The organism is Pseudomonas sp. PS01299 (assembly GCF_029960145.1).
Lineage (GTDB): Bacteria > Pseudomonadota > Gammaproteobacteria > Pseudomonadales > Pseudomonadaceae > Aquipseudomonas > Aquipseudomonas putida_A.
Window position 1 is genome coordinate 1 of record NZ_JASCPO010000019.1, and the last position, 49,838, is coordinate 49,838.

Below are 49,838 nucleotides of genomic sequence, written 5' to 3' on the forward strand. Positions count from 1 at the left end.
TTGCATCGTTGACTGACACACCGCTTTCGCGAGCAAGCCCGCTCCCACATTTGATTTGTGTTTATGAAAAAAGCCGCTCAACCGCCCGCCTGACAGTTGTTCTCATTCGCTAATTTTTCCGGTCTGTATTCGTTTTATAGGGACGACGTGCCTTTGTGCTTCCTGCCTACTGATCCGGATGCTGAGAAATGAATGCTGAAGACTCCTTGAAACTTGCTCGCCGGTTTATCGGGTTGCCCCTGGAAAAGCGCCAGATGTTCCTCGCGGCCCTGCACAAGGAGGGCGTCGCGCGGTTCCCGATACCCGCCGGCATCGCAGCCGAGGATCGTCAGGCGCTGTCTTACGCGCAGCGACGCATGTGGTTCCTCTGGCAACTCGATCCGCAGAGCGGCGCCTACAACCTGCCCGGTGCGGTGCGACTCAATGGTCGACTGAATCAGTCGGCGCTGGAGCAAGCTTTCGCCAGTCTGGTGGAGCGCCACGAAACCCTGCGTACGGTGTTCCAGCGCCAGGCCGATGACAGCCTGCTGCAAGTGCCAGCCACCGCGCCGCTGCTGATTAACCGGGAAGACTTCAGCGCACTGCCGGCCGGTGAGCGCGAGCAGGCGGTGATCCGTGCCGCCGAACAGCAGTCGGTGTTGCCATTTGATCTGGCGGTCGGCCCCTTGCTGCGGGTGACCTTGCTCAAGCTTGCCGAGCAGGAACACGTGCTGCTGCTGACCCTGCACCACATCGTGTCCGATGGCTGGTCGATGAACGTGTTGATCGACGAATTCATCCGTTGCTACGACGCGTTCGACGCCGGTCAGACGCCGCAATTGCCGCCATTGCCGATCCAGTACAGCGACTATTCGCTGTGGCAACGCCGCTGGCTGGAGGCCGGTGAGCAGGCGCGCCAGCTCGACTATTGGCAGGCGCAACTGGGCGACGAACACCCGGTGCTGGAGCTGCCACTGGATCATTCGCGCCCGGCGATGCCGAGCTATCGCGGCACTCGTTACGAGTTTGCGGTCGACGGCCAACTCGCCGAGCAACTGCGCAGCACTGCGCAACAGCATCAGGTCACCGTGTTCATGTTCCTGCTCGGCGCTTTCAATGCGCTGCTGCACCGTTACACCGGGCAGACCGACCTGCGGGTCGGCGTGCCGATCGCCAACCGCAATCGCGGCGAGATCGAGGGGCTGATCGGCTTCTTCGTCAATACCCAGGTGCTGCGCACGCAACTGCACGGTCAGACCCGGGTCGACGAACTGTTGCGGGCGGTCAAGGAAACCGCGCTCGGTGCCCAGGCGCATCAGGATCTGCCGTTCGAGCAACTGGTCGAAGCGCTGAAGCTGGAACGCAGCCTCAGCCACACGCCACTGTTCCAGGTGATGTACAACCATCAGCCGCACGTCGCCGATATCGCCACCATCAGCACCGCATCCGGCCTGCAACTCGACAGCCTCGACTGGCAGAGCCGCACCACCCAGTTCGACCTGACGCTGGACACCTGGGAGAAGGGCGGCAAGCTCCACGCCGCACTGACCTACGCCAGCGACCTGTTCGATGCACCGACCATCGAACGCATGGCGCGGCACTGGCTGCGCCTGCTGACGGCGATGGTCGCTGATCCGTCGCAGCGCATCGGTGAGTTGCCGCTGCTGGAGGCTGACGAGCAGCGCACCCTGGTGCACGACTGGAACAACGTCCACGCGCAGTACCCGAGCGACACGCCGATTCATCAGTTGATCGAAGCACAGGTCGCGCGTACGCCGCAGGCACCGGCGCTGGTATTCGGCGAACAGACCCTGAGTTACGCCGAACTGGATGCCCGAGCTAATCGCCTGGCGCATCTGCTGCGCGAACAGGGCGTGCAGGCGGACAGTCTGGTCGGCGTTTGCGCCCTGCGTTCGGTGGAAATGGTCGTCGCGCTGCTGGCGATTCTCAAGGCCGGCGGCGCCTACGTGCCGCTGGATCCGGAGTACCCGCAGGAGCGTCTGGCCTACATGATCGAGGACAGCGGCATCACTTTGCTGCTGACGCAACAGGCGCTGCTGGCAGCGCTGCCGACTGACGGCGTAAACGTCATCACCCTGGATCAGCCGGGGCTGCTCGACCGTTACAGCGATAGCCGTCCGGAAGTCAGCGTCGATCCGCTGAACCTGGCGTATGTGATTTACACCTCGGGTTCCACCGGCAAACCGAAGGGCGCCGGCAACAGCCACGCGGCGCTGGTCAACCGTTTGTGCTGGATGCAGGAGGCCTATGCGCTGGACGCCAGTGATTCGGTGCTGCAGAAAACCCCGTTCAGTTTCGACGTGTCGGTGTGGGAGTTCTTCTGGCCGCTGCTGACCGGCGCGCGGCTGGTGGTAGCCGTGCCGGGCGCGCACCGTGATCCGCTGCAACTGATCGATAGCATCAACCGCCACGGCATCAGCACGCTGCACTTTGTGCCGTCGATGTTGCAGGCGTTCATTCACGAAGCCGGCGTGGAAAGCTGCAGCGGACTCAAGCGGATTGTCTGCAGCGGTGAAGCGTTGCCGCTGGATGCGCAACTGCAAGTCTTCGCCAAACTGCCGAACGCGAGCCTCTACAACTTGTACGGCCCGACCGAAGCGGCCATCGACGTCACTCACTGGACCTGTGTCGATGAAGGCGCGGACAGCGTGCCGATCGGCCGGCCGATCGCCAACCTGCGCACCCATGTGCTCGATGCCGAATTGCTGCCGGTGCCGAGCGGTGTCGCCGGTGAACTGTATCTGGGCGGCGCCGGGCTGGCGCGCAGTTATCACCAGCGTCCGGCGCTGACGGCCGAACGTTTTGTGCCGTGCCCGTTCCATGACGGCGCGCGCCTGTACCGCACCGGCGACCGTGTGCGGCAGCGTGCCGACGGCGTGATCGAATACCTCGGGCGTCTCGACCATCAGGTTAAGTTGCGCGGTTTGCGCATTGAGTTGGGTGAAATCGAGACCCGCCTGATGCAGCACTCGCTGGTGCGTGAGGCGGTGGTGCTGGTGCAGGGCGGCAAGCACCTGGTGGCTTATCTGGTGCTGGAAAATCCGCAGGCAGACGAGCAGTGGCAACAAGAGGTCAAGGCGTGGCTGCTCGGCAGTCTGCCGGAGTTCATGGTGCCGACCTACCTGATCACCCTCGACAAATTGCCGGTCACCGCCAACGGCAAGCTCGACCGCAAGGCCTTGCCACAACCGGATGCCGCGCCGCAACAGGCATTCGTGGCGCCACAGGACGCCATGCAAAAAGCCCTCGCGGCGATCTGGGAAGCTGTGCTCGGCCTCGACCGCGTCGGCCTCGAAGACAACTTCTTCGAGCTGGGCGGCGATTCGATCATCTCGATTCAAGTGGTCAGCCGCGCGCGGCAGGCCGGGATCCGTATCAGCCCGAGTGACCTGTTCCAGTACCAGACGGTGCGCAGTCTGGCGCTGGTCGCGAGCCACGATCATCTGTCTTCGGTGGATCAGGGGCCGGTGACCGGCGACGCTGTGCTCGGGCCGATCCAGCAGGATTTCTTCAGCCGGGTGATGCCGGTGCGCGAGCACTGGAATCAGTCGTTGCTGCTGACCCCGCGTGAGGCATTGAACGCACAATGGCTCGATGCGGCGCTGACCCACCTGATCAATCACCACGACGCCTTGCGCCTGCGTTTTGTCGAAGGCAGCGAAGGCTGGCAGCAAAGCCACGGCCCGCTGCTGACGGGCGCTGAGCTGTGGCAACGCGATGCCGAATCTGCCGAACAGTTGCAGGCACTGTGCAACGAAGCCCAGCGCAACCTCGACCTGCAAAACGGCCCGCTGCTGCGCGCGTTGCTGATGACGATGGCCGACGGCTCGCAACGACTGGCGCTGATCATTCATCACCTCGCGGTCGATGGCGTTTCCTGGCGGGTGCTGCTGGAAGATCTGCAGCAGGCTTACGAGCAACTGGCGGCGGGTGGCGGCATTCAGTTGCCGGCGAAGACCAGCGCGTTCCAGAGCTGGACTGCGCGTCTGGCGCAGGAAGCGTCGCGCTTCGATGAGCAATTGGGTTATTGGAAAGCCCAGCATCAGGGTGCCAGGGATCTGCCTTGCGAACGCCCGGATGGCAGCCTGCACAACCTGCATGGCGAGAAAATCGAATGGCGCCTCGACGCCGAGCGCACCCGTCAGTTGCTGCAACAGGCGCCCGCCGCCTATCGCACCCAGGTCAACGATCTCTTGCTCACCGCCCTGGCGCGCACCATCAGTCGCTGGAGCCAGCAGCCGGGCACGCTGATCGAACTGGAAGGCCACGGCCGCGAAGACCTGTTTGATGACGTCGACCTGACCCGCACCGTGGGTTGGTTCACCAGTCTGTTCGCGGTCAACCTGACCGCCAGCGCTGATCTCGACGGCTCGATCAAGGCGATCAAGGAGCAACTGCGCGCGGTGCCGGACAAAGGTCTGGGTTACGGCGTGCTACGGCATCTGGCCGCGCCGTCGGTGCGCGCCGAACTGGCCGCGCTGCCGCAACCGCGCATCACCTTCAACTACCTCGGTCAGTTCGACCGCCAGTTCGACGAGACGGCGCTGTTCGTGCCGGCTGTTGAAACCAGCGGCGTGGCGCAGGATCCTTCGGCGCCTCTGGGCAACTGGCTGACCGTGGAAGGTCAGGTGTATGGCGGCGAACTGTCGATGAGCTGGGGCTTCAGCCGCGAGATGTTCGACAGCGCCACGGTGCAGCACCTGGTCGATCAATACGCCAGCGAATTGCAGGCGCTGATCGAACACTGCTGCACGCTGCCCATTGCGCAAGCGACGCCGTCGGACTTCCCGCTGGCTCGGGTGACCCAGGCGCAACTGGATGCGCTGCCGGTGCCGGCCGGTCAGCTCGATGATGTCTATCCGCTGTCGCCGATGCAGCAGGGTTTGCTGTTCCACACCCTCTACGAGCAAGCGGCGGGGGAATACATCAATCAATTGCGCGTGGATGTGCAAGGCGTTGACCCTGAGCGTTTCCGCGCCGCGTGGCAGGCCACCGTCGATGCGCAGGACATTCTGCGCAGCGGTTTCGTCTGGCAGGGCGAACTGGCGCAACCGCTGCAGATCGTCCATAAGCAGGTGCAGTTGCCATTCAGCATTCTCGACTGGCGCGAGCGCGACGATCAGCCGGCAGCCCTTGCGGCGCTGGCCGATGCCGAGCGTCAGCAAGGATTCGATTTGAGCCATGCACCGTTGCTGCGTCTGGTGCTGGTGCAGACCGCTGCCGAGCAATGGCACCTGATCTACACCCATCACCACATCCTGATGGACGGCTGGAGCAACTCGCAGTTGCTCGGCGAAGTGTTGCAGCGCTACAGCGGTCGCACCCCGGCCCATGGCGGCGGACGGTATCGCGATTACATCGCCTGGCTGCAGCGTCAGGACGCGCAACTGAGTCAGGACTTCTGGAGCGCTCAGTTGGCCACGCTGCAAGAGCCGACCCGACTGGCCCGCGCCGCTACCGGCGGCGAGCGCGCCAGCGGCCATGGTGACCATTACCTGACGCTGGACGTGCCGCGCACTCAGGCGCTGGAAGCGTTTGCCCGCCAGCAGAAAGTCACCGTCAACACCCTGGTGCAAGCCGCGTGGCTGCTGTTGCTGCAGCGCTACACCGGTCATGAGGAGGTGGCGTTCGGTGCGACCGTGGCCGGGCGTCCGGCGGATTTGCCGGGCATCGAGCAACAGGTCGGCCTGTTCATCAACACCCTGCCGGTGATCGGCGCGCCGCGTCCAGACCAAAGCGTTGGCCAATGGCTGCAAGCGGTGCAGGCGCAAAACCTCAGCCTGCGCGACTTCGAACACACGCCGCTGGCGGACATCCAGCGCTGGGCCGGGCAGGGCGGGGAAGCGCTGTTCGACAACATTCTGGTGTTCGAAAACTACCCGGTCGCCCAGGCGCTGAGCCAGGCCGGGCAAGGCCTGACATTCGGTGATGTCGGCAACCTTGAGCAGACCCACTACGCCCTGAGCGTGGCGGTCACCCTCGGTCAGCAACTGGCGCTGCACTACAGCTTCGACCGCAGCCAGTTTGCCGGTGAGGTGATCGAAGGCATCAGTGCCCATCTGCTGCAATTGCTTGAGCAGTTTGCCGTGTCGGCCGAGCGCAACCTTGGCGAAATCGCTCTGGCCAGCGCGCAAGAGCATGCCCGCCAACAAGCCGAAAACCAGCCGCAGCCGTACCCGCTGGACATCGCTGTGCATCAGCGCATTGCCACGCTGGCGGTCGAGCGTCCGCAGCGCACCGCGGTGATCTTCAACGGTCAGCACTTCAGTTATGGCGAGATCGAGCAGCGTGCCAATCAACTGGCTCACGCGCTGATCGCCCGTGGTGTCGGCGCCGAGACCCGGGTCGGCGTGGCCCTGCCACGCAGCGAGGCGGTGATCGTCGCGCTGCTGGCGGTGCTCAAGGCCGGCGGTGCCTATGTGCCGCTGGACACCAGTTATCCGCGTGAACGCCTGGCCTATCTGATCGAAGATTCGGGGCTGGCGCTGCTTATCAGCGATTCGTCGGTGTCGGCGCAGTTGCCGGTCGACGAGTCGGTACCGTTGCTGGAACTGGATCGTCTCGACCTGCGCGAATTGCCGATCACGGCGCCACAGGTGGCAGTCGATCCGCACAACCTCGCGTACGTGATCTACACCTCCGGTTCCACCGGTAATCCGAAAGGCGTCAGCGTTGCCCATGGCCCACTGGCGATGCATTGCCAGGCCATCGGTCAGCGCTACGAAATGCGCGAAAGCGACTGCGAATTCCACTTCATGTCGTTCGCCTTCGACGGCGCCCACGAACGCTGGCTGACCAGCCTGACCCACGGGGCTTCGCTGCTGATTCGCGACGACACGTTGTGGACGCCGGAGCAGACCTATAACGCGATGATCGAACACCGCGTGAGCGTGGTCGCGTTCCCGCCGGTATACCTGCAACAACTGGCCGAACACGCCGAGCGTGTCGGCCACCCGCCGAAAGTCCGGATCTATTGCTTCGGCGGCGATGCGGTGCCGAGCGCCAGTTTCGAGCGGGTCAAGCGCGCGCTCGATCCGGACTACATCATCAACGGCTACGGCCCGACCGAAACCGTGGTCACCCCATTGATCTGGAAGGCTGGCCGTGAAGAGCCGTGCGGCGCCGCTTACGCGCCGATCGGCAGCCGGATCGGCGACCGCAGCGCCTACGTGCTCGACGCCGATCTGAACCTGCTGCCACAAGGCATGGCCGGTGAGCTGTACCTCGGTGGTACCGGGTTGGCGCGGGGTTATCTGAACCGTCCGGGGCTGACTGCTGAGCGTTTTGTCGCCGACCCGTTCAGCGCCCATGGCGGGTTGCTCTATCGCACCGGTGACCTGGTGCGCCAGCGCGTCGACGGCACGTTCGACTATCTGGATCGCATCGACAATCAGGTGAAGATTCGCGGGTTCCGTATCGAACTGGGCGAAGTCGAAGCGGCGCTGCAAGCCCTCGACGGCGTGCGTGAAGCGGTGGTCGTGGCGCAGGAAGGCAGCGCCGGCAGTGGCAAGCGGCTGGTGGCCTACGTAGTCAGTGATTCAGCGAGTGCCGAGTTCACCGATCACCTGCGCGCGCAGCTCAAGGCCAGCCTGCCGGCGCACATGGTGCCGGCGTATGTCCTGCGTCTTGAGCGCATGCCGCTGACGCCGAACGGCAAGCTCGATCGCAAGAACCTGCCAAAACCGGACGTCAGCCAACTGCAACAGACCTACCTCGCGCCACAGACGGCGCTGGAGCAGCAACTGGCGGCGATCTGGCAAGACGTGCTCAAGCTTGAGCAAGTCGGTGTCAGCGACAACTTCTTCGAACTGGGCGGCGATTCGATCATCTCGATTCAAGTGGTCAGCCGGGCGCGGCAGGCCGGGATTCGCTTCAGCCCCAAAGACCTGTTCCAGCACCAGACCATTCAGGCCCTGGCCGCCGTCGCGCAGACCGGCGAGGCGGTGCAGCCCATCGATCAGCATGCGCAAACCGGCGAAACCGCGCTGCTGCCGATTCATCAGGCATTTTTTGCCGAGGCGATTCCCGACCGTCACCACTGGAACCAGTCGGTGATGCTCAAGCCGACTCAGGCACTGGACGCTCAGGTACTGGAGCAAGCGCTGGATGCGTTGGTGGTGCAGCACGACAGTTTGCGTCTGGACTTTGTCGAGCAGGCCGCGGGTTGGTCGGCGCACTACCGCGACGTCGCCACGCAAGCGGGGGAAACCATTCTCTGGCAAGTCGAGGTCGCTGATCTCGCCGCCCTTGAGGCACTGGGCGACAAGGCCCAGCGCAGTCTGCAACTGAGCGGCGGTTCGCTGATCCGCGCGGTGCTGGCGAACCTGGCTGATGGCAGTCAGCGCCTGCTGCTGATCGTCCATCACCTGGTGGTCGATGGCGTGTCGTGGCGGATTCTGTTTGAAGATTTGCAACGTGCTTACCGGCAGATTCTCGCCGGTAACGCCGTGCAGTTGCCGGCCAAGACCAGTGCGCTCAAAGCCTGGGCGGCAGCGTTGCAGGACTACGCCACAACGCCTGCGTTGCAGGCCGAGCTGGGCTTCTGGCAGCAGCAGTTGCAGGGCGCTTCGGCGGCCTTGCCTTACGACCGGCCGCAGGGTGGTCAGCAACACGATCAGGCACTGACCCTGCGCAGCAAACTCGATCAGACCCTGACCCGTCAGCTGTTGCAGGAAGCTCCGGCGGCCTATCGCACCCAGGTCAACGACCTGTTGCTGACCGCGCTGGCGCGGGTGCTGGTGCGCTGGACCGGTGACGACAATGCGTTGGTATTGCTTGAGGGCCATGGTCGCGAAGACCTGTTCGAACACATCGATCTGACTCGCACCGTGGGCTGGTTCACCAGCGTATTCCCGGCACGCCTGGCACCGGCCACCGAACTCGGCGCGTCGCTCAAGCAGATCAAGGAACAGCTGCGGGCGATCCCCCACAAAGGCATCGGCTTCGGCGCACTCGCGCACCTTGGTGATGAGCCGGCGCGTGCCACCCTGCAAGCCTTGCCGGCGCCGCGCCTGACCTTCAACTACCTCGGCCAGTTCGACGGCAGCTTCGACGCTGCCAGCGATGCCCTGTTCGTGCCGACCAGCGAGTCCGGCGGCGCAGAGGTCAATCTGCAAGGGCCGCTGGGCAATCCGCTGGCGCTTAACAGCAAGGTGTTCGGCGGTGAGCTGGACCTGAGCTGGACCTACAGCGGCGCGATGTTCGACACCGCCACCATCCAGCGTCTGGCCGACGACTATGTGCATGAACTGACCGCGCTGATCGGCCACTGCTGCGACACTGGCAACCGTGGCGTGACGCCGTCGGACTTCCCGCTGGCGCAACTGTCGCAAGCGCAACTCGACGCACTGGTGCTGGAGCCGCAAGGCATCGACGACATCTACCCGTTATCGCCGATGCAGCAGGGCATGCTGTTCCACACCTTGCTCGAACACGGCAATGGCGACTACATCAACCAGATGCGTCTGGACGTCGACGGCGTCGATCCGCAACGCTTCCGCGCGGCGTGGCAGGCGGCGGTGGATGCCCACGACATCCTGCGCAGCGGCTTCTTCTGGCAAGGCGATCTGCCGCAACCGGTGCAAGTGGTGCAGCGTCAGGTCGAGGTGCCATTCAGCGTGCTCGACTGGCACGGCAGGACTGATCTGGAGGCAGCGCTGCAAACCCTCGCCGATGAGGAGCGCGCACTGGGCCTGGACCTGAGCTGTGCGCCGCTGATGCGCCTGGTGCTGGTGCGCACCGCAGTTGATCGTTATCACCTGATCTACACCAACCATCACATCCTGATGGACGGCTGGAGCAGCGCGCAGTTGCTCGGCGAAGTGTTGCAGCACTACAGCGGCGAAGCGGTCGCCCGTGGCGCGGGTCGTTATCGTGATTACATCGCCTGGCTGCAACGTCAGGATGGCGCGGCGGCGCAAGCCTACTGGCGGGCGACGCTGGGCAACCTGCAGGAACCGACGCGCCTGGCCAATGCCATCGCACGGCCGCAGGCCGGTTTGCCGAGCGTGGGTTACGGCGATCATTACCAGGTGCTGGACGCTGAGCTGAGCCAGCGCCTGGGTGAGTTTGCCCGGGCCGCGAAAGTCACCGTCAACACCGTGGTGCAAGCGGCGTGGCTGCTGCTGTTGCAGCGCTACACCGGCAAGGATTGCGTGGCGTTCGGCGCCACCGTCGCCGGGCGCCCGGCGGATCTGCCGGGTGCCGAAGCGCAGATCGGCCTGTTCATCAACACGCTGCCGGTGATCGCTGCGCCGTCCGCGCAGCAGAGCGTGATCGCCTGGCTGCAAGCGGTGCAGGCGCAGAACCTCGCCTCGCGCGAGTTCGAACACACGCCGCTGGCGGACATTCAGCGCTGGGCCGGGCAGGGCGGTGACGCGCTGTTCGACAGCCTGATGGTGTTCGAGAACTACCCGATCGGCGAAGCGCTGGAACGCGGTGCGCCGCAAGGTCTGCGCTTCGGCGCGGTGGCCAATCAGGAGCAGACCAACTATCCGCTGACCCTGCTGGTGAACATGGGCGCGCAACTATCGGTGCATTTCAGTTATCAGCGCGACAGCTTCGCGGCGGCCAGCGTGGCGCAGTTGGGCGCGCATCTGCAGCGTCTGCTGAGCCAGATGGCGGATGCTGGTGAGCGCACGCTCAGCGAGCTGAACCTGATCGAACACAGCCCTCAAGTGAATAGCGATTTCGCCACCGAGCAGTGCATCCATCAAGCCATTGCCCATCAAGTGGCGGCGACCCCGGATGCCTTGGCGGTGACCTTCGCCCATACGCAACTGACCTACGCTGAACTGGATGCGCAGGCCAATCGTCTGGCGCACAAACTGATCGAGCTGGGTGTTGGTCCGGAAGTGCGAGTGGGCGTGGCCATGCCACGTTCCGAGCAGTTGCTGATTGCCTTGCTCGCGGTGCTCAAGGCCGGTGGCGCTTACGTGCCGCTGGACCCGGACTACCCGGCGGATCGCGTTGCCTACATGCTCGAAGACAGCCGCGCGCGGGTGTTGCTCTCCGAACAGGCGGTTGCCGCGACTCTGAGCGTGCCGGGCGATACGCAAGTGCTGCTGTTGGATCAGCTGTCGCTGAGCGACTATTCGGTTGTTGCGCCACAGACTGCAGTACAGCCGGACAACCTCGCCTACGTGATCTACACCTCCGGTTCCACCGGCAAACCGAAAGGCGTGGCGATTGCCCATCGCAACGTCATGGCGCTGATCGACTGGTCGGCCAAGGTCTATAGCCGCGACGACATCCAAGGCGTGCTGGCCTCGACGTCGGTGTGCTTCGACCTGTCGGTGTGGGAGCTGTTTGTCACCTTGGCCAACGGTGGCTCGCTTATCATCGCGCGTAATGCCTTGGAGCTGCCGCAACTGCCGGCGCGCGATCAGGTGCGTCTGATCAACACTGTGCCGTCGGCGATTGCTGCACTGCAGCGAGCCGGGCAGATTCCGCCGAGCGTGCGCATCATCAATCTGGCGGGTGAACCGCTGAAACAAGCGCTGGTGGAGGCGTTGTATCAGCAGTCGACGGTCGAGCACGTCTACGACCTGTACGGCCCGTCGGAAGACACCACTTATTCGACCTGGACCCGCCGCAGTGCTGGCGGTCAGGCGCGGATCGGGCGCGCGCTTGAGCACAGCGCCAGCCATCTGCTGGATGCCGATCTGCACGCAGTGCCGCAGGGTGTTTCGGCCGAGCTGTACCTGTCCGGCGCCGGCATCACGCGCGGTTATCTGGGGCGTGCGGCGATGACCGCCGAACGCTTCGTGCCGAATCCTTTCGTCGACAACGGCGAGCGCATGTACCGCACCGGCGACCTGATTCGTCAGCGCGAGGAGGGCGAGCTGGAGTACATGGGCCGGATCGACCATCAGGTGAAAATTCGTGGATTCCGCATCGAACTGGGGGAGATCGAGGCGCGATTGCTCGCGCAACCGGCAGTCAACGAAGCGGCGGTGGTGGCCGTCGAAAGCGACACCGGCGCGCAACTGGTGGCGTATGTGGTCGCTCCGCAACTGGAGATGCACGACGGGGACGCGCAGCGGCAACTGCGCGAGGGACTAAAGACTGGCCTCAAGTCTTCGTTACCTGACTACATGATTCCCGCGCACCTGCTGTTCCTTGAGCAGTTGCCACTGACCCCCAACGGCAAACTTGACCGCAAGGCCCTGCCGGCGGTCGATGCCAGCCAGATGCAGGCCGCGTATGTCGCGCCGCACAGTGAGCTTGAGCAGCAGGTCGCGGCGATCTGGCAGCAAGTGCTCGAAGTGCAACGCATCGGTCTGAACGATCACTTCTTCGAACTCGGCGGGCACTCGCTGCTGGCGGTCAACGTGGTGTCGCGCATGGCTCTTGAACTGGGCCTGACGCTGACCCCGCAACTGTTATTCCAGCACCCCGTCCTGAGCGATTTTGTCGCTCGACTCGATACAGGAGGCGGGGCAATCAACGAACAGAAACTGAGCAAGCTGGAAGCCCTGCTTGACGATATGGAGGAAGTCTGATGGACAAGAGTGTTGCTTTGAGGGTAGCCAAGCGCTTTATCACTCTGCCGCTGGACAAACGTAAGCTGTACCTGGAAAAGATGCTCGAAGAGGGCGTCTCTCCGGCCAACCTGCCGATCCCGGAAACACGTTCCGGGTTTGCGGCGATTCCTCTGTCGTACGCTCAGGAACGTCAACTGTTCCTCTGGCAAATGGACCCGCACAGCACCGCGTATCACATCCCCAGCGCCTTGCGCCTCAAGGGGCGGCTGGATGTGGCGGCGCTGGAGCGCAGCTTCAACGCGGTGGCGGCGCGTCACGAAAGCTTGCGTACCACTTTCGCCGAACAGGGTGAAAGCTTTTGCCAGGTGATTCACCCGCAGCTGCCGCTGAGCATCAGCCTGACGGCATTGCCGGAGGGTCTCGATGCTGGCGGTGAAGACGCCGCGATCAAGGCCTTCGTCGAGAGCGAAACCGCACGCCCGTTCAATTTGCAGCAGGGCCCGCTGCTGCGGGTGGCGCTGCTCGAAGTGGCACCGGACGACCATGTGCTGGTGCTGATCCAGCACCACATCATCTCCGATGGCTGGTCGATCAAAGTCCTGGTCAACGAGCTGATCGAGCATTACGCCGCCGACACCGCCGGGCAGCCGCTGAGCCTGCCGGAACTGGAAGTGCAATACGCCGACTACGCGATCTGGCAGCGCCACTGGCTGGAAGCGGGCGAGCGCGAGCGCCAGTTGGCCTACTGGGTCAAGACCCTGGGCGGCGAGCAGCCGGTGCTGGAGCTGCCGATCGATTTCCCGCGTCCGGCCGTGCAAAGCCTGCGCGGTGCGCGGCTGGAACTGAACCTGCCGGCAGACCTCGGTGACGCCCTCAAACAGCTGGCGCAGCGCGAAGGTGCGAGCCTGTTCATGCTGTTGCTGGCGTCGTTCCAGGCGTTGCTGCATCGTTACAGCGGTCAGGCGCAGATTCGCGTCGGGGTGCCGACCGCTAACCGTAATCGGGTCGAGACCGAAGGCCTGATCGGCTTCTTCGTCAACACGCAGGTGCTGAATGCCGAGGTCAGCGGGCAACTGCCGTTCAACCAGTTGCTGGCTCAGGTCAAACAGGCGGCGATGGATGCGCAGGCGCATCAGGACCTGCCGTTCGAGCAACTGATCGAAGCCCTGCAACCGGAGCGCAGCCTGAGCCACAGCCCGGTGTTCCAGGTGATGTTCAACCACCAGACTAGCCGTGATCAGGGACGTAGCGCGGCGCAGTTGCCGCAGCTGAGTGTCGAGGATGTGCAGTGGGAAGGGCGCACCGCGCAGTTCGACCTGACGCTGAATACCTACGAATCCAGCGACGGCTTTGCCGCCGAGCTGACCTACGCCACCGATCTGTTCAAAGCTGAAACCGTCGAGCGTCTGGCGCGTCATTGGCAGAACCTGCTGCGCGGCATCGTCGCCGCACCGAGCCAGCGCGTCGGCGAATTGCCGTTGCTGGACAGCGCCGAACACGGCGTGCTGTTGCAGGACTGGTTGCGCAGCGCCGACCGCAGCGCGCAAGCCGAATGCGTGCAGCAGGATTTCTCCCGGCGTGCCCAGCAAACGCCGCAGGCCACTGCACTGATCATCGGCGAAGACGTGCTGAGCTACGGCGAGCTGGATGCCCGCTCCAGTCAACTGGCGCACAAGTTGATCGAGGCCGGCGTCGGCCCGGATCAACTGGTCGGTATCGCCGTCGAGCGCAGCGTGGAAATGATCGTCGGCCTGCTGGCGATCCTCAAGGCTGGCGGTGCTTATGTGCCGCTGGACCCGGCGTATCCGCAGGATCGTCTGGCCTACATGATCGAGGACAGCGGCCTGCAATTGCTGCTGACCCAAAGCCATTTGCAGACGCAGCTGCCGATCCCGCCGGGCGTGCAAGCGCTGTTGCTGGATCAACCACACGAGTGGCTGGCGGCTTATCCACAGACCGCGCCGGACGTGGCAGTCAATGGCGAGCATCTGGCCTACACGATCTACACCTCCGGTTCCACCGGCAAACCGAAAGGCGTGATGGTGCGCCACGCGGCGCTGAGCAATTTTGTCGCGAGCATGATCGAACAGCCGGGCATTTGTGCCGCCGATCGCATGCTGTCGCTGACCACCTTCTCGTTCGATATTTTCGGCCTGGAAATCTACGGCCCGTTGCTGGCCGGCGCCTGTGTGGTGCTGACCGGCAAGGACGTGCATCAAGACCCGCAAGCGGTGCTCGAACTGATCGAGCGTCACGCCGTGACGGCGCTGCAAGCCACGCCTTCGACCTGGCGCATGCTGCTGGACAATGAACAGGTGCCAATCCTGGCGGGCCGCACGTTCCTCTGTGGCGGTGAAGCGCTGCCGCAGGAACTGGCGCAACGCATGCTCGCACTGACGCCGAGCGTGTGGAACCTCTACGGCCCGACCGAAACCACTATCTGGTCGGCGCAGCACGCCTTGAGTGCGGACAGCAGCCGTCCATTCATAGGCAGGCCGATCGACAACACCGCGTTATACATCCTCGGCAGCGACCTGGAGCTCAATCCGCTCGGCGCCCCGGGGGAATTGCTGATCGGCGGCGACGGCCTGGCCCGTGGTTACTTCCAGCGCCCGAGCCTGACTGCCGAACGCTTTGTCCCGGATCCCTTTTCGAAAACCGGCGCGCGTCTGTACCGCACCGGCGACCTGACCCGTTACCGCGCCGAAGGCGTGATCGAGTACATCGGGCGGATCGACCATCAGGTGAAAATCCGTGGTTTCCGGATTGAACTCGGCGAGATCGAAGCGCGTTTGCTCGCCCTCGACAGCGTGCGCGAAACAGTGGTGGTTGCGCAGGACGGTCCGACCGGCCCGCAACTGGTCGGCTATGTGGTGCCGACCGCCGACGCTTTTGATGAAGGCGAACTGCGCGCCGCATTGAAAGCCAGCCTCAAGGCCGAGCTGCCGGAATACATGGTGCCGGCGCACCTGTTGTTCCTCGCGCAGCTGCCGCTGACGCCGAACGGCAAAGTCGACCGCAAAGCCTTGCCGGCACCTGACGCCAGCCAGCTGCAATCGACTTACATCGCCCCGCAGACCGCCACTCAGCACAGCGTCGCCGAGATCTGGCAGGCGGTGCTCAAGCTCGATCGCGTAGGCCTGAGTGACAATTTCTTTGAACTGGGCGGCCACTCGTTGCTGGTCACGCAAGTGGTCTCGCGCGTACGTCAGGCGCTGAACGTTCAAGTGCCGCTGCGCACGTTGTTCGAACACAGCACGCTGGAAGACTTCGTCGCCGCGCTGGGTGTCGATCAGGCGCATCGGGAGCCGCCGATTGTTGCCTTGCCACGCCAGCAACCGCTGGCGCTGTCCTATGCCCAGGAGCGTCAGTGGTTCCTCTGGCAACTGGAACCGACCAGCACCGCTTATCACGTGCCGGCGGCATTGCGTCTGAGCGGTGAGCTGGATCTGCCGGCGTTGCAGCGCAGCTTCGACGCGCTGATCGAGCGCCACGAATCGCTGCGCACCTGCTTCGTCGAGCAGCAGGGGCAGACCCTGCAAGTGATCCAGGCTCACGGCACGCTCGATCTGCAGGTGCAGGACGTGGCGGCGGAAATCGACGAGGCGGCGCTGCAAGCGCTGGTCGCCGCCGAAACCCTGCACCTGTTCAATCTGCAGCAAGGCCCGTTGCTGCGGGTCAAACTGCTGCGTCTGGCCGCCGATGACCACGCACTGGTCATCACTCTGCATCACATCGTCTCCGATGGCTGGTCGATGAATGTCATGGTCGATGAGCTGGTGGCGTTGTATGCCGCCTACAGCCAGGGCCAGAACGTGCAATTGCCGGCGCTGCCGGTGCAATACGCCGACTACGCCGTGTGGCAGAAACAGTGGATGGACGCCGGTGAACGCGAGCGTCAATTGAGCTACTGGACCGCACAACTCGGCGATGGCGATCAACCGCTGCTGGAGTTGCCGACCGACCGGCCGCGTCCAGCCGAGCAGAGCTATCGTGGCGCCCGTCGCGAGATCCCGCTGAGCCTCGAACTGGCCACCGCGCTCAAACACCTGGCGCAGCGCGAGAACGTCACGCTGTTTGCGCTGTTGCTGGCGTCGTTCCAGACCTTGCTGCATCGCTACAGCGGTCAGGCCGATATCCGCGTCGGGGTGCCGGTGGCCAACCGCAACCGGGTCGAGACCGAAGGCCTGATCGGTTTCTTCGTCAACACCCAGGTACTCAAGGCCGAGTTCGACAGTCAGCAGACGTTCCGCAGCCTGCTGCAGCAAGTGAAAAATACGGTGCTCGGCGCCCAGGCGCATCAGGATCTGCCGTTCGAGCAACTGGTCGACGCGCTGCAACCGGAGCGCAGCCTCAGCCACAGCCCATTGTTCCAGGTGATGCACAACCACCAGAGCCAGGTGCGTCAGGCGCAGGGCGCCACGCGGCTGCCAAACCTGGCGATTGAAGGCTTGCCGTGGGCGTCCAGTACCGCGCAGTTCGACCTGACCCTGAACACCTTTGAATCGAGCGACAACGTCTGGGCCGAGCTGACGTACGCCACCGATCTGTTCGACGTCGAAACCATCGAACGCCTGGCGCAACACTGGACCCGTCTGCTGCAAGGCATCGTTGCCGACAGCGCTCAGCGCATTGCCGAACTGCCGCTGCATGACGCCGCCGAACGCGCGGCGACCTTGCAGCAGTGGAACCCGGCCATCCGCGATTTCCCGAGCGAGCAGTGCCTGCATCAACGCATCGAACAACAAGCCGCCCGCGCCCCGCAAGCGATTGCCGTGAGCTGTGCCGGGCAGTCCCTGAGCTACGGCGAGCTCAACAGTCGCGCCAACCAGTTGGCCCACAAGCTGATTGCCAGCGGTGTCGGCCCGGACGTGCGCGTCGGTCTGGCGGTGGAGCGCAGCCTCGACATGCTGGTCGGTCTGCTGGCGATCCTCAAGGCCGGCGGCGCCTATGTGCCGTTGGACCCGACGTATCCGGAAGAACGCCTGAGCTACATGATCGGCGACAGCGGCATCGCCTTGCTGCTGACCCAGAGTCATCTGCTGGGGCATCTGCCAGTACCGGATTCGCTGAGCAGCCTGATGCTCGATCAGGAGCGTGACGGTCTGGAAGGCTACAGCGACAGCAATCCGCAGGTACGCATGAGTCCGGACAACCTGGCTTACGTGATCTACACCTCCGGCTCCACCGGGCAGCCGAAGGGTACGTTGCTGGCCCATCGCAACGTGCTGCGCCTTTTTGAGGCCACTGATGCGTGGTTCGATTTCGGCGCCACGGATGTCTGGAGCCTGTTCCATTCCTACGCGTTCGATTTCTCGGTGTGGGAGATTTTCGGGGCGCTGCTGTACGGCGGCAAACTGCTGGTGGTGCCTTACGAGGTCAGCCGCTCGCCGGAAGATTTCTTCGCCTTGCTTTGCCGCGAAGGCGTCACCGTGCTCAACCAGACGCCGTCGGCGTTCAAGCAATTGATGCAAGTGGCCTGTGCCCCCGAACACGCGACGCAAGCACTGGCGCTGCGTTACGTGGTGTTTGGCGGCGAGGCGCTGGAGGTCAAGAGCCTGCGTCCGTGGTTCGAGCGTTTCGGCGATCAGGCACCGCAACTGATCAACATGTACGGCATCACCGAAACCACCGTGCACGTGACCTACCGGCCGATTTCGCTGGCCGACTTGCAGCGTGAAGCCAGCAGCCCGATCGGCGAACCGATTCCCGACCTGTCCTGGTACTTGCTCGACGGAGATCTGAACCCGGTCGCCAAAGGCTGCATCGGTGAGTTGTACGTCGGTCGTGCCGGCCTGGCTCGCGGTTACCTGAACCGTGCAGATCTGACCAGTCTGCGCTTCATTCCCGACCCGTTCGCCGCCGATGGAGGGCGTCTGTACCGTACCGGTGACCTGGCGCGCTATCGCGCCGACGGCGTGATCGAATACATCGGCCGGATCGACCATCAGGTGAAGATTCGCGGGTTCCGTATCGAACTCGGCGAGATCGAAGCGCAACTGTTGGAACAGGCTGCCGTGCGTCAGGCCGTGGTGCTGGCGCAGCCGGGCCTCAGTGGTCAGCAACTGGTGGCGTATCTGGTGCCAGGCGACGCCGCGCTGCTCGACGCAAGCCCAGCGGATCAGGCGCAATGGCGCGACCGCGTGCGTACCCAACTCAAGGAAAATCTGCCGGATCACATGGTCCCGGCGCACCTGTTGCTGCTGGCGCAATTGCCGTTGACCGCCAACGGCAAACTCAACCGCAGCGCCTTGCCGTCACCCGACGCCAGCCAGGCGCAGCAGGCCTATCAGGCGCCGCAAAGCGCGATGGAGCAGGGACTGGCCGCGATCTGGCAGGACGTGCTGAAGCTGCCGCAAGTCGGCATCCACGACAATTTCTTCGAATTGGGCGGCGACTCGATCATCTCGATTCAGGTGGTCAGTCGTGCCCGTCAGGCCGGCATTCGCCTCAATCCCAAAGACCTGTTCCAGCACCAGACCGTGCAGCGTCTGGCGCTGGTCGCGCAGTGGGGTGGCGACGAATCGACGATTGATCAGCAAGCCGCGAGCGGTGCAGCGTTGCTGCTGCCGATCCAGCAGCAGTTTTTCGCCGACGAGATCCCACAGCGTCACCACTGGAACCAGTCGGTGCTGCTGCAACCGCGGCAGACGCTGGACGCGGAAAAAGTCGAGCAAGTTTTGCGTGCACTGGTGGCTCATCACGATGCCTTGCGCCTGAGCTTCACTCAGCACGATGGCGTGTGGCAGGCCGAGCATCGCGCGGTCGAAGCGCTGCCGCAGAACCTGCTCTGGCAGGAGGACGTGGCCGATGCCGCCGCCCTTGAAGCCTTGGGTAACCGCGCCCAGCGCAGTCTCGATCTGCAACACGGGCCGTTGCTGCGTGCGGTGCTGGCGAATCTGGCCGATGGCACGCAGCGTCTGCAGTTGGTGATTCATCACCTGGCGGTGGACGGCGTGTCGTGGCGGATTCTGCTGGAAGACCTGCAAAACGCTTATCAGCAATTGCTGAATGATCAGCCGTTGAGCCTGCCGTCCCGGACCAGCGCCTTCAAGGACTGGGGCGAGCATTTGCAGCGTTACGCCAACAGCCCGGCGTTGCAGGCCGAACTGGCTTGGTGGCAGGCCTGCCTGAGCGATGTGAGTACCGATCTGCCGTGCAAACGCGTTGACGCCAGTCAGGACAATCGTCTGGCCCAGACCGTACAAACCCGGCTCGGCACCGAGCTGACCCGCCAACTGCTGCAAGAGGCCCCGGCGGCGTACCGCACCCAGGTCAACGATCTGTTGCTGACGGCACTGGCGCGGGTCATTGGACGCTGGAGCGGGCAGGCGTCGACGCTGATCCAGCTCGAAGGCCATGGTCGCGAAGAACTGTTCGACGGTGTCGATCTGACCCGCACGGTGGGCTGGTTCACCAGCCTGTTCCCGGTGCGCCTGACACCGGCAGACACGCTTGGCGAGTCGATCAAGCAGATCAAGGAACAACTGCGCTCGATCCCTAACAAGGGCATCGGTTTCGGCGCCTTGCGCTACCTCGGTGATGCCCGCGCGCAGCAGAGCTTGCAGGCCTTGCCGAGCCCGCGCATCACCTTCAACTACCTTGGGCAGTTCGACGGCAGTTTCGCTGGCGATGACGCTGCGCTGTTCGTGCCGTCGCCGGACAACGCCGGCCTCGACCAGAGCCCGGAGGCGCCGCTGGGCAACTGGTTGACCCTCAACGGTCAGGTGTATGGCGGCGAGCTGCGGGTGGGCTGGACGTTCAGTAGTGAGCGCTTCGACAGCGCGGTGATCGAAGCCCTGGCCGCAGATTACGCCGCAGAACTCGCAGCGTTGATCGGCCATTGCCTGACCCCGGGCGTCGAAGGCCTGACCCCGTCGGACTTCCCGCTGGCCGGCCTGACGCAGGCGCAGCTCGATCAGTTCCCGCTGGCGCCACGGCAGGTCGCCGATGTGTATCCGCTGTCGGCGATGCAGCAGGGCATGTTGTTCCACAGCCTCTACGAGCAGGCCACCGGCGATTACATCAACCAGGTTCGGCTCGATGTCGAAGGCCTCGATCCGCAACGCTTCCAGCACGCCTGGCAAGCGGCGGTGGACAACCACGACATCCTGCGCAGCAGCTTTGTCTGGCAGGGTGAACTGGCGCGTCCGGTGCAGGTGGTGCACAAGCAACTGGACATGCCGTTCCGCGTCCTCGACTGGCGTGATCGTGACGATTGCCACAGCGATCTGAATGCACTGGCCGCAGCCGAACAGGCGCAAGGTTTCGACTTGAGCCAGGGGCCGCTGTTGCGCATGGTCGTGGTGCGTCTGGACGAGCAGCGCTGCCACTTGATCTACACCAACCACCACATCCTGATGGACGGCTGGAGCAACTCGCAGTTGCTCGGCGAAGTCCTGCAGCGTTACAGCGGGGTTGCCCAGCCGCCATTGGCCGGGCGTTACCGCGATTACATCGAATGGCTGCAGCGCCAGGACGTGCAGGCCAGCGAACGTTACTGGACCGCGCAACTGGCTGACCTGCAAGCGCCGACCTTGCTCGCGCAAGCGTTGCAGGCGCAACGCGGCGATGCACCGCGCGAAGGCCATGGTGAACATTTCTGCGTGCTCGACGCTGAGCAGACGCGGCGTCTGGGCGAGTTCGCGCGCCAGCAGAAAGTCACCCTCAACACGCTGATTCAGGCGGCATGGCTGCTGCTGTTGCAGCGCCTGACCGGCCAGCCGTGCGTGGCGTTCGGCGCGACGGTAGCGGGGCGTCCGGCCGAGCTCAAAGGCGTCGAGCAGCAGATAGGCCTGTTCATCAACACCTTGCCGGTCATCGCCAGCCCGCAGTCGCCATCGAGCGTTGGCGAATGGTTGCAGAGCGTGCAGGCGCAGAACCTGGCCTTGCGCGAGCATGAGCACACCCCGCTGTTCGATATTCAGCGCTGGGCGGCACGCAATGGTGAGGCGCTGTTCGACAACATTCTGGTGTTCGAGAACTACCCGGTGTCCGAGGCCCTGGCGCAGGGCGCACCGCAAGAGTTGCGCTTCGGTGAAATCCATAATCATGAGCAGACCAACTACCCGCTGACGCTGCTGGTGCACTTGAGCGACGAGTTGTCGATGCACTTCAGCTACCAGTGCGAAAGCTTTGCCGCGCACAGCGTGGTGCAACTGGCCGGGTATCTGCAGCGTTTGCTCGGGCAGATGAGCGAGTCGGGGGAACGTTCGCTCAGTGAACTGAACCTGATCGAGCACAGCCCGTCGGTGAACAGCGATTTCGCCACCGAGTTGTGCATCCATCAAGCCATCGCCCATCAAGTGGCGGCGACTCCGGATGCCTTGGCGGTGACCTTCGCCAATACGAAGTTGACCTACGCCGAACTGGACGCGCAGGCCAATCGTCTGGCGCACAAACTGCTTGAGCTAGGTGTCGGCCCGGAAGTGCGCGTGGGCGTGGCGATACCGCGTTCCGAGCAGTTGCTGATTGCCTTGCTTGCGGTGCTCAAGGCCGGTGGCGCCTATGTGCCGCTAGACCCGGACTACCCGGCCGATCGCGTGGCTTACATGCTTGAAGACAGCCGTGCGCGGGTGTTGCTCACCGAGCAGGCCGTTGCGAAGACCCTGAGCGTGCCGAGCGATACCCAAGTGCTGCTGTTGGATCAGCTGTCGCTGAGCGGTTATCCGAGCAGCGCGCCGCAAACATCGGTGGCTCCGGACAACCTCGCCTACGTGATCTACACCTCCGGTTCCACCGGCAAACCAAAAGGCGTGGCGATTGCCCATCGCAACGTCATGGCGCTGATCGACTGGTCCGCCAGGGTCTATAGCCGCGACGACATCCAAGGCGTGCTGGCCTCGACGTCGGTGTGCTTCGACCTGTCGGTCTGGGAGCTGTTTGTCACCCTCGGCAACGGCGGCTCGCTGATCATCGCCCGTAATGCCTTGGAGCTGCCGCAACTGCCGGCCCGCGATCAGGTGCGCCTGATCAATACCGTGCCGTCGGCGATTGCCGCACTGCACCGCGCGGGGCAGATTCCGCCGAGCGTGCGCATCATCAACCTCGCTGGCGAGCCGCTGAAACAAGCGCTGGTGGAGGCGTTGTATCAGCAGTCGACGGTCGAGCACGTTTACGACCTGTACGGCCCGTCGGAAGACACCACTTACTCGACCTGGACCCACCGCAGCGCCGGTGGTCAGGCACGGATCGGGCGCGCGCTCGAGCACAGCGCCAGCCATCTGCTGGATGCCGATCTGCACGCGGTGCCGCAAGGCGTTTCGGCCGAGCTGTACCTGTCCGGCGCCGGCATCACGCGCGGTTATCTGGGGCGTGCGGCGATGACCGCCGAGCGCTTCGTGCCGAATCCTTTCGTCGGCAACGGCGAGCGCATGTACCGCACCGGCGACCTGATTCGTCAGCGCGAGGAGGGCGAGCTGGAGTACATGGGCCGGATCGACCATCAGGTGAAAATTCGCGGCTTGCGTATCGAGCTGGGCGAAATCGAAGCGCGTCTGCTGGCGCATGCCGCCGTGCGTGAAGCGGTGGTCGTGGCCAGCGAAGTGTCGGGCAGTCAGCAACTGATTGCCTATCTGGTGCCGAGCGATCCGGCGATCATCGAGGCCAGCGCCGAGCAACAGGCCGCACTGCAGCAAACCCTCGGCAACTGGCTGGGCGCGACCCTGCCGGATTACATGGTGCCGAGCCACCGCCTGTGGCTGGCGCAGCTGCCGCTGACCCCCAACGGCAAGATCGATCGCAAGCGCCTGCCAGCACTGGAGCTGAGTGCCGCGCAGTTGCATGTCGAACCGGTGAATGCCACCGAGCAAATGTTGGTGGAGATTTGGAAAGAAGTGCTGGGCCTTGAGCAGGTCAGCACCCATGACAGTTTCTTTGCCTTGGGCGGCGATTCGATCATCTCGATTCAGGTGGTCAGTCGCGCCCGTCAGCAAGGGCTGGAGTTGAGCCCGAAAGACCTGTTCCAACAACCGACCATTCAACAATTGGCCCTGTGCGTGCAGGCTGCCGAAGGGCATGTGGCGCCGGAGCCGGCGCTGATCGACCTGCCGCTGCACGGCTTGAGCGAGGCGCAAGTGGCGCAACTGCCACTGCCGGCGGGGCAACTCGACGGGCTCTATCGCTTGTCGCCGATGCAGCAGGGCATGCTGTTCCTCGGATTGAATTCGCCGGAATCGGACCTGTACGTCAACCAGTTGAGCGTTCCGGTGCAGGGTCTTGAGCCGCTGCGTCTGCAAGCCGCGTGGGAAACCGTCAGCCGTCGCCACGACATTCTGCGCACCGGTTTCCTCTGGCAGGACATGGCCGAGCCGCTGCAATTCGTCCTCGCCGATCCGCAGTTGCCGTTCAGTCTGCTCGACTGGCGTGAGCAGGATCATTCGGCCGAAGCCTTGCAAGGCCTGGCGGATGCCGAGCGGGCCAAGGGTTTCGACCTTGACCAGCCACCGCTGCAACGGCTGACACTGGTGCAAGTCGGCGAGCACAGCTATCAGCTGATCTGGACTTACCATCACATTCTGATCGATGGCTGGAGCAGTTCGCAGTTGATCGGTGAAGTGCTGAGCCAGTATTCCGGACGACCACTGGCCGAAGCGGTGCCGTACCGTGGTTACATCAACTGGCTGCAGCAGCAGGACGCGAATGCCAGCGAAGGTTTTTGGCGTCAGCACCTGAGCCGGCTCGACGAGCCGACCTATCTGGCGGACGCGGTGACGCGCACCGGCAGCGGTCGCGGTCACCAGGCGCTGTACAGCCGTCTGGGCGAGGCCCGCACCGAGCAGTTGAAAGCCTTTGCCCAGTCGCAGCAGATCACCCTCAACACCTTGGTGCAGGGCGCATGGCTGGTGCTGCTCAGCCGGTACAGCGGCCAGCGTTGCGTAGCGTTCGGCGCGACGGTGGCGGGGCGTCCGGCGAGTCTGCCGGCCTCGGAATCGATCCTCGGTCTGTTCATCAACACCTTGCCGGTGATCAAGGACGTGCCGGCCGAGCAGGCCGTGGGTGCCTGGTTGCGCGAGTTGCAGGATTTCAACCTGGAGATGCGCGAGCGCGAATATACCCCGCTGACCGACGTCCAGCGTTGGGGCGGGCGTGCCGGGCAGTCGCTGTTCGACAGCATCATCGTGTTCGAGAACCACCCGATCGATCAGGCGCTGCGCGAGTGGCGCGATGATTCGCTGAAGTTTGGCGAGATCAATAACTCGGGCCTGACCAACTTCCCGATGGACCTGATGGTCACCCTCGAAGACGGGTTGGTGATCGAGTACATGTTCCTGCGCGAACATTTTGATCTGGCGACCGTGGAAGGCATCCGCAGCAACATGGAAGGCCTGCTCACGGCCCTGGTTCAGGACGCCGGGCAGGCGCTGGGACGCATCGGTCTGCCGACCGGGCAAGTCGCGCCCACGCCGGACGTTGTCGCGCACCCGCAGACCACGCTGGTGCACCAGCGCATTGCCGGGTGGGCCGCGCAACGTGCCGAACAAACCGCAGTGATCTTCAATGAGCAAGCCTTCAGCTACGGCCAGATCGAAGCGCGGGCCAATCGTCTGGCGCATGCGCTGATCGCCGAAGGTGTAGGCCCGGAAGTGCGGGTCGGTGTGGCCCTGCCACGCAGCGAAAACATGATCGTCGCGTTGTTGGCGGTGCTCAAGGCCGGGGGTGCCTACGTGCCGCTGGACGCGACTTATCCGCGCGAGCGCTTGAGTTATCTGATGCACGATTCGGGCATCGCCTTGCTGCTCAGCGATTCGAGTCTGCGTCAGGTGCTGCCGACCCAGGCCAACCTGCATGTGCTGGAACTCGATCAGCTGGACCTGCGCGCTCAGCCGCCGTCGGCACCGCAGGTGGCAGTGCAGCCGGGCAACCTGGCCTACGTGATCTACACCTCCGGCTCCACCGGTCAGCCGAAAGGTGTCGGCGTGGCGCACGGGCCGCTGGCGATGCACTGCCAGGCGATCGGCCAGCGTTACGAAATGAGCGCGGCCGATTGCGAGTTGCACTTCATGTCGTTCGCCTTCGACGGCGCGCATGAGCGCTGGCTGACCACCCTGACGCACGGCGCGCGTTTGCTGATTCGCGACGACAGCCTGTGGACGGCCGAACAAACCTACGACGCCCTGCATCAGTATGGGGTGACCGTGGCCGCGTTCCCGCCGGTGTACCTGCAGCAACTGGCCGAGCATGCCGAACAGCACGGCAATCCGCCGCCGGTACGGATCTACTGCTTCGGCGGGGATGCGGTACCGGTGGCGAGTTTCGAACTGGCCAAACGCGCACTGCAACCGCAGTACATCATCAACGGCTATGGCCCGACTGAAACGGTGGTCACGCCGCTGATCTGGAAGGCCGCGGTCGACGATCAATGCGGCGCGGCCTATGCGCCGATCGGCAGCGTGGTCGGCGAGCGCAGCGGTTATGTGCTCGACAGCGACCTCAACCCGCTGCCGGCCGGCATTGCCGGTGAGTTGTACTTGGGTGGCGCGTTGGCGCGCGGTTATCTGGGGCGTGCCGGTGGCACCGCCGAACGTTTCGTTGCCAACCCGTTCAGTGCCGACGGCAGTCGCCTGTACCGCACTGGCGACCTGGTGCGCCAGCGTGCCGACGGCACCGTTGATTACCTCGGGCGGATCGACCATCAGGTGAAAATCCGTGGTTTCCGCATCGAGCTGGGTGAAATCGAAGCGCGCCTCAAGCAGCAGCCGGGCGTGCGTGACGCTGCCGTAGTGGCCCGCGAGGGTGTCAGCGGCAAGCAACTGCTCGGCTATGTACTGGCCGCTGCCGAGACGCCGGCCGACGGATTGGGCGAACGTCTGCGCGAGCAACTCAAGGTCAGCCTGCCGGATTACATGGTGCCGGCACACCTGATGGTGCTTGAGCGCATGCCGCTGACGCCGAACGGCAAACTCGACCGCAAGGCGCTGCCGAATCCGGATGCCGAACAGCGTCAGGATTACCAGGCGCCACGCACCGAGCTGGAAAAAGCCCTGGCGAAGATCTGGCAGGAGGTGCTGAAAATCGAACGGGTCGGGCTCACCGACAACTTCTTCGAACTGGGTGGCGACTCGATCCTCAGCCTGCAAGTGGTGGCCCGTAGCCGCTTGCTCAAGGCTCAGGGCCTGAGCCTGAAACTGCGCGATCTGATGCAGAAACCGAGCATCGGCGAACTGGTAGCGAGTGTTCAGGGCACGGCGGAAAAAGCCTCCGGGTTGCTGGCGATGAACGCCGAGGTCAAGGGCGTGGCGCCGCTGTTCTGCCTCCACGCCGGTTTCGGCACGGTGTTCGACTACGAGCCGCTGGCGCGGCGCTTGAGCGGTCAACGCCAGGTGTTGGCGATTCAGTCGCGGATGTTGCTGGATCCGGCGTTCAACGACACCTCGCTGCAGGAAATGGCCAGTGATTACCTGGCGCAGATTCGCCAGAAACAGCCGCAGGGGCCGTACCACCTGCTGGGCTGGTCGCTGGGCGGAACGCTGGCGATGTTGATCGCCGCGCAACTGGAGCAGGCCGGGCAACAGGTCAAGTTTGTCGGGCTGGTCGACAGCTTCGTGCCGTCGGCGGCGGTGGACGCCGGGGCTGTCGATGACTGGCAAGCCGACCTGCGCGATTTCCTGCAGGTGACGCTGCCGGACGCCGCACCGGGCCTGGCCATCGACGGTGAAGAAACGCCGCACAACCTGCGTGTGCTGTTCCAGCGTGCCATGAGCGCCGAGCGCGGGGAGTCGACTTATGTGGCGCTGGGTGCCGAAGAACTGGCGCAGGTGTTCAGCGTGGCGCGCCGGCTCAAGCAGTTGTCGCTCAAGCTTGAGCGCTGTGCGCCGCTGACCGTCAACCCGACATGCTGGTGGACCTTGGGTCGCGAAGCCGAGGCACTGGAGCTGGCGGCGCAACTCGACCAGCCGGGCATGGGCGGTGAATGGCTGGATTGCGGGCACTTCCAGATCCCGCGCGATGAAACTTTCCTGTCCGAAGCTGAAGAAATGCTCGGCCAGATCGTTGAATCAGTAGTCATGTCCTGAAACCTGCTGTGAAACCCAAGTAAAACCGATCGGGCGCTGATGGCGCCCGATCGCTTTGGAGATTTGAATGTCATTGAATCCTGATATCGCCGCATTTCTGCAATTGGTCGGCAACGGCCGGGCCAGTGGCAAACGCGTCGGCATGCACGAGTTGAGCCCGAGCGAGGCCCGTGAACAGTTCGATCAGTCATCGTTGCTGATGGACGCCGGCGGTGAAGAACTGGCCGTGGTGGATGAGCTGCAGTTGCCGGTGCGTGATGGTGCACTGTTGAATGCGCGGATCTACAGCAATCATCCGTTGCAGGCGGGCGCCGGACGTCCGGCACTGTTGTATTTCCATGGCGGCGGCTATGTGGTCGGCAGCCTCGACTCGCATGATTCGCTGTGCCGCGCGTTGGCCGCGCTGGCCGATTGTGTGGTGCTGTCGGTGGCGTATCGACTGGCGCCGGAACATCGTTTCCCGACAGCGGCCGACGATGCGCAGGATGCCTGGGACTGGCTGGTGGCGAGTGCGGCTGATCTGGGCATCGACACGGTGCGGCTGGCGATTGCCGGCGACAGCGTCGGTGGCAGCCTGGCCACGGTGCTGGCTGCGCAACTGACGGATGGCGCTGTGCAGCCGCGTTTGCAGGTGCTGATTTATCCGGTCACCGATGCCAGTCGCAGCACGCCTTCGATCGAGCGTTTCGCCGAAGGTTATCTGCTGGAGAAGGCTTCGCTGCAGTGGTTCTACGCGCACTATCAGCGTGATGCCAGCGATCGTCTCGATCCGCGTTTCTCGCCGTTGCTCGGCGAAGTTCCGGCCGATGTCGCGCCGGTGCTGATGGTGTTGGCCGAGTGTGATCCGTTGCACGATGAGGGGGTGGCGTATGCCCGGCATTTGCAGGCGGCGGGGGTTGTTGTGGATTTGCAGGTGTACTCGGGCATGACCCATGACTTTATGCGGATGGGGGCGATTGTTGATGAGGCTGAAGAGGCGCTGGGGTTGATTGCTGGGCGCTTGGTAGAGGTGTTTGCTTTAGCTTGACGGGGTGGGTGGGTGAGTGGGTGAATATCCGTTGCTGCGGTAACGGCCGCCTAGGGTTCCGCCCTTACGGCGGGTCACTTTTGGCAAACGCCCCAAAAGTAACCAAAAGGTCTATGCCCTGACGTTCGGCCCTCGCTTAGGCTCGGGTTCCTTCGCTCCGGGATTCATCCGGGGGGCAGCGCCTACGGTTTGCTTCGCTGCACCTCCTCTCGCTGTGTTTGGCTGCGCCAAACGGTCGCTGCGCTCCCACCCCCGGATAAATCCCTGCACTCAGCCTGCCGACGGGCCCTGAGATCAAAAGCGGTACTCGAGCTAACGCTCATTGTGTTGAGTGGGGCGGCTTCGCCGCATGCGGGGCACGCAATCTGAACTGTAGGAGCCAGCCTGCTGGCGATGGCGGCCTGCGAGCCGACCAGTCTCTAACTGACCACACCCCATCCCCCTGTGGGAGCGGGCTTGCTCGCGAAGGCGGCCTGACAGCCGACCAAACTCCAACTGTAAACACCCAATCCCATGCAGGAGCTGCCGAAGGCTGCGATCTTTTGATCTGCTTTGGCTTTGGCTTTGGCTTTGGCTCTTGATGTGGCTTTTGATCTTTTGCCCCTTCGGCAGGCCGAGCGTAGGTGTCCATCCGGGGGTTAGGCGCGCAGCGCCATGCGGCGGAGCCGCATACATCGAGAGGAGGTGCAGCGAAGCAAACCGGAGGCGATGCCCCCGGATGGACACCGTAGCGAGGGAACACTGAGCCTAAGCGAAGTGCCGTACGCCGGGGCAAAGCCTTTTGGGTTACCTTTTCGGCGTCTGGAAAAGGTGACTCGCTGTAAGAGCGAAACCGCCAGCGGCAGCACCCGCAGAAACGGATATTCACCCAAAACCCCAAGAGCCTGGTCGGCCCAAAGGCCGCCAAGCCCCAATCAGCCCCCCAAAAAAAACGCCAGCAAATGCCGGCGTTTCAGTGAGCGCTAAACGTATTACCAGTTATAGGTCACGTCAGCAGTCATGGTGCGGCCTTCGCCGTAGTAGCAATCGAGGGTACCGTTGCACGCGGCCACGTATTTCTCGTCGGTGAGGTTCTGCAGATTGGCTTGCAGCTTCACGCCTTTGACATGCAGCGGCGATTTCTCCAGGTCGTAAGAGACCATGGCGTCATACACGGTATAGGACGGAATCTGGAACGAGTCCGACTCGTAATCCGAACCGTAGCTGCTGCGCACGTAACGGGCGCCCAGACCCATGCCGAAACCGGCGAGGGCGGTGGAAATGTCGAAGTCATAGTTGACCCACGCGGAGGCGGTCAGCGGTGGACGCATGGCCAGAGTGCGACCTTCGCGACCGTCGTTGTCTTTCTCCCACTTGGTCTGGTTACGCGACACCGCCGCCAGCACGCGCAGGTTGCGGGTGACGTTGACCTTGCCTTCCAGCTCGATACCGCGCGAACGCACGGAGCCGCTCTGGGTGCTGAAGCCCGGGTTGTTGAGGTCGGTGGTGAGCATATTGTCCTGGTCGATCTGGTACGCCGACAGCTGGATGAAGCCGTCGATCGACTTCGGCTCGTACTTGACGCCGACTTCGTACTGCTTGCCGGTGGTCGGTTCGAAGGCGCCGCCGCTCATGTCGGTACCGGTTTGCGGCAGGAACGATTCGGCGTAGCTGACATACGGCGTGATGCCGTTGTCAAACTCGTAGCCCAGGCCGGCACGACCGGTGAACTTCTCGTCTTTCTGGTTGCTGTGGCCGCCGCTCAGCGGTTGCTTGTTGTCGGTTTCGGCGAAGTCATAACGACCGCCGAGGGTCAGGAACCACTGGTTCCAGCGCAGTTGATCCTGAGCGTACAGGCCGGTCTGGGTGATGGTGTTGTCCCATTTGTACGGCTGACGGAAATTGATCTGGCTGCCATACACCGGGTTGTACAGATCCAGACCTGGAGCGGTGCGGTCGTACAGGCCGAGGAATTTCGAATTGTAGTGGTAGTAGTCCACACCCAGCAGCACGGTGTGCTCGACGTCGGCGGTGTGGAACTTGGCCTGGGCAATGTTATCGATGCCGTAGACCTTGTTGTGCTGCGACCAGTCCACCGCATAACGGCTCTGGTAGCTGCCGTCGTTGAGGCCGGTAACCGGGTTGGTCGGGAACGCATAACCGTGCAGCGGCGCCACGTACTGGTCGTTGATGTCGGCGTAACGCGCGTTCTGCTTCAGGGTCCAGACGTCGTTGAGCTCGTGAGCGATCTCGTAACCGACGACGAACTGCTCGCGGTGGTACTTGTTCACGTCCGGCTCGCCGAGGAACAGGCTGCGGCTGATGCGCCCGGCCTGGCTGCGATGCACGGTGCCGTTGGCGGGCAGGCCTTGGGCTTCCGGTACGTCGTGATCTTTCTGGTACTGACCGAACACGGTGATGGTGGTCTGGTCGTTGGGCAGCCAGGTCAGGCTTGGCGCCAGCAGCATGCGGTTCTGGCTGGCGTAGTCGATGGCCGAGCCGCTGTCGTTGACCACACCGGTCAGGCGATAGAGGAATTCGCCCTGATCGTCGATCGGGCCGCCGAGATCGAAGGCACCGTACTTGCGGTCATAGCTGCCGCCACCGAGCTTCACTTCGTGCAGCGGGGTCGCGGTCGGACGCTTGCTGACCATGTTGACGATACCGCCCGGCTGGTTCTGGCCGTACAGCACCGAGGCCGGACCCTTGAGCACTTCGACGCGCTCCAGGGTGTACGGGTCGATCTGCAGCGAACCGCCGGTGCTGCCGCCGCCGTAAGGCATGTGCAGGCCGTCGAGGTACAGCGGAGTAGGGGAGAAGCCACGGGACGTCGGTTCGTCGAAGATCTTCACTCGATCCGAGAAACCGCCGCCGGTCATGCCGGGCGTGTATTGCAGGGCCTCGGTGACGGTCTTCGAGCCGCGCATCTTGATTTCGTCTTGAGTGACGACGTTGATGGTCTGCGGGATTTCCTTGAGCGACGAATCGGTCTTCGAACCGGTGGCGCTGCGCTTGGCGACGATCCCGTCGACCGGGCCCCAGGCCGATTCGGCGGTGGCGGAAATGCTGGTCGGGGCCAGATCGAGGCTGGCGCCGCCGCTGCTGCGCGAACGCAAGGCGACGTTGTTGCCTTCGACGCTGTAGGCGATGTTGGTGCCTTGCAGCAGTTGCGCGATGGCGGCGGTCGGTTCCAGGTTGCCACTGACGGCGCTGCTGCGCAGGCCGCTGACTTCATCCGGGCTGTAAAGCACTTGGAGATTGGTCTGGCGACCGAATTCCTGCAATGCGCTCCCCAGCGACTGTGCAGGAATATTGATCGCCACGGCGGCGGCCTGGGCCTGGCCGATCATCGGCACAGTCAGGGCCATGGCGCAGAACGCGGGCAAGGTGCAACGGAAGGAGCGGCGGATCAGCAGGGCCTTGGCGAGCGGGTGGAGTCCGTGCGGTGCGGGCATTGTTCTTCTACTCTTCAAAGTGTTGACTGAGAACTATTTCTATTAACTGTTAGTAAGACGTTGAGCCTTCCGAAAACCGGAAAGCTCAACGCCATTTTTTTACAAAATTTTCACAGTCAGGCGGGTTGCAGCTCAGTGACCACTTTGCCGGCGCTCATGCGCACCAGTTGGTCGGCGACATCGAAGTAACGATCGTCGTGGGAAATGACGATGATGGTCTTGCCCAGACGCTTCAGGTCCGGCAGCAGCTCGGTGTAGAAAATCCGCCGGAAAGTCGGGTCCTGATCGGCGGCCCACTCGTCGAACACCAGCACCGGACGCTCTTCCAGCCAGGCGTTGATCAGGGCCAGACGCTTGCGCTGGCCGGTGGACAGGTCGGTGGTGGTGAACGAGCCGTTACGCACACTGACCTTGTGCGCAATTTCCAGGCGCTCCAGGTATTGGTTGGCGTCTTCCGGGATATGCGTATCGCCCTGAACCACGTCGTCGAACAGGTAATAGTCGGCGAAGATCGTGGTGAACAACTGGCGGTAATCGTCGCGGTTGGCGGCATCGACGAGCTGCTGGTTGAGGCGGATTTCGCCTTGCTGCGGCGCGTACAGGCCCAACAGCAACTTGATCAGCGTGGTCTTGCCGCAGCCGTTTTCGCCGACGATGAAAATGATGTCGCCTTGTTCGATTTTCAGGTTCACCGGCCCCAACCGGAACGGCTTGGCGCCTTCTACCGTCGGGAAACTGTACGAGACATCGTTCAGCTCCAGGCTGTGCACCGGGGTCTTTTGATGGCCCTGGTCGCTGAGCAGCAGGTGCGGCTCGGGCGAGGAGAATTGCTCGGACAGATCGGCGATCCGGCGGAACGCGATTTGCGCACGACTGACGATCGGCAAGGTGCCAATGATGTGTTCCAGCGGCCCTTTCATGTACAGCAGCACCAGCACGAAGCCGCTCATCACCGCTTTGTCGGCGCTCGGCCACAGCGATTGCAGGCCCAGCGCCAGGCCGATCACCACGAAGAACAGCATCGAACCCAGGGTCTTGGCGACCACGAAAATGTTCACCGAACGCACCTGCGTGTCGCAGATCTTGTCGGCCGTGCCTTCGATGCCCGAGACGAACATGCGATGCCGGCGCGGGCGGTGGATGCGCAGTTCCTTGGCGCCCTCGGCGACAGCGTGGTAGTGCTTCTGCAACTCGTCTTCGTAGTCGCGAGCCTTGAGGAAGCCCTGCATGCCGCGCCCGCGCGCGATGTACTGAATGACCGTGCCGATCAGGATCGCCACCGCCATCATCAGAAACATCGGCCACGACAACATCGCCAGGTAGCCCATGCAACCGAGGGTCACGGTCAGGGAAATCGCCAGCGGCGCAAAGGCGAAGGCGAAGTCGCTGATGGTGTCGACGTCGTGGGTCAGCACCGGAATCAGCCGATGGCTGCGATAGCGCTCGATCTGCTCGATCGGCGCCGAGAGGACTTTTTCGCCCAGCTCTTTGCGCAATTTGGCGATGATGTGCTGGCCGACGAAATTGGTGCCGATGTCGGAGAAGATCGAGCTGGTCAGCGCCAGCAGGCACAGGCCGGCAAACACCGCGACCATCGTGCTGGTCAGTGCGCCCTCGGCGTGTAGCACGTTGTTGATGGTCGCCAGCAGCGCGGTGACGCTCAGGCCACCGACCATGCCGAGCAGGATCGACACGCTGACGATCAGTCGAAAGGGTTTGAGCAGGGCGAACAATTCATTGATCACCCCGCGTGTTGGTTTGCTCATGGAGGTTCCCTGCTTGAAGGAGCGGCGAACACCGGCACTGCTCGGGCGGTTCGCCTGGATGACGTAGAGGGCGGTGGGCGCGCCATGGAGGATCGCGCCCACTTTTAGAACGACTGGCAGGACGGCTAATTTAGCCGGACGATGGCGTTACAGATCGCGGGCGACCCGGAAGCCGATCCAGTCGCCACGGGTGTCGGTGTAGGTGGCGTTGCGGTTGCCCGAACGCGAGAACACCGGGGCCTCGCCCCAGTCGTTGCCACGGATACGCCGCACGTCGCACTTGCCGCTTAACCAGGCACTGCCATCGCTTGGCGCGCCGACGTAGTTCTCGTTGTAGCAATCGGCGGTCCACTCATAAATATTGCCGTGCATGTCGTAGACGCCGAAGGCATTGGCCGGGAAGCTGCCGGCCGGCGCGGTGAAGTTGTAGCCATCGGCGGCGCCGTAGGTGTTGGCGTGTTTGGCGATGCTGTAATCCTTGCCCTCGTCGAACGGGAAGGGGAAGGGCCCGGAGCTGCCGGCGCGGGCGGCGTATTCACGCAGCGACTCGCTGACCAGCCGGTATTGCTGGCCGGTCTTCCTCGACAGCCAGGCCACGTAAGCTTCGACCTCCGGGAAATCCATGCACACCGCCGGGTGCTTGTCGGTGTACTGCTTGCGCGGGTCGCTGCCCTGATAATCCGGGATCCCGGCCTTGCACGCGCGACCGGGGCGAGTGTCGCCGTCGGGCATTTTGTAGCCGCTGTCCTTGAGGTAGGCGTCCCACTCGCCGCGCAGAATCTGGAAACGGCTGATCGCCAGCGGTTTGGCAAACGTCACCGGGTGCAGCGGCCCTTCATCCGGCTCGCGGCCGACCTCATCCTCCGGGGTGCCCATGGTGAACGTGCCGGTGGGCAGCACGACCATTTCCGGGCAGTCCTTGCAGTCCTTGAACACCTTGCCCGACGCAGGCGGAGTGGCGGCCTGCGCGGCACCCGGCAGCAGGCCGGCGGCGAGGGCGGTGAGCATCAGCGCCGGCAGCGCCTTCAAGGAAAATCGACGCAGTTCACTGTTCATTGCGAGTCTCGCTAAAAGGAAAAAGGGATCGCCCGGATTCACAGGGCCTGGTCGAGCACGGCCAGCAAGCGGTCGATTTGCTCTTCGTCGTTGAGCAGCCCCGGTGCGGTACGGATCACCGGGCCGACGTCACGGTGCACGGCATCGGCCACCACGCGGTTGGCCATCAGGTGCGCGGCGATCTTGTCGCTGTCCTTGCCCTTGACCCGGAAGAAGGTGAAACCGGCGGACAGCTCAGGGCTCAGTGGCGTCACCAGTTCGATCTGCGGCCGTTGCTGCAGGCGTTGTTTCAGGTAGCTGTTGAGCGCGTGAATGCGCGCCTCGACCTCGGCCTTGCCCAGCTCAAGATGCAATTTGAACGCTTCGTCCAGCGCCCAGCGGTGCTCGAACGAGTGATAGCCGCCGGGCGTCATGGTGGTGGAAAACGCCGTGGCTTCAGAGAACGTCGGAATGATCGGGGTGACGTATCTGACCTCGGCGAAGCGGCTGCAGACGATGCCGGTGCCACGTGGGCCGAACATCCACTTGTGGGTGCCGGCGATGAAGAAGTCGCAGTTCATCTGCGCGAAGTTCAGGTTGTCCACGCCGAAGCCATGCACCCCGTCGACCACGTAAACGATGCGGTCAGCGTCGCTGCGACCGCGGTTGTGCTGGTCGACGATGGCGCCGATTTCACCGATGGGCAGTTTCATGCCGCTGCCCGAATGCACCCAGCACATGCCCAGCACCCGGGTTTCGGGGCGGATGGCGCCGTCGATCGCGGCAAGGATTTCTGCTTTGCTGGCGCTGTACGAATCCTTGAACAGACGAATTTTGCGCACCCGGGTGCCGTCGCGTTCGCTACGCAGGGCGAGGATAGTGTGGGTCGCGTAGTGCTCGTGCTCGGTGGTGAGGATTTCCTGATCGGGGCGCACGTGCACGCCGCCGTAAATCATCGCCAGACCTTCGGTGGTGCTGCCGGTCAGGGCGATCTGTTTGGCGTCGGCTTGCAGGTAGCGTCCGGCCCAGACGCGGACGTTCTCTTCGCGTTGTTCGATCACGCCGAGGTCCCAATCCATGGCCAGGCCGGGATTTTTGTCGAGGGCGGCGCGGTGCCGCTCAATCGCCTCGCGCACCGGTTTCGGGTGCGAGGTAATCAGGAAATTGGAGAAGTGCAGATACGCCGGATCCTGATCGAACAGCTGCTGCAACCGCGCCCACTTGTTGCCGGTCGCGGGCGCGGCGTTCGCGGCACCGGCGACATTCGGCAGGCTCGCGCCCAGTGGCAGAGCCGCCGCGAGAATCCCCGCCTGCTTCAAGAACTCACGACGATTGCTCATGGCTGGGCAGTTCCGGGCGCGGCGGCCAGTGCCGGTTTCGCGGCTTTCTCGACCTGATCCCAGACCCGCAGGAAGTTGCCGCCCCAGAGCTTGGCGATGTCCGCTTCGGAGTAACCGCGTGAGATCAGCTCGGCGGTGACGTTGCGAATTTCGCCGACGTTCTCGAAGCCTTTGACGCCGCCACCTTCGTTGAAGTCGGAGCTGATGCCGACATGGTCGATGCCGATCTTGCGCACCGCGTAATCGATGGCATCGCCCAGATCCTTGAGGCTGGCTTTCGGCTCTTCTTCGAGGATGCCGTACAGGCGGCTGGCGTACTGGCCAAACTTCTGCTCGGACCACGCGGCAATGATCGGGTCGCCCGGCATCAACGCCATCGCCAGGTTCGGCAGCGGCGGCAGGTCGAAGTCCTTGCGCATCTCGTTGAGCTTGTCCTGGGTTTGTTGGGTGAGCGGACGCAGGTACTGCGAGAACGCGACGATCTGCACCACGCCGCCGCTGTTTTTGATCAGCTGCATTTCCTTGTCGCTGAGGTTGCGCGGAATGTCGACCATCGCACGTGGCGCCGAATGCGAGGCTACCAGCGGCGTGCGGCTGAGCTGCGCGACTTGTTCGAGGGCTTTGGTCGACATTTGCGAGACGTCGATGATCACGCCCAGATCGTTGAGGCGCTTGACCGCCTGCTTGCCCAGATCCGAGAGGCCGTCGAGGGCGTCCGGCGAATCATTGAGGAATGGCAGCGGCCGCGACGAATCCGCCCAGTCGTTGTTGCCGATGTAGCTGAAGCCGAACATGCGCATGCCGCGCGCGGTCCACAGGTTCAGCAGGTTGAGGTCGTGGCCCAGCGGATAGGCGTTGAGCATGCTGATGAAAATCGCGAATTTGCCTTCGCCGTGCAGGCGCCGGAAGTCGTCGGGGGTGTAGGCGATGGCCACCTGATTGGGGTAGTCGCGAACCATCCCGGAGATGATCTTGAAGCGGATTTCCTGCTGATTGCGCGCCTCGTCGACGAAGCCAGGGGTCGGCTTGTGCGGGGCGTTGGGGCCGTTCCACATTTCCGGCCAGCCGAAGATGGTCAGCGCGGCGCCGGACAGGCGCCCGCGGTTGGCCTTGGCGAGGTCGAACTGGCCGTCGCCGTCCTTGTCGGCTTCGTGGCCGTCGGTGCCGAAATTTTGCGTCAGGCTGACATGGCTGTCGAAAGAGAGCATGCGTTCGTGCAGCTCATCGGCCTGCTTCATGACTTTGGCCGGGTAGCCGAGGTCGTCCTTGAACCAGTGATGCCACACGGCAAAGCCTGCGCCGGCGCTGATCGCCAGGGCCAACGGCAGGCCGATGAATAGAGCCTTTTTCGAACGTGGTTTTGTCATTGCCATCTCAGTCAGGTTCGCCATCGAGGTGCAGGCGCGGGGGCCTTCGCTATCTGGGAAGAACGAGTGGTTGGCGGCAAAATTTAAGCCTGACACTGTGGCGAGGGGATTTATCCCCGATCGAGGGCGAAGCGCTCGCAAGGCCTGCGAGCGCCGTCCCTTCTGGTGTCGCCGCCAGCGTCGGATGGGAGTTGCTTCGCAACTCATCGGGGATGAATCCCCTCGCCACGGGTCATCATCGCCGGGCGCGTTAAATTTGCCGGGGCAACAAACGTTCTAGCTTGGATAAAGCCTGCTTCATGGCTGACACAGGTAGGGCAATGAAGATTTCTCGACGATGGTTCATGGCGGGCCTGGCGCTGACCGGCGCTGCCGTGCCTGCGGCGTATTTCGGGCATCGTGAATGGACGAAGCCGGACCCGACGATCACCCCGGGCGAAGCGTCTTTCGACGTCGCCGACATGGCCGGGCAGCGCCTGGCGAATGCGTTGCGCGGGGTGTGGGATATCCGTTTCGAAGGTGCCGATGCCGGCCTCGAGGGCTTGCCGCTCAAGGGTCTGCAAGTGTTTCTCGACATCGGCCAGAAGGGACGCGGCGTGTGCGGTTTTCTCGACACGCCCGAGCGCCTGCGCTCCGCTGAAACACCGCGTTATCGAATTCTGGGCGACCTCGCGAAAGCCGATGCGGCGAAGCTGAGCTGGCGCCTGATCGGCGCTGACGGTCAGATCAGCTATGAGCTGGAGATGATCCTCGATGAGGTCTGGGCCGACTTCGGCAATGCCGGCAGTGGCACCCTCAGCGGCAAGGCCTTGCGCCTGGACCGGTCGCTGGCCTTGCCGGCGCAGGACAATCGCTTCGTCGCCGTCAAGCGGCTGTTTCCCGAAGCGCGCGAGCGCACGCCGCTCAACCCGACGTTGCTGGCGTGGCTTATCTCTCCCGAGCATCGCCTGTTTCACCAGTTGTGGCATGCGACCCGGGACAAGTGGCACAAACTGCCCGAGGACAAGCGCGAGGCCTTGCGCGGCATTGGCTGGCAGCCCGGCCCGCGTGACAAGGAGCGCGATGCCCGTGGCCCGCGCAAGGATCGCAATGGCTCGGGCGTGGACTTTTTCTTCATGCACCGGCACATGCTCGGGACGGCGCGCTCGATGCAGGATCTGCCATCCTGGGCGTTTTTTCCGCTGCCGCAGCCGGAGCTGATCCGCGACCGCGTCGGCTTCGCCCGCTATTTCGACAACCACGACGGCACGGCCTTGCCACCGACCTGGACGGCGGCGGGCGATGACGAATTCAGTCAGTGGGTCAGTGACATCAAGACTGCCGAAACCTACGAAAGCAACTTCCAGGTCTGGGAGTCGCAGTACCGCGATCCGGCGTATCTGGCCCGGCTCACCCTCGGCCAGTTCGGCTCCGAAGTCGAGCTGGGCCTGCATGACTGGCTGCACATGCGCTGGGCCTCCGTGCCACGCGATCCGTCCAACGGTCAGCCGGTGCCGTTTGCCCGCGATCCGGCGGACTTCGCGGCCCGCTGGTACAACGCCGAGAACGATTTCCTCGGCGATCCGTTTTCTTCCCACGTCAACCCGACGTTCTGGCATTTCCATGGCTGGATCGATGATCGCATCGAGGACTGGTTCCGCGCCCACGAGCGCTTCCATCCGGGTGAAGTCACGCGGCTGCAGGTCAATGGCGTGCCATGGTTTGCCCCGGGGCGCTGGGTCGAGGTCGACGACCCGTGGCTCGGGCCGATCACCCATGGCTGCAGCACCACGCCGGGTTTGCAGATGGGCAAGTCGGTGGAGATGGATCCGGAAACCATGAAGCTGGCGCTGCGCATCACCTTCATCACCGACGAGGAAAAACTCGCCGGCCTGTTCCGCCGCGTGCCGCAACGGCCATGGTATGCGCGCAATCTGAAGCCTAAAACCAGCCCGGCTTGAGGGCTGCGTCATCGATCATTCGCGAGCAGGCTCGCTCCCACAGGTTCAGGTGTCAGCCCACAATGTCCGGACTGACCCCGGACACCCTGTAGGAGTGAGCCTGCTCGCGATAGCGCCCGACCAGTCGACATTCAATTGCCTGAGCCACCGCCATCGCGAGCTGGCTGACTCCTGCATGAGAACGCATTCCTGCTGATGGAACACGATCAAGTGTGGGAGCGAGCTTGCTCGCGAAGGCGATCTGTCAGTCGCCGCAATTACAAGGTCTGCCACCCGCCACCAAGCGCCTTGTACAGCGCAATGCTCGCCTGCATCCGCGCCAGGCGCAGTTGCACGTTCTGATCCTGCGCTGCGTACAAGGTGCGCTGGGTTTCGAGGACAGTCAGCAAGTCTTCAGCGCCGGCCTGGTAACGGCTTTGGGCGATGTCGAATGCGGTCTGCGCCTGATTCAGTTCTTCGTTCTGCCACAACCGCTGCTCATCCAGGCGACGAATGCTATTGAGCGCTTTTTCCACATCGGCGAAACCGTTGATGATTGCCCCACGGTAAGTTTCCAGCAGCTCTTGCTGGCGCGCCGAGGCCTTGTCGCGTTCAGCGCCGAGGCGACCGTTATTGAAAATCGGTGCGACCAGTCCGGCGGTCAGGTTGTAGAAAGGGCTGCGGATCAAATCGCCGAACTGATTGGCGCCCGAGCCGAGTTGGGCGGTCAGGGTCAGTGCCGGCAACATGGCCGCGCGAGCGACTTTGACGTCAGCTTCGGCGGCGGCCAGTTGGGCTTCGGCGCGTGCGATGTCCGGACGATGCGTGAGCAACTCGCTGGGCACGCCGGCGGCGATGTCTGGCCATTGCAGGTGCTCGAAGGGCTCTGTCGCCGACAGTTGCTGCACCGGTCGGCCGAGGAGGGCGGCGAGGCTGATCAGCGCGTCCTGGGCTTGCTGTTGCACGCGCGGCAATTGCCATTGCTGGGCGGCGACCAGGCTCTTCTGTTGCGCCAGCTCCAGCGCGGTGGCTGAGCCTGAATCAAACCGCGTCTGCACCAGTTTCAGCACGCTTTGCGCGTTGGCCAGATTGAGTTCGGCGATGCGGCTCTGCTCGCGTAGCGACAAGGTTTGCGCATACGTGCTGGCAACGCCGCTGAGCAATGTCAGTTCGACCGTCGCCCGGTCGAATTCGCTGGCCTGCAGGGCGAACTGCGCACTGTCGCGCGAGGCGCGTTTGCCGCCCCAGAAATCGATTTCGTAAGTGGCGCTCAGGTTGGTATCGAAATAGTCCACAGCCTTGTTGCTGCTGTTGGCATCGAGTTGGCTGTAGCCATTGCCGCGCAGCAGTTTCTGCCGATTGGCATTCAGGCCGGCCTTGACCTCCGGCAACTGAGAGCCGCCAGCGATGACAGTGCCTGCCTGCGCTTGACGCACTCGAGCGACGGCGGCCGCGAGGTCGAAACTGCCGACGCGAGCCTGTTCGATCAGACGATCCAGTTCCGGGCTGCCAAATTGCGTCCACCACTGCGGGCTATTGCGGGCAACGCTGGCGCCATGGGGCGACTGCCAGGCAGCAGGCGCCTGCACACCGCTGTCCGGGCGTTGAACGGGACTGCCGCAGGCACTGAGGATCAGGCACACGGTCAACAGGCTGAGGCGCGGTTTCATAAATCGATCATTCACTGGTAAGGGCTGTGACCGGGTCGAGCCGGGCAGCTTTGCGGGCAGGCATGAAGCCGAAGACAACACCGGTGACCAGGGCGCAGCCGAAGGCGCCGAGTACCGCCATCAAGGAAAAGGCCACGGCCACTTCGCTGAGGATCAGCACGCCGCCGACAATCAAGGCCAGGGCGATCCCGGCAATGCCGCCGACCACCGAGAGCATCACCGCTTCGGTGAGGAACTGCCGGAGGATGTCGCGCTGGCGGGCGCCGGTGGCCATGCGAATGCCGATCTCGCGAGTCCGCTCGCGCACGGTCATGAGCATGATGTTCATCACGCCGATGCCGCCGACCAGCAGCGAAATCGCCGCAATCGAACCGAGCATCAGCGACAGGGTGTTCTGGGTGCGGGCCTCGGCCTGGATCATCGCGGCGTTGTTGGTCAGTTCGAAATCCTTCTTGCCGTTGTGCAGGCGCAGCATCAGTTGCTCGATGGCCTGCTCGGTGTCCTTGACCTTGCGCGCGTCGGCGGCGGCAATGGCCACGTATTCCGGATTGCGCGTGCCGAACAGCCGGACGCTGGCCGCCGAATAGGGGATGGCGATGCGGTTATCACTGTCGGAGTCGCCGGAGCTGGCGCCCTTTTCGGCGAGCACGCCGACCACCTGGAACGGCACATTCTCGATCAGGATGAATTGGCCGATCGGGTTCGGCACATCCTTGAGCAGTTTGCTGCGGACTTTGTGGCCGATCACCGCGACGGCTGCAGCATTCTGCTCATCGGCCTCGGTGAAGTAACTGCCTTGCACCACCGGCCAGTTGAAGATCGCCGGGAAGTTGGTGTCGTTGCCACCGACGTAACTCAGGTGGTCGGCATTACCGTAACGTACGCCGGCCTCGGCGCCGTTGACCGGCATGATCCGCTGCACTTGCGGCAGGCTGGCCAGCGCGTGCACATCGTCGAGGGTGATGATCCCCGGCGGCGTGCGCGGGTTGGGCGCTGAGCCGCTGAGGTAAATAATGTTTGAACCGAAGGCGCCCATCTGCGCCATCACCTGGCGTTTGCTGCCTTCACCGACCGCCAGCATCACCACCACCGACGCCACGCCGATGATGATCCCGAGCAGGGTCAGCGCTGTGCGAAAGCGGTTGATCCACATCACCCGCCACGCGGCATGCAGGGCATCGACCAGTTCACCTTTCCACGCGCCAGTGGCTTCGGCGCCGTCGGCCAGACGCTGGCGCAGATCCACCGCTTGCAGCGCGCCGGGGTTGGCGCTGGTCTGGGCGTGGGGATCATCGCGGGCGCTGTCGCTGATGATCAGGCCGTCGCGTATTTCGATGATGCGTTTGGCCCGGGCCGCGACTTCGCGGTCGTGGGTGATGAGGATCACTACGTGGCCCTGGCTCGCCAGCTCATCGAGCAGCGTCATCACTTCTTTGCCGCTGTGGCTGTCGAGGGCGCCGGTGGGTTCGTCGGCGAGGATGATATGGCCGCCGTTCATCAACGCCCGGGCAATCGACACCCGTTGCTGTTGGCCACCGGACAACTGATGCGGGCGGTTGCCGGTGCGCGAGGCCAGGCCGAGTCGGTCGAGCAGGGCGGCGGCGCGGGCGTGACGCTCGGCGGCCGGGGTGCCGGCATAGATCGCCGGCATCTCGACGTTTTCCTGGGCCGAGCCGGACGGAATCAGGTGATAGCCCTGGAACACAAATCCAAAGGCTTCGCGGCGCAGCCAGGCCAGCTCGTCGCTGTCGAGGCCGGCGACGTTTTCCCCGGCAAAGCGGTACTCGCCGGAGGTCGGGTGGTCGAGGCAGCCGAGGATATTCATCAGGGTCGATTTGCCGGAGCCGGAAGCGCCGACAATCGCCACGAATTCACCGGCGTGAATCGACAGGTCGATGCCGCGCAACACGTGAACTTGCGGAGCGTCACCGCCGCCGTAGGATTTGCGAATGCCCTGCAGGTCGATCAGAGGCGTTTGCATTCAGCCTCCGCTGCCGTCGACCGGGCCGATCAGCAGATGATCGCCTTCGTTGAGGCCGTCGACAATCTGCACCTTGAGCCGGTCGCTGATGCCGGTGCGTACCTCGCGTTGCTGGATGTCGCCGTTGGCCGCCACCACCTGCGCGGTTTGCAGGTTGGCCGTGGTGCTGCCCTGCAATGCGGCGACCGGCGCTGTGAGCACGCCTTTGGCCTGATTGGCGACGAAAAACACCTGGGTGGTCATCTCGGCCATCAAGGCGTTGTCGGCGTTATCGACGTCGAGCAAAACCGTGTACAGCACAACGCGGGCGCTGCCGCTTTTACTGCTGCTGGCTGGGCTGCCGCCGCCCTGGCTGGTCTGGTCCAGCGGCTTGGGCGGCACCGGCAGAATCTGCCGCACGGTGCTGCTCCAGCGCCGCTGGCCGCCGCTGAGGGTGGTGAAGTAGGCGGTCATGCCCGGTTTGACGTGGCCGATGTCGGCCTCGGAAACCTCGGCCCACACGGTCATCGGTGACAGCTTGGCGATGCGCAGGATCAGCGGCGTCTGCTGTTGCGCGTTGAGGGTCTGGCCTTCGCGGGCGTCGAGGGCAACCACGGTGCCGGCCATCGGCGCATAAATCCGCGTGTAGCCGAGTTCAGCCTGATCGCTGCGCAGGCTCGCTTCAGCCTGGCGGATCTGTGCCTGGAACATGTCGACGCGGGCCTGAGTGGCTTTCAGTTCGGCGCGGGCGGTCTGCACGTCTTCTTCACGGGTGGCGCCGCCGGCCACGAGATTCTGCTGGCGCTGATACTTCTGCCGCGCCAGTTCATGCTGGGCGCGTTGCTCCTGCAATTGTGCCTTAAGGTTTTCGATGGAGAAGCGTCCGGCGTCGAGTTTGGCCTTCTGCGTGGACGGATCGATTTCCACCAGCAGTTGACCTTCCTTGACCACGTCACCGACTTCGACGTGGATTTTCTGGATCTGCCCGGAGGCCTGCGCACCGACATCGACATATCGGCGCGGTTGCAGAGTGCCCAGTGCGGTGACGCTGCTTTCGATGTCGCCACGACTGACTTGCACGGTGGCAAAACGGTCGCGTCCCGGCGGCATGATTTGCCACGCGGCGTAGGCAACAACAGGAATCAGACAAAGGACTGCGAGCAGGGCGCGTCGAGCGGGGCGGGGACGTTTCATGCAGGGTTCCGGCCAGTGGAATTCGGCCCGTCGTCCGGCTGCACGCCACAGCGCGCAGCCGTTGAACGCTGTCGCAGGGCGCGACAGACACGGGGAGCTGTCCTGTAAACGATGAATACGCGGGGGAATTTAAGCGAAGACACAGGATGTTACAGGTATGGAACGGCACTATTTAGCGGGCAACGACAAACGCCACTTTAAATCTATATGAGAATTACTATAAATTACGCACCTCAGTTGCCACTATCTTGCTACCCGTGTTCGCGGGCCGTCGATCAGTGTGCTCAAGGATCGAATCCGCATCGAAGCGGCCGGGAGTCATGTTGGAAAACTACTATCGCGAGCTGGTGTGTTTCCTGAACGCCAAGCTCGGCAACCGTCAGGTCGCCGAAGATGTGGTGCATGACGCTTATGTGCGGGTTCTGGAACGCTCCAGCGACACGCCCATCGAGCAGCCCCGGGCCTTTCTTTATCGCACTGCGTTGAATCTGGTGATCGACGATCATCGGCGCAACGCCTTGCGCCAGGTCGAGCCACTGGAAGTGCTCGACAGCGAAGAGCGCTATTTCACCCCGTCGCCCCATGGCACTCTCGATCACGGCCAGCGTCTGGAGATGCTCCAGCGTGCACTGGCGGAATTGTCGCCGCTGTGCCGCGACAGTTTTCTGCTGCGCAAGATCGAAGGCCTGTCGCACCCGCAGATTGCCGAACAGCTGGGAATTTCCAAGGCACTGGTGGAAAAACACATCGTCAATGCGATGAAGCATTGCCGTCTGCGCATCAAGCAATGGGATGCCCATTGAGCCGCCATCGCTAAATTTTATTTCACTGTCCTCGTTCCTACTCAACAGACGACCTGCTGTCCTGCTCAAGGCCAGTCGGGTCACTTAGGCTCTCCTTTCCCCTTGTTGAGGGGTTCATCCAGAGGACACTGGAAATGACTCAGGCAATTGCATCGCCCATCGTTCACGACCTGATCGGCGTCGGTTTCGGCCCTTCGAACCTGGCGCTGGCCATCGCTCTGCAAGAGCGCGGCCCGACCCACGGCGAGCTGGATGTGCTGTTCCTCGACAAGCAGGCCAACTACAGCTGGCACGGCAACACCCTGTCGACCCAAAGCGAATTGCAGATTTCCTTCCTCAAGGATCTGGTGACCCTGCGCAACCCGACCAGCCCGTACTCGTTCGTCAATTACCTGAAGGCTCACGGCCGTCTGGTGGACTTCATCAACCTCGGCACCTTCTACCCGTGCCGCATGGAGTACAACGACTACCTGCGCTGGGTTGCCGGGCAGTTCACCGAGCAGAGCCGCTATGGCGAAGAAGTGCTGACCATCGAACCGGTGCTGCACAACCATCAGGTTGAAGCATTGCGCGTGATCTCCCGCGACAGCGAAGGCCAGCAGTTGGTGCGCACTGCGCGTTCGGTGGTGGTCAGCGCCGGCGGCACACCGCGTATTCCGGAGGCGTTCAAGGCGCTGAAGGGTGACAGCCGCGTGTTCCACCACTCGCAGTATCTGTCGCAGATGGCCAAACAGCCGTGTGTGAACAACCAACCGATGAGCATCGCGATCATCGGCGGCGGGCAGAGCGCGGCGGAAGCCTTTATCGATCTGAACGATTCGTTCCCGTCGGTGCAGGTCGACATGATCCTGCGCGGTTCGGCCCTCAAGCCTGCGGATGACAGCCCGTTCGTCAACGAAGTGTTCTCGCCGGAGTTCACCGATCTGGTGTTCCAGCAAAACAGCGCCGAGCGTGAGCGCCTGGTCAACGAGTACCACAACACCAACTACTCAGTGGTCGACATCGACCTGATCGAACGCATCTACGGCATCTTCTATCGCCAGAAAGTCTCGGGTATCGCCCGTCATGCGTTCCGTACCCTGACCACCGTCGAGAGCGCCACCGCCACCGAACGCGGCATCGAACTGGCGGTGCGCAACAACGCCACCGGCGAAGTCACCGTGCGCCTCTATGACGCCGTGGTCCTGGCCACCGGTTACGAGCGGCAGATGCACCGCAAACTGTTGGCACCGCTGGAAGAATACCTCGGTGATTTCGAGGTCGATCGCAACTACAAACTGATCACCGACGAACGCTGCAAGGCCGGTCTGTACATGCAGGGCTTCTGCCAGGCCAGCCATGGCCTGAGTGATACATTGCTGTCGGTGTTGCCGGTGCGTGCCGACGAGATTGCCGGTTCGCTGTATGAGCATGGCAAGAACCGTGGGCATCGTTCGGTAGCGGATCTGTTGTTGGCGACGGCCAGCTGAGTTTTGCGTCGTCTGTAATACCGCTATCGCGAGCAGGCTCACTCCTACAATGTTCTGTGCACGCAGGACAACTGTAGGAGTGAGCCTGCTCGCGATAGGGCCATCAGAAATGCTGAAAATCCGAAACCTGAACCCTTCCTGAACATCCCCGACACACCTTCTTACACGGGTTTACTCATCCATCATCGAGGCGTAAGCTTCGCGCGTTTTCATCAATAGCGGAGACCCACAGTGGGTACTTGTTCGAGTGACAGTTGTCGGCCGGTCTCGGTAACCGGCAGATTCTCGGCAAGATAACGCGCAGCCTTTCTCTGCCGTTGTCTCGCCGTAAAGCGAGCAGCGGCATCCCGATCATGGTCAGTTGAGACCATGTCCCGACGTCCTTCTCATCGACACTGAAAGTATGTGATTTCGACCGTGTGGTCGCGATCGCAAACCTATCGACACGCCTGTCCTTTGTGATCGGCGCGCCAAGCCTTGCCGTGCCGGATTTTCCGGCGTACGAGGCGCGGTCGTACCTGCTCGACGGTTTCCCGGCTGACCATAGGGGCAACAGCCATGAAACTTACGCTCAAGGAATTTTTCGCAGGCTTCCTGCGCACACGCCACATCGCCCGGCACTTCCGCCGTCTGGCGCTGCTGGAATCGATCACCGACACCACGGTCAGCCGTGAAGTCCCGCCCACCCTGGCCAACACCCTGGTCGATGCAGCCCATCGCGACAGCGGTGAACTGCTGTCGTCACTGGGTACTCACACCGACGACCTGACCGATTTTGAAGTCGACGCCCTGCGTGCGCAGTACGGCCTCAACGAAGTCGAACACGAGCAGCCGCTGCCATGGTGGACCCATCTGTGGCACTGCTACAAAAACCCGTTCAACCTGCTGCTGACCCTGTTGGCGGTGATTTCGTGGCTGACCGAAGACCTGAAAGCCGCCACGGTGATTTTCTCCATGGTGGTGCTGTCGACGCTGCTGCGCTTCTGGCAGGAAAGCAAATCCAACCAGGCCGCCGACGCGCTCAAGGCGATGGTCAGCAACACCGCCACGGTGATGCGCCGCGACGAGCCGCGCATCGAACTGCCGATCAAGCAGCTGGTGCCGGGCGACCTGATCGTGCTGTCCGCCGGCGACATGATTCCCGCCGACTGCCGGGTGCTCAGCGCCAAGGACCTGTTCGTCAGCCAGGCGGCGATGACCGGTGAATCGATGCCGGTGGAAAAATTCGCCCGTCAGGCCGACCGCGACACGCGCAATCCGCTGGAGCTGGAGAACATTCTGTTCATGGGCACCAACGTGGTGTCCGGCACGGCGGTGGCGGTGATTCTCACCACGGGCAACAGCACCTATTTCGGCGCGTTGGCACAGCGTGTGGGCGCAACTGACCGCGCGGTGACCTCGTTCCAGCTGGGCGTGAACAAAGTCAGCTGGCTGCTGATCCGCTTCATGTTCGTCATGGCGCCGCTGGTGCTGTTCATCAACGGTTTCACCAAGGGCGACTGGACCGAAGCGCTGCTGTTCGCGCTGTCGATTGCCGTGGGCCTGACCCCGGAAATGCTGCCGATGATCGTCACCTCGACCCTGGCCAAAGGTGCGGTGTTCCTGTCGCGCAAAAAGGTCATCGTCAAGCGTCTGGACGCGATCCAGAACTTCGGCGCGATGGACGTGCTGTGCACCGACAAGACCGGCACCCTGACCCAGGACAAGATCTTCCTCGCGCGCAATGTCGACGTCTGGGGTGAAGACTCCGATGACGTGCTGGAAATGGCCTACCTCAACAGCTACTACCAGACCGGGCTGAAAAACCTGCTCGACGTGGCGGTGCTGGAACATGTGGAAATTCACCGTGAACTGAAAGTCGGCACGGCATTTCGCAAGGTCGATGAGATTCCGTTCGACTTCAATCGCCGGCGCATGTCGGTGGTGGTCGAAGGGCGTGGCCAGCCACATCAACTGATCTGCAAAGGTGCGGTGGAAGAAGTGCTGGCGGTGTGCACCCGTGTGCAGCACGGTGACGTCGAGGAAGCCTTGAGCGATGAATTGCTGACCCGGATTCGTCAGGTCACCGCAGCATTCAACGCTGAAGGCTTGCGCGTGGTGGCAGTGGCTGCCCGCTCGATGCCGGAAGGTCGCGACACCTACAGCCTGGCCGATGAGCAGGAACTGACGCTGATCGGTTACGTGGCGTTCCTTGATCCACCGAAGGAAAGCACCGCGCCGGCACTCAAGGCTTTGGCCGAGCACGGTGTGGCGGTCAAAGTGCTGACCGGTGACAACGAACTGGTGACCGCGAAGATTTGCCGCGAAGTCGGTCTGGCCCAACAGGGCTTGCTGATGGGCAACGATGTCGAGCGCATGAGCGATGCCGAGCTGGCCGTGGCGGTAGAAAAAACCAACGTGTTCGCCAAGCTGACGCCGTCGCACAAAGAGCGCATCGTGCGCATCCTCAAGGGCAACGGTCATGTGGTCGGCTTCATGGGCGACGGCATCAACGACGCCCCGGCGCTGCGCACCGCCGACATCGGAATCTCGGTGGACAGCGCGGTGGACATCGCCAAGGAAGCCGCTGACATCATCCTCCTGGAAAAGAGCCTGATGGTGCTGGAGGAGGGCGTACTCGAGGGGCGTCGCACCTTCGCCAACATGCTCAAGTACATCAAGATGACCGCCAGCTCGAACTTCGGCAACGTGTTCTCGGTGCTGGTGGCCAGTGCGTTCATTCCGTTCCTGCCGATGCTGCCGATGCACCTGCTGGTACAGAACCTGCTCTACGACATTTCACAGATCGCGATTCCGTTCGACAACGTCGACAAGGAGATGCTGAAGAAGCCGCAGCGCTGGCAGCCGGCGGATGTCGGGCGCTTCATGCTGTTCTTCGGGCCGATCAGTTCGATCTTTGACATCCTGACGTTTGCCTTGATGTGGTATGTGTTCGATGCCAACACCCCGGATCACCAGACCCTGTTCCAGTCCGGCTGGTTCGTGGTGGGGTTGCTGACCCAGACGCTAATCGTGCACATGATCCGCACGCCGAAGATTCCGTTCCTGCAAAGCCGTGCAGCCATGCCGCTGCTGGTGATGACCGGGATCATCATGGCGGTCGGGATCTTCCTGCCGATGGGGCCGCTGGCCAACTACTTCAAATTGCAGGCACTGCCGTCGATGTACTTCGTGTTCCTGCCGATGATCCTGCTGGCGTACATGGCGCTGACCCAGGCGGTGAAAGGCTTCTACATCCGCCGGTTCGGCTGGCAGTAACAACAGGACAACGCTGTTCCCTCTGTAGGAGTGAGCCTGCTCGCGATAGCAATCTGTCAGTCAAAATTTCAACGACTGACACACCGCTATCGCGAGC

15 protein-coding genes are annotated in these 49,838 nt (G+C 63.2%); 7 read left to right on the plus strand and 8 right to left on the minus strand.

The window, feature by feature from the left end; translation table 11 throughout:
• The first annotated feature begins 188 nt into the window (after positions 1-188).
• The 3 genes from QMX91_RS06215 (at position 189) to QMX91_RS06225 (ending at position 28,526) form a co-directional block, all read left to right on the plus strand.
• Positions 189-12,503, plus strand: a complete 12,315-nt coding sequence (locus QMX91_RS06215; protein ID WP_282412416.1) for a non-ribosomal peptide synthase/polyketide synthase — start codon at positions 189-191, stop codon at positions 12,501-12,503.
• Positions 12,503-27,499 carry a non-ribosomal peptide synthase/polyketide synthase gene (locus tag QMX91_RS06220; RefSeq protein ID WP_282412417.1) on the plus strand — a complete coding sequence of 4,999 codons (14,997 nt, stop codon included), beginning with the start codon at positions 12,503-12,505 and terminating at the stop codon, positions 27,497-27,499. The genes QMX91_RS06215 and QMX91_RS06220 overlap by 1 nt, the downstream gene beginning before the upstream one ends.
• 67 nt (positions 27,500-27,566) lie before the next feature.
• On the plus strand, positions 27,567-28,526 hold the full coding sequence (locus QMX91_RS06225; RefSeq protein WP_282412418.1) for an alpha/beta hydrolase: 960 nt from the start codon (positions 27,567-27,569) through the stop codon (positions 28,524-28,526).
• A gap of 971 nt (positions 28,527-29,497) precedes the next feature.
• Here the strand turns inward: QMX91_RS06225 and QMX91_RS06230 are convergent.
• The 5 genes from QMX91_RS06230 to pvdM all read right to left on the minus strand — a co-directional run bounded on the left by QMX91_RS06230 (position 29,498) and on the right by pvdM (position 37,468).
• On the minus strand, positions 29,498-31,960 hold the full coding sequence (locus QMX91_RS06230) for a TonB-dependent siderophore receptor (RefSeq protein WP_223007384.1): 2,463 nt from the start codon (positions 31,958-31,960) through the stop codon (positions 29,498-29,500).
• Positions 31,961-32,076: 116 nt separating this feature from the next.
• A complete protein-coding gene (locus QMX91_RS06235) occupies positions 32,077-33,726 on the minus strand; it encodes a cyclic peptide export ABC transporter (RefSeq protein WP_210557506.1) in 1,650 nt (549 codons plus the stop codon).
• 147 nt (positions 33,727-33,873) lie between these two features.
• Positions 33,874-34,782, minus strand: coding sequence for a formylglycine-generating enzyme family protein (locus QMX91_RS06240; protein ID WP_282412419.1), 909 nt, complete (start codon positions 34,780-34,782; stop codon positions 33,874-33,876).
• 38 nt (positions 34,783-34,820) lie between these two features.
• Complete coding sequence (locus QMX91_RS06245) at positions 34,821-36,101, minus strand: aminotransferase class V-fold PLP-dependent enzyme (RefSeq protein WP_282412420.1); 1,281 nt, start codon at positions 36,099-36,101, stop codon at positions 34,821-34,823.
• A complete protein-coding gene (pvdM, locus tag QMX91_RS06250) occupies positions 36,098-37,468 on the minus strand; it encodes a pyoverdine-tailoring dipeptidase-like protein PvdM (RefSeq protein WP_098968008.1) in 1,371 nt (456 codons plus the stop codon). The genes QMX91_RS06245 and pvdM overlap by 4 nt, the downstream gene beginning before the upstream one ends.
• Before the next feature lie 320 nt (positions 37,469-37,788).
• On the opposite strand from pvdM, the gene QMX91_RS06255 reads away from it, so the two are divergent.
• Positions 37,789-39,408 (plus strand): PvdJ/PvdD/PvdP-like protein, encoded by a 1,620-nt coding sequence (locus QMX91_RS06255; RefSeq protein ID WP_282412421.1) that lies wholly within the window; start codon positions 37,789-37,791, stop codon positions 39,406-39,408.
• Positions 39,409-39,665: 257 nt separating this feature from the next.
• On the opposite strand, the gene QMX91_RS06260 is transcribed toward QMX91_RS06255, so the two are convergent.
• From QMX91_RS06260 to QMX91_RS06270, 3 genes are read right to left on the minus strand one after another with little or no spacing between them, the layout of a single operon-like run.
• Positions 39,666-41,057, minus strand: coding sequence for an efflux transporter outer membrane subunit (locus tag QMX91_RS06260; RefSeq protein ID WP_282412422.1), 1,392 nt, complete (start codon positions 41,055-41,057; stop codon positions 39,666-39,668).
• Between the two features lie 7 nt (positions 41,058-41,064).
• Complete coding sequence (locus tag QMX91_RS06265; protein ID WP_098968011.1) at positions 41,065-43,038, minus strand: MacB family efflux pump subunit; 1,974 nt, start codon at positions 43,036-43,038, stop codon at positions 41,065-41,067.
• Positions 43,039-44,211 carry an efflux RND transporter periplasmic adaptor subunit gene (locus tag QMX91_RS06270; protein WP_135295339.1) on the minus strand — a complete coding sequence of 391 codons (1,173 nt, stop codon included), beginning with the start codon at positions 44,209-44,211 and terminating at the stop codon, positions 43,039-43,041.
• 320 nt (positions 44,212-44,531) lie between these two features.
• Here QMX91_RS06270 and QMX91_RS06275 point away from each other — a divergent pair, with 320 nt between their 5' ends.
• The 3 genes from QMX91_RS06275 to mgtA all read left to right on the plus strand — a co-directional run bounded on the left by QMX91_RS06275 (position 44,532) and on the right by mgtA (position 49,741).
• A complete protein-coding gene (locus QMX91_RS06275) occupies positions 44,532-45,014 on the plus strand; it encodes a sigma-70 family RNA polymerase sigma factor (protein ID WP_027614027.1) in 483 nt (160 codons plus the stop codon).
• 134 nt (positions 45,015-45,148) lie between these two features.
• On the plus strand, positions 45,149-46,483 hold the full coding sequence (locus QMX91_RS06280) for a SidA/IucD/PvdA family monooxygenase (RefSeq protein WP_135295340.1): 1,335 nt from the start codon (positions 45,149-45,151) through the stop codon (positions 46,481-46,483).
• A 558-nt stretch (positions 46,484-47,041) separates the two neighbouring features.
• On the plus strand, positions 47,042-49,741 hold the full coding sequence (gene mgtA, locus QMX91_RS06285; RefSeq protein WP_282412423.1) for a magnesium-translocating P-type ATPase: 2,700 nt from the start codon (positions 47,042-47,044) through the stop codon (positions 49,739-49,741).
• Positions 49,742-49,838 lie beyond the last annotated feature (97 nt).

Excerpts from the sequence above, each read along its gene's own strand:
- QMX91_RS06215 (WP_282412416.1), top strand. The coding sequence starts at position 189 with ATGAATGCTGAAGACTCCTTGAAACTTGCTCGCCGGTTTATCGGGTTG.
- QMX91_RS06220 (WP_282412417.1), top strand. The coding sequence starts at position 12,503 with ATGGACAAGAGTGTTGCTTTGAGGGTAGCCAAGCGCTTTATCACTCTG.
- QMX91_RS06225 (WP_282412418.1), top strand. The coding sequence starts at position 27,567 with ATGTCATTGAATCCTGATATCGCCGCATTTCTGCAATTGGTCGGCAAC.
- QMX91_RS06230 (WP_223007384.1), bottom strand. The coding sequence starts at position 31,960 with ATGCCCGCACCGCACGGACTCCACCCGCTCGCCAAGGCCCTGCTGATC.
- QMX91_RS06235 (WP_210557506.1), bottom strand. The coding sequence starts at position 33,726 with ATGAGCAAACCAACACGCGGGGTGATCAATGAATTGTTCGCCCTGCTC.
- QMX91_RS06240 (WP_282412419.1), bottom strand. The coding sequence starts at position 34,782 with ATGAACAGTGAACTGCGTCGATTTTCCTTGAAGGCGCTGCCGGCGCTG.
- QMX91_RS06245 (WP_282412420.1), bottom strand. The coding sequence starts at position 36,101 with ATGAGCAATCGTCGTGAGTTCTTGAAGCAGGCGGGGATTCTCGCGGCG.
- pvdM (WP_098968008.1), bottom strand. The coding sequence starts at position 37,468 with ATGACAAAACCACGTTCGAAAAAGGCTCTATTCATCGGCCTGCCGTTG.
- QMX91_RS06255 (WP_282412421.1), top strand. The coding sequence starts at position 37,789 with ATGAAGATTTCTCGACGATGGTTCATGGCGGGCCTGGCGCTGACCGGC.
- QMX91_RS06260 (WP_282412422.1), bottom strand. The coding sequence starts at position 41,057 with ATGAAACCGCGCCTCAGCCTGTTGACCGTGTGCCTGATCCTCAGTGCC.
- QMX91_RS06265 (WP_098968011.1), bottom strand. The coding sequence starts at position 43,038 with ATGCAAACGCCTCTGATCGACCTGCAGGGCATTCGCAAATCCTACGGC.
- QMX91_RS06270 (WP_135295339.1), bottom strand. The coding sequence starts at position 44,211 with ATGAAACGTCCCCGCCCCGCTCGACGCGCCCTGCTCGCAGTCCTTTGT.
- QMX91_RS06275 (WP_027614027.1), top strand. The coding sequence starts at position 44,532 with ATGTTGGAAAACTACTATCGCGAGCTGGTGTGTTTCCTGAACGCCAAG.
- QMX91_RS06280 (WP_135295340.1), top strand. The coding sequence starts at position 45,149 with ATGACTCAGGCAATTGCATCGCCCATCGTTCACGACCTGATCGGCGTC.
- mgtA (WP_282412423.1), top strand. The coding sequence starts at position 47,042 with ATGAAACTTACGCTCAAGGAATTTTTCGCAGGCTTCCTGCGCACACGC.